At 40.7% G+C, this 57671-nt stretch carries 55 protein-coding genes (2 of these 55 running past the window's edge); 29 read left to right on the top strand and 26 right to left on the bottom strand.

Annotation, left to right across the window (positions count from 1 at the left end; genetic code table 11):
* Together HWV58_RS14135 and HWV58_RS14140 are read right to left on the bottom strand one after the other, a co-directional pair.
* On the bottom strand, window positions 1–1171 hold the 5' portion of the coding sequence (locus tag HWV58_RS14135) for a zinc-dependent metalloprotease (protein WP_175634725.1). The gene continues 1346 nt to the left of window position 1, outside the view; the window shows 1171 of its 2517 coding nt (coding positions 1–1171); its start codon is at window positions 1169–1171; its stop codon lies off the left edge, out of view.
* A gap of 94 nt (window positions 1172–1265) precedes the next feature.
* The gene (locus tag HWV58_RS14140) at window positions 1266–2513 is read right to left on the bottom strand and encodes an aspartyl protease family protein (RefSeq protein WP_175634726.1); all 1248 of its coding nucleotides are present in this window, start codon (window positions 2511–2513) and stop codon (window positions 1266–1268) included.
* A gap of 52 nt (window positions 2514–2565) precedes the next feature.
* Between HWV58_RS14140 and HWV58_RS14145 the strand changes: the two genes are divergently transcribed.
* The 3 genes from HWV58_RS14145 to HWV58_RS14155 are packed head-to-tail and all read left to right on the top strand — an operon-like array spanning window position 2566 to window position 5478.
* Complete coding sequence (locus tag HWV58_RS14145) at window positions 2566–3894, top strand: D-alanyl-D-alanine carboxypeptidase/D-alanyl-D-alanine-endopeptidase (protein ID WP_175634727.1); 1329 nt, start codon at window positions 2566–2568, stop codon at window positions 3892–3894.
* Between the two features lie 9 nt (window positions 3895–3903).
* Window positions 3904–4947: an aminotransferase class I/II-fold pyridoxal phosphate-dependent enzyme gene (locus HWV58_RS14150; protein WP_175634728.1), complete on the top strand. Its 1044-nt coding sequence runs from the start codon at window positions 3904–3906 to the stop codon at window positions 4945–4947.
* 30 nt (window positions 4948–4977) lie between these two features.
* A complete protein-coding gene (locus HWV58_RS14155) occupies window positions 4978–5478 on the top strand; it encodes a SixA phosphatase family protein (protein WP_175634729.1) in 501 nt (166 codons plus the stop codon).
* Window positions 5479–5581: 103 nt separating this feature from the next.
* On the opposite strand, the gene HWV58_RS14160 is transcribed toward HWV58_RS14155, so the two are convergent.
* The 4 genes from HWV58_RS14160 to porX all read right to left on the bottom strand — a co-directional run bounded on the left by HWV58_RS14160 (window position 5582) and on the right by porX (window position 9997).
* The gene (locus tag HWV58_RS14160; protein WP_175634730.1) at window positions 5582–6268 is read right to left on the bottom strand and encodes a M15 family metallopeptidase; all 687 of its coding nucleotides are present in this window, start codon (window positions 6266–6268) and stop codon (window positions 5582–5584) included.
* A gap of 169 nt (window positions 6269–6437) precedes the next feature.
* The gene (locus tag HWV58_RS14165) at window positions 6438–7664 is read right to left on the bottom strand and encodes an alanine dehydrogenase (RefSeq protein ID WP_175634731.1); all 1227 of its coding nucleotides are present in this window, start codon (window positions 7662–7664) and stop codon (window positions 6438–6440) included.
* 73 nt (window positions 7665–7737) lie between these two features.
* A complete protein-coding gene (gene tsaE / locus HWV58_RS14170; protein WP_175634732.1) occupies window positions 7738–8154 on the bottom strand; it encodes a tRNA (adenosine(37)-N6)-threonylcarbamoyltransferase complex ATPase subunit type 1 TsaE in 417 nt (138 codons plus the stop codon).
* Between the two features lie 289 nt (window positions 8155–8443).
* Window positions 8444–9997 (bottom strand): T9SS response regulator signal transducer PorX, encoded by a 1554-nt coding sequence (porX, locus tag HWV58_RS14175; RefSeq protein WP_175634733.1) that lies wholly within the window; start codon window positions 9995–9997, stop codon window positions 8444–8446.
* Between the two features lie 111 nt (window positions 9998–10108).
* Between porX and HWV58_RS14180 the strand changes: the two genes are divergently transcribed.
* From HWV58_RS14180 to HWV58_RS14225, 10 genes are all read left to right on the top strand, one after another.
* Complete coding sequence (locus HWV58_RS14180) at window positions 10109–11332, top strand: HD domain-containing protein (RefSeq protein ID WP_175634734.1); 1224 nt, start codon at window positions 10109–10111, stop codon at window positions 11330–11332.
* Between the two features lie 122 nt (window positions 11333–11454).
* Window positions 11455–12531, top strand: coding sequence for a UDP-3-O-(3-hydroxymyristoyl)glucosamine N-acyltransferase (gene lpxD, locus HWV58_RS14185; protein WP_124558895.1), 1077 nt, complete (start codon window positions 11455–11457; stop codon window positions 12529–12531).
* Window positions 12521–13933, top strand: coding sequence for a bifunctional UDP-3-O-[3-hydroxymyristoyl] N-acetylglucosamine deacetylase/3-hydroxyacyl-ACP dehydratase (locus tag HWV58_RS14190; RefSeq protein ID WP_175634735.1), 1413 nt, complete (start codon window positions 12521–12523; stop codon window positions 13931–13933). The genes lpxD and HWV58_RS14190 overlap by 11 nt, the downstream gene beginning before the upstream one ends.
* Window positions 13933–14718, top strand: a complete 786-nt coding sequence (gene lpxA / locus HWV58_RS14195; RefSeq protein WP_124558897.1) for an acyl-ACP--UDP-N-acetylglucosamine O-acyltransferase — start codon at window positions 13933–13935, stop codon at window positions 14716–14718. The genes HWV58_RS14190 and lpxA overlap by 1 nt, the downstream gene beginning before the upstream one ends.
* 68 nt (window positions 14719–14786) lie before the next feature.
* Window positions 14787–15266: a GNAT family N-acetyltransferase gene (locus HWV58_RS14200; RefSeq protein WP_175634736.1), complete on the top strand. Its 480-nt coding sequence runs from the start codon at window positions 14787–14789 to the stop codon at window positions 15264–15266.
* A gap of 31 nt (window positions 15267–15297) precedes the next feature.
* On the top strand, window positions 15298–15912 hold the full coding sequence (locus HWV58_RS14205; protein WP_175634737.1) for an ABC transporter ATP-binding protein: 615 nt from the start codon (window positions 15298–15300) through the stop codon (window positions 15910–15912).
* Between the two features lie 456 nt (window positions 15913–16368).
* A complete protein-coding gene (efp, locus tag HWV58_RS14210) occupies window positions 16369–16929 on the top strand; it encodes an elongation factor P (protein WP_175634738.1) in 561 nt (186 codons plus the stop codon).
* A gap of 132 nt (window positions 16930–17061) precedes the next feature.
* Entirely contained in the window at window positions 17062–17622 is a 561-nt protein-coding gene (gene efp / locus HWV58_RS14215) for an elongation factor P (protein WP_124558901.1), read from the top strand.
* Window positions 17623–17743: 121 nt separating this feature from the next.
* On the top strand, window positions 17744–18304 hold the full coding sequence (locus HWV58_RS14220) for a 5-formyltetrahydrofolate cyclo-ligase (RefSeq protein WP_175634739.1): 561 nt from the start codon (window positions 17744–17746) through the stop codon (window positions 18302–18304).
* Window positions 18305–18310: 6 nt separating this feature from the next.
* Window positions 18311–18469: a hypothetical protein gene (locus HWV58_RS14225; protein ID WP_175634740.1), complete on the top strand. Its 159-nt coding sequence runs from the start codon at window positions 18311–18313 to the stop codon at window positions 18467–18469.
* Window positions 18470–18547: 78 nt separating this feature from the next.
* On the opposite strand, the gene HWV58_RS14230 is transcribed toward HWV58_RS14225, so the two are convergent.
* The 4 genes from HWV58_RS14230 to HWV58_RS14245 all read right to left on the bottom strand — a co-directional run bounded on the left by HWV58_RS14230 (window position 18548) and on the right by HWV58_RS14245 (window position 22586).
* Window positions 18548–19525, bottom strand: a complete 978-nt coding sequence (locus HWV58_RS14230) for a formimidoylglutamase (RefSeq protein ID WP_175634741.1) — start codon at window positions 19523–19525, stop codon at window positions 18548–18550.
* Complete coding sequence (gene hutI, locus HWV58_RS14235; RefSeq protein ID WP_175634742.1) at window positions 19518–20756, bottom strand: imidazolonepropionase; 1239 nt, start codon at window positions 20754–20756, stop codon at window positions 19518–19520. The genes HWV58_RS14230 and hutI overlap by 8 nt, the downstream gene beginning before the upstream one ends.
* A gap of 95 nt (window positions 20757–20851) precedes the next feature.
* Window positions 20852–21619, bottom strand: coding sequence for an exodeoxyribonuclease III (locus HWV58_RS14240; protein WP_175634743.1), 768 nt, complete (start codon window positions 21617–21619; stop codon window positions 20852–20854).
* Window positions 21620–21863: 244 nt separating this feature from the next.
* Window positions 21864–22586: a peptidylprolyl isomerase gene (locus HWV58_RS14245; protein WP_175634744.1), complete on the bottom strand. Its 723-nt coding sequence runs from the start codon at window positions 22584–22586 to the stop codon at window positions 21864–21866.
* A 94-nt stretch (window positions 22587–22680) separates the two neighbouring features.
* On the opposite strand from HWV58_RS14245, the gene HWV58_RS14250 reads away from it, so the two are divergent.
* From HWV58_RS14250 to HWV58_RS14285, 8 genes are all read left to right on the top strand, one after another.
* Entirely contained in the window at window positions 22681–23082 is a 402-nt protein-coding gene (locus HWV58_RS14250) for an HYC_CC_PP family protein (protein WP_175634745.1), read from the top strand.
* Window positions 23083–23203: 121 nt separating this feature from the next.
* Entirely contained in the window at window positions 23204–23740 is a 537-nt protein-coding gene (locus tag HWV58_RS14255; RefSeq protein WP_175634746.1) for a heavy-metal-associated domain-containing protein, read from the top strand.
* Between the two features lie 3 nt (window positions 23741–23743).
* A complete protein-coding gene (locus HWV58_RS14260) occupies window positions 23744–24556 on the top strand; it encodes a transporter family protein (RefSeq protein WP_175634747.1) in 813 nt (270 codons plus the stop codon).
* A 7-nt stretch (window positions 24557–24563) separates the two neighbouring features.
* Window positions 24564–25067, top strand: coding sequence for a DUF3347 domain-containing protein (locus tag HWV58_RS14265; protein WP_175634748.1), 504 nt, complete (start codon window positions 24564–24566; stop codon window positions 25065–25067).
* A complete protein-coding gene (locus HWV58_RS14270; protein WP_175634749.1) occupies window positions 25067–25627 on the top strand; it encodes a helix-turn-helix domain-containing protein in 561 nt (186 codons plus the stop codon). Before HWV58_RS14265 ends, HWV58_RS14270 begins: the two co-directional genes overlap by 1 nt.
* Before the next feature lie 74 nt (window positions 25628–25701).
* Window positions 25702–26274 (top strand): YceI family protein, encoded by a 573-nt coding sequence (locus tag HWV58_RS14275; protein ID WP_175634750.1) that lies wholly within the window; start codon window positions 25702–25704, stop codon window positions 26272–26274.
* 105 nt (window positions 26275–26379) lie between these two features.
* Window positions 26380–27204: a 4,5-DOPA-extradiol-dioxygenase gene (gene ygiD, locus HWV58_RS14280; RefSeq protein WP_175634751.1), complete on the top strand. Its 825-nt coding sequence runs from the start codon at window positions 26380–26382 to the stop codon at window positions 27202–27204.
* Between the two features lie 176 nt (window positions 27205–27380).
* A complete protein-coding gene (locus HWV58_RS14285) occupies window positions 27381–28100 on the top strand; it encodes a heavy-metal-associated domain-containing protein (protein ID WP_175634752.1) in 720 nt (239 codons plus the stop codon).
* Here HWV58_RS14285 and HWV58_RS14290 read toward each other — a convergent pair whose 3' ends face one another.
* Genes HWV58_RS14290 through HWV58_RS14305 form a run of 4 tightly spaced genes read right to left on the bottom strand, consistent with a single transcriptional unit; the run spans window position 28101 to window position 31729 of the window.
* Window positions 28101–28577, bottom strand: coding sequence for a DUF6265 family protein (locus tag HWV58_RS14290; protein ID WP_175634753.1), 477 nt, complete (start codon window positions 28575–28577; stop codon window positions 28101–28103).
* Window positions 28574–29098 carry a YfiT family bacillithiol transferase gene (locus tag HWV58_RS14295; protein ID WP_175634754.1) on the bottom strand — a complete coding sequence of 175 codons (525 nt, stop codon included), beginning with the start codon at window positions 29096–29098 and terminating at the stop codon, window positions 28574–28576. Before HWV58_RS14295 ends, HWV58_RS14290 begins: the two co-directional genes overlap by 4 nt.
* 3 nt (window positions 29099–29101) lie before the next feature.
* Entirely contained in the window at window positions 29102–30283 is a 1182-nt protein-coding gene (locus tag HWV58_RS14300; protein WP_175634755.1) for a fibrobacter succinogenes major paralogous domain-containing protein, read from the bottom strand.
* Window positions 30284–30331: 48 nt separating this feature from the next.
* On the bottom strand, window positions 30332–31729 hold the full coding sequence (locus HWV58_RS14305; protein WP_175634756.1) for an aldehyde dehydrogenase family protein: 1398 nt from the start codon (window positions 31727–31729) through the stop codon (window positions 30332–30334).
* 115 nt (window positions 31730–31844) lie between these two features.
* Here HWV58_RS14305 and HWV58_RS14310 point away from each other — a divergent pair, with 115 nt between their 5' ends.
* The 5 genes from HWV58_RS14310 (at window position 31845) to HWV58_RS14330 (ending at window position 37022) form a co-directional block, all read left to right on the top strand.
* Window positions 31845–33020 (top strand): hypothetical protein, encoded by a 1176-nt coding sequence (locus tag HWV58_RS14310; RefSeq protein WP_175634757.1) that lies wholly within the window; start codon window positions 31845–31847, stop codon window positions 33018–33020.
* A gap of 160 nt (window positions 33021–33180) precedes the next feature.
* Complete coding sequence (locus HWV58_RS14315; protein ID WP_175634758.1) at window positions 33181–35565, top strand: S9 family peptidase; 2385 nt, start codon at window positions 33181–33183, stop codon at window positions 35563–35565.
* Window positions 35566–35818: 253 nt separating this feature from the next.
* The gene (locus tag HWV58_RS14320; protein ID WP_025141704.1) at window positions 35819–36451 is read left to right on the top strand and encodes a peroxiredoxin; all 633 of its coding nucleotides are present in this window, start codon (window positions 35819–35821) and stop codon (window positions 36449–36451) included.
* A 14-nt stretch (window positions 36452–36465) separates the two neighbouring features.
* Entirely contained in the window at window positions 36466–36774 is a 309-nt protein-coding gene (locus HWV58_RS14325) for a thioredoxin family protein (protein ID WP_109925589.1), read from the top strand.
* Window positions 36774–37022 (top strand): DUF6952 family protein, encoded by a 249-nt coding sequence (locus tag HWV58_RS14330; protein ID WP_010599336.1) that lies wholly within the window; start codon window positions 36774–36776, stop codon window positions 37020–37022. The genes HWV58_RS14325 and HWV58_RS14330 overlap by 1 nt, the downstream gene beginning before the upstream one ends.
* 575 nt (window positions 37023–37597) lie before the next feature.
* On the opposite strand, the gene HWV58_RS14335 is transcribed toward HWV58_RS14330, so the two are convergent.
* The 5 genes from HWV58_RS14335 to HWV58_RS14355 form a co-directional block, all read right to left on the bottom strand.
* Window positions 37598–40183 (bottom strand): phosphoenolpyruvate carboxylase, encoded by a 2586-nt coding sequence (locus tag HWV58_RS14335; RefSeq protein ID WP_175634759.1) that lies wholly within the window; start codon window positions 40181–40183, stop codon window positions 37598–37600.
* 262 nt (window positions 40184–40445) lie between these two features.
* Window positions 40446–41993: a DHA2 family efflux MFS transporter permease subunit gene (locus tag HWV58_RS14340; RefSeq protein WP_175634760.1), complete on the bottom strand. Its 1548-nt coding sequence runs from the start codon at window positions 41991–41993 to the stop codon at window positions 40446–40448.
* Between the two features lie 8 nt (window positions 41994–42001).
* Window positions 42002–43081 (bottom strand): HlyD family secretion protein, encoded by a 1080-nt coding sequence (locus HWV58_RS14345; protein ID WP_175634761.1) that lies wholly within the window; start codon window positions 43079–43081, stop codon window positions 42002–42004.
* An 8-nt stretch (window positions 43082–43089) separates the two neighbouring features.
* Window positions 43090–44409, bottom strand: coding sequence for a TolC family protein (locus HWV58_RS14350; RefSeq protein ID WP_175634762.1), 1320 nt, complete (start codon window positions 44407–44409; stop codon window positions 43090–43092).
* Complete coding sequence (locus HWV58_RS14355) at window positions 44406–45035, bottom strand: TetR/AcrR family transcriptional regulator (RefSeq protein WP_175634763.1); 630 nt, start codon at window positions 45033–45035, stop codon at window positions 44406–44408. The genes HWV58_RS14350 and HWV58_RS14355 overlap by 4 nt, the downstream gene beginning before the upstream one ends.
* Before the next feature lie 118 nt (window positions 45036–45153).
* Between HWV58_RS14355 and HWV58_RS14360 the strand changes: the two genes are divergently transcribed.
* The 3 genes from HWV58_RS14360 (at window position 45154) to HWV58_RS14370 (ending at window position 48541) form a co-directional block, all read left to right on the top strand.
* Entirely contained in the window at window positions 45154–47649 is a 2496-nt protein-coding gene (locus tag HWV58_RS14360; protein WP_175634764.1) for a glycoside hydrolase family 9 protein, read from the top strand.
* A 72-nt stretch (window positions 47650–47721) separates the two neighbouring features.
* On the top strand, window positions 47722–47907 hold the full coding sequence (locus HWV58_RS14365; protein WP_025141696.1) for a hypothetical protein: 186 nt from the start codon (window positions 47722–47724) through the stop codon (window positions 47905–47907).
* 70 nt (window positions 47908–47977) lie between these two features.
* Window positions 47978–48541 carry a DUF2911 domain-containing protein gene (locus HWV58_RS14370; protein ID WP_175634765.1) on the top strand — a complete coding sequence of 188 codons (564 nt, stop codon included), beginning with the start codon at window positions 47978–47980 and terminating at the stop codon, window positions 48539–48541.
* A 75-nt stretch (window positions 48542–48616) separates the two neighbouring features.
* On the opposite strand, the gene HWV58_RS14375 is transcribed toward HWV58_RS14370, so the two are convergent.
* The 7 genes from HWV58_RS14375 to HWV58_RS14405 all read right to left on the bottom strand — a co-directional run.
* On the bottom strand, window positions 48617–49075 hold the full coding sequence (locus tag HWV58_RS14375; protein WP_175634766.1) for a Cif family virulence factor: 459 nt from the start codon (window positions 49073–49075) through the stop codon (window positions 48617–48619).
* Window positions 49076–49239: 164 nt separating this feature from the next.
* Entirely contained in the window at window positions 49240–50697 is a 1458-nt protein-coding gene (locus HWV58_RS14380; protein ID WP_175634767.1) for a RagB/SusD family nutrient uptake outer membrane protein, read from the bottom strand.
* An 11-nt stretch (window positions 50698–50708) separates the two neighbouring features.
* Window positions 50709–53822 carry a SusC/RagA family TonB-linked outer membrane protein gene (locus HWV58_RS14385; RefSeq protein WP_175634768.1) on the bottom strand — a complete coding sequence of 1038 codons (3114 nt, stop codon included), beginning with the start codon at window positions 53820–53822 and terminating at the stop codon, window positions 50709–50711.
* Window positions 53823–54115: 293 nt separating this feature from the next.
* On the bottom strand, window positions 54116–54982 hold the full coding sequence (locus HWV58_RS14390) for a helix-turn-helix transcriptional regulator (RefSeq protein ID WP_175634769.1): 867 nt from the start codon (window positions 54980–54982) through the stop codon (window positions 54116–54118).
* A 3-nt stretch (window positions 54983–54985) separates the two neighbouring features.
* The gene (locus HWV58_RS14395; RefSeq protein WP_175634770.1) at window positions 54986–55351 is read right to left on the bottom strand and encodes a VOC family protein; all 366 of its coding nucleotides are present in this window, start codon (window positions 55349–55351) and stop codon (window positions 54986–54988) included.
* A gap of 105 nt (window positions 55352–55456) precedes the next feature.
* Window positions 55457–56083 (bottom strand): response regulator transcription factor, encoded by a 627-nt coding sequence (locus HWV58_RS14400; protein ID WP_175634771.1) that lies wholly within the window; start codon window positions 56081–56083, stop codon window positions 55457–55459.
* A gap of 34 nt (window positions 56084–56117) precedes the next feature.
* On the bottom strand, window positions 56118–57671 hold the 3' portion of the coding sequence (locus HWV58_RS14405; RefSeq protein WP_175634772.1) for a ligand-binding sensor domain-containing protein. The gene runs 1362 nt beyond the window's last position; only the last 1554 of its 2916 coding nucleotides appear in the window; its start codon lies beyond the right edge, outside the window; it ends in the stop codon at window positions 56118–56120.

The following is a 57671-nucleotide window of genomic DNA, read 5'->3' on the forward strand; positions in this document are numbered from 1 at the left end:
AAGCGTTTGCAATATCAGAAGCGAAATAACGTACTACCGAATATCTCGAATCTTCTACGCTAAACTGAGGATCTTGCTGTGCAGTTGGAGCTTCTTTACCAATGATGGCATTTTTAAAACCAGCAGCTTCGAAAGCTACTTGCCAATCGTTAATACCCTGAATTAAGAATGGCACCCATTTTTTAGGTGTTGCCGGATCGATATAAATTACAATCGGTTTAACAGGTTCTACCAGCTCGCCACGTTTGTAAGCGTTGGTATCTTTCGGTACCAGGTTCCAGCGGTGGATATAAGCGGTACGCTCTGCCTTTTGTGCATTGCTGCCGTAATCGATCTGCGACTGGCCAAAGAAACCTACCCTACTATCCATGATTCTCGCTTTAACCGGGATTTTTGGCAATAACAACATCGAGGTATTAAACTCGAAAGTAACCGCTCCGTTGCTGCTATCAGTTGGCGATTCGGCTGCACGGTAAGTTTTAGCTGTTTTTACCTCAACATTGATCGGGAAAGTTTTAACAGTATCGATATACGAGCGGCCTGCATCGTACATGGTAACTTTATAGGCTTTACGAATCTGATCGGTTGCACCAATGGCCATTACATCGCCGTTATAAAAATCGGTAACATCGATTACAACACCGGTAGTATCTTTATTGTAAGCTTTAATTTCAAAGCTGGCTAAAATCTGCGCCAGGTTAGAGTTCTGAACCGATTCGTACATGTCGCTATTCGGATCTGCTTTGGTTGAGTAGCTTGGTACGCGGATAAAAATCTGTTTCCCTCTGCGCTCCCATTTCCAAACCTGCTCGTTAAGCTGCTCGCCACCATATTGCTGGTTGCCAACTTTAACACCTGCAGGTACTTTAGCCAAACGTGTAACTACCAGCATTTCGCGGTTAATAATCGAATCAGGAATTTCGAAATACCATTTATCATCAACTTTATGGGTCTTAAACAAGCCATTAGTGGTTCTTGCTTTTGCAGTAATGATTTCTGAAAATGGTTTTATGCCCTCTTTTTTAGGGGCTGCAGCAGCGGCGGCTGGTGGTGTGGCAGGCGTTGTGCCTTTGCCTTTTTTAGGGGTTTTCTGGGCATATACGGAGTCCGTTCCGGCTATACCAAGTGCTACAATACCTGCTAAAGCAAGTATTTTAAAGTTTTTCTTCATGTGCAATTAAAAGTTAGTTTGCTTGGCAATTAAGAGGTTAAAGTTAAAGCCTTGTTACAAGGCAAGCACTATGTAACCAGAAAATTACGTTTCATTAAATCCGTTTCTCCAGTTTTACCACTTTAAAGAACACTTGTTTATCTCTGTATATTTCAAAAATGATGCTCCGATCGGCCTTCGATTTAAACATATCGGTAAGGTCGTTCAGCGAATAAGCTTCAACACTTTTAAAGTTTACGCCTATAATTTCGTCGTCCTGGCAGAGGCCGGCGCGTTCTGCCGGACTATTCGGATCTATTTCGCCAATCAGCAGCCTCTTGTATTCTTTCTGGTCTAAGTAAATCACCATGCCAACCATATCATGCTCGAAGGGTACTTTACTTAAGCTGTTTGGTTTAATGTAAATAAAACCCTGTTCATAATTAATCTGCAGATTAAACTTACGCAGCAGGTCGGCACCTAAATTTCCGTTGCGTTTAGAAAGGTCTATTTTATCAGAAATGGTTTTAAAATCAGGAAAACCCGCCACAACATCTTTAAAGGTATAGTCACCTAGTTTAAATTTCTTTACCCTGCCCACATAGCCCTTAATCTGCCCGCTTAGGCTCATGCCTAAATTGGCACTAATGGTTTTGGCCGGTAGCGGGAATGCAGTTCCGCCAAGGGTTTCGAGCGACAAAGCATGACTGGCCCCGGTATCAATCAGGAACCGGGCATTAATTGTTCCGCTATCCGGAATTTCGATAGTAGCCATCAGGTAAGGCTTTTGGTTTTCGACCACAATGGGTATTTTCTCTCCCCGATATTTGATTTTGCTTCCCTGGTTGTGTACAATAATCCTGTTTTCGTTATACCTGATATCGACAATAAAACTGTTGAAGAAATTATAGCCGATCAGGCCGTAAATCTTAATCCCCAAATGCCCCGATAAATTAAAAAGATCTTCTTTTAAAATAGCTGTGGGCACGTGGTCCATCACCGCATTTCCGAGCCGCGCGCTAATATTCTGCGAAACAAAAGCTTCGACGGTTTCGATACCCAACCCCGAGACTTTAATTTTGCGGAGCATGTTAAAGTTTAGCGAATCGATAATTGAAGGATCGGTTACAATCATAGGCCCCACACCAGTATCTAAAACGAAATCGTAGGGTCCTTTTCCATTCACATAAAGCGGAACAACAATCAGATTTTTGATGCATTTAAAGGTAATAGATTGTTTTTGCTGATTGCGTCTGAAAGCAAACTCCTGCGCCGTTGCCGGAAAAATAGCCAAAACCAGTCCCACGCAAATTATCAACTTGCGTAAACAGATTATTACAACAGCGCTATACTTGGTTAACATTTAACTAAATTTAATAAATTAGTTGATAATTATACTTCCCTAAATTTAGAACATGTTTCCATTAAAAAGCCTAAATACTCGTTTTCTTACCACTGCACTATCCATAAGCCTTTTAAGCGGCTGCTCTACCGATAAAATGATGTCGAAAAAAGTAGCCAGAACCTTTAAAAAATCGGAAGTAATTAAACAGTACCAGGTTGGCTTTGCACTTTATAATCCGGCCAATAAAAAGATGGTTTTTCAAAAGGATGCCGATAAGTACTTCACACCGGCTTCGAATACAAAACTCTACACCTTTTTTGCGGGTTTAAAAATGTTGCCTGATGTAATGCCTGCCCTAAAATACATTGAAAGGAACGATTCGCTGATTTTCTGGGGAACCGGCGATCCTTCATTTTTGCAGTTTGCAGTAAAGGATAAATCGGCTTATAATTTCCTGCTGGCAGCTAACAAAAAGCTATTCTTCGCCCCGGGCCGTTATTCAGGCAATTTTTTTGGCGACGGCTGGTCGTGGGATGATTATGACTTTTACTACCAACCCGAGATTACCGAGCTGCCCATAATGGACAATATGGTTACTTCTACTTACGCTGGTCCGAATAAAATCAACATCGAACCCAGGGTTTTTACTTCCTGCTTCGCAATCGACTCTACCAAAACCAGCGGCAATTTTCAGGTAAGCCGCGATTTTCTGACCAACACCTTTCACTACCCAGCGGTAGCGGTAAAGCCGGGTTATAACCAGCAAAATCCATATAAAACCAGCCCGCAGCTTACAGTAGAAATATTGGCCGATACTTTACACAAATCTGTCGGCCTGATTAACCTTAAAATGCCGGCCAATGCAAAAACGCTGCCCGGGGCAAAACGCGATTCGGTTTTAAAACACATGATGTTACCGAGCGATAATTTTATAGCCGAACATTTATTGCTGGTGTGCGCCAACCAGATCGGCGATACGCTAAGCACGGCTAAGGCCATTCAGCACATTACCAAAAACTACCTCTCTTTCTTGCCCGATAAGGTAAAATGGGTTGATGGATCGGGCTTGTCGCGCCAAAATTTATTTACCCCACGGGATAATGTGTACCTCCTTGATTCGATTTACAGACTCGTAAATAACCCCGAAAAGCTTTTTGATATGTTACCCGCAGGCGGAAAGAGCGGCACTTTGAAAAGTGCTTATCCTAAAACCGACAAACCTTTTGTATTTGGCAAAACGGGTTCGCTGGGTGGCGTGCATAACCAAAGCGGCTATGTTTTAACCAAAAAAGGCAAAACCTACATTTATGCTTTTATGAATAACGGCTTTGTAAAACCAACGGCCGAAGTACGGGCAGAAATGGTGAGGATCATTACAGCTATTCACGATAATTTTTAGGTTTAGCACATGAGTACAGCATTTAAAGCAGTAAATCAGCCTTTCGGTAACAAAATAGCTGTTGATGGAAAAAGCTACCTGTATTTTGGGGGAACGGCCTATCTGGGTATGCCAACCAACCCCGATTTTATTAAATTGTATGTGGAGGGGATTGGCAAATTTGGCTTAAATAATGGCACCAGCCGCACCAACAACATTCAGCTGGGTATTTACGATGAAGCCGAAAAAGCTTCCGCAGCCCGTTACGGTGCAGCAGCAGCGCTCATTACCTCGAGCGGATATCTGGCAGCTCAGCTTACCGTTAAGGCCTTAGCCAACGCCGGACAGGTAGCTTATGCCCCTGCTGCCCATCCTTCACTATGGCTAAACACGCAGCCCCTCTCTTCTGATTCTTTTACAACCTGGAAAACAGACACTGTTGAACGGATTAATGCTTCGGCTGAACAAAACTGGGTGCTCATCAGCAACTCGATGAATAACCTTGTACCCGAGATTTACGATTTCACTTTCCTGAAGGATATCAATACGAGTAAAAAAATAGTGGTAATTGTCGATGATTCGCATGGGATCGGTGTAAATAACGGCGGGTTAAGTGCGTACTCTGGTCTGCCCGAGCGCCCCAATACGGAATACGTTGTGGTGGCCTCGATGGCTAAAGCACTGGGTGTGGATGCCGGTATTGTTTTAGGCTCGCAGCAAATCATTGACCAGCTTAAGAAAAGTCCTGTTTTTGTAGGGGCTTCCCCTCCTGCCGCCGCTGGTCTTTATGCCTTCATTAAAGCCGGCGAAATTTATCAGTCGGCCTGGCACAAACTTCAGGAGAATATTGATTTACTTGCCGGTAGCCTAAGTTCCACGTGGAAATACGAGCCCGGATTCCCTGCTTTTTTAATCGACGACCAACACATTGAGCGGCACTTTTTCAAAAATCAGATCCTGATTTCATCCTTTCCTTACCCCAGCCCAGGCAGTGCCCCCATTAACCGGATTGTATTAAGCAGCTGGCATGAAAAGGCAGACATCGAAAAATTAATTAACAGCATTAATGCATAGGGTGTCGCAATATTTTTTAATCTTTATAAAATGAAACGAGTATTCCTTTTCCTGCCCCTGCTCTTTATGCTCTCCACTTCTGTTTTGGCGCAAACTACCGATGTTTGGATTGTAAGGCACGCCGAAAAAGATAAATCGAACCCACAAGATACCAACCCGAGCCTGTCGGATGAAGGCAGAATCAGGGCCGGCGACCTCGCCACCTACTTAAAAAAAGTAAAGTTCGATGTGGCTTTCAGCACCCCTTTTAAAAGAACCCACCAAACCTTAGATTCTTTAGTGGTTCAAAAAGTGATCGATTATAAAGATGCTAAATCACTGGTGGATTCGGTTAAGCAAAATTACAGCGGAAAAACGGTGATTGTTGCAGGCCATTCTAATACGGTATTAGAAATTATTGAGGCTTTTGGTGGTAAAAGACCAATGGAAATGCTTACCGACGATGATTACGATTACATTTTTCACTTAACGGTAAAGGATGATAAGGCTCGTGTAAAGAAAGACCAGTACGGCAGACCACATCATCTTTAGTTGGGAGCTTGGAGTTTTTAGTGTGGAGTCGGATGTAGCAGCTGACCAGACCTACATTTGGCATCCAGCCCAATGAACAAATGACCAATGAACTACTGAACCCTCAAAGCTTTTCAAAAGGAATATCCATCAGGTTGTAGTTTTTCCAGCCCACAAAATCATAATGCCACCATTCGTTTTCTAAAACTTTAAGTCCGTGTTTGGCCATTGTACCGATCAGTAAATCGCGGTTCTTTTTTTGTGCAGGCAATACCTTTTCATAATTAGCTGCCGCAGCTGCCGAAAAACTATCATAAGGTGTAGGCATGGGTATTTCTTTGCCCGTCTTTAAGTTAACGAGGGTTAAATCTACCGCGCAGCCCCGGTTATGTTTGGAACCTTTGGCCGGGTTAGCCACAAAGTTCTTATCGCTCGCTTTTTTATAAAACTCAACCGTAATGGCATAAGGACGGTAACCATCAAATATTTTTAAACCATAACCTTTTTTGTTCAGCTCTTTCTGGATCATTTTTAATGCCTCTACCACCGGCCTCCTGGCAAAAGCCCTTGCCTGTTTATACATTACCTGCTGCATAAAGTTATTTTTAGTAGCGTAACGGATATCGAGCGTAATATTTGGAATGGCTTTTTTGATCTCTACCAATTCGTTATTTGGATTCGACTTTACTGAGGCCTGATATTGCGCATACGAGCTAACCACAACCAATTTTTTTTTAGGTGCGATATGTTTATTTTGGGAGGAGACCGAAATAGAGATAAGGAGAAAAAACATCAATAGATTGAACTTCATAAACGGTTATATTTAGATTGCTTCATCATTTTTCTAATATCGAACAACCTCCAATAAAAGGATCGTCATCTCGATCCGATAGTTATCAGATGAAGCGAAGCGAATGGAGAGATCTATGAGGCAGATTTCTCGGCTGCGTTACACTCCGCTCGAAATGACGGATTATGATCTACTGATTCGAAACCACCAGTAATTCCAGATCTTTAAAAGGCAGGTTAAACATATCCGACAGGTCTTTATTGGTACAGTTGCCCTGATAAATGTAGAGTGCTTCGCGGATACCCGGATTATTCCAAACCATGTTCACTAATCCACCAAATTCGCCTATATCCAACAGTATTGGGGCAAAAATATTAGTTAGCGCATAAGATGCTGTTCTCGGGACCCTCGAAGCAATGTTCGGCACACAATAATGAATTACATCATATTTCCGGAACACAGGATTGGTATGGTTGGTTACCTCAGAAGTTTCGAAACAACCTCCCTGATCGATACTTACATCAATAACCACCGAATGGGGTTTCATCCGTGCAACAGTTTCTTCCATCACAATACAGGGACTGCGGCCATGGGTTGCCCTAATGGCTCCAATTACTACATCGCAGGTTACAATGGCTTTATTCAGCACTATGGGCTGCATTACCGAGGTAAAAACCCTGCTGCCCAGATTATTTTGCAAACGGCGCAAACGGTAAATAGAGCTATCAAAGACCTTTACTTCTGCCCCCAGGGCTAAAGCGGTTCTTGCGGCATACTCGCCCACGGTACCTGCTCCTAAAATTACAATTTCGGTTGGAGGAACTCCTGTAAAACCACCCAGCATTAAACCTTTGCCTCCGGTAACATTACTCAGGTATTCTGCAGCAATTAAAATCGATGTCGAACCTACAATTTCGCTCATGGCCCTCACCACACTCAGTACATTACCTTCATCGCGCAGGTTTTCGAAACACAGTGCATTGATTTTTTTATGCATAAGTGCCTTTAGATAATCTTGCTTTAAGGTACCTGTCTGCAAAGAAGAAAGCAGTGTTTGCCCCTTATGCATCATGTCAATCTCTTCCAGGGTTGGCGGGGCAATTTTTACCAGAATATCAGCTTCGAAAACCTCTTTTTTGTTGTAAGTTATTTTAGCACCCTGTTCTGCATATTCAGAGTCGGTAAAGTTGGCTCCAATACCCGCACCACTTTCGAGCACAACACGGTGGCCATTATTTATCAGCAAGGCAACAGAAAGCGGTGTTAAAGCAATTCTGTTTTCCTGGAAAGAAATTTCTTTGGGTATTCCAATGTATAGGCTGTTTTTTTTATTTCTGGTTTCGAGTTTTGCCTCTTGTGTTTGCAATAAACCCTGACGAGCTATATCGGCCATTCCTTCGCGTAATCCTGTAGCCATGTTGAATTAATATTTTGGTAGTTTTAGGTTGTTCAAGGTAAGGAAAATCTGTTAATTAATTGATAACTAATTGTTATACCTTACAAAGACTAAACAATCGTTCGTTTTCGTCTACCACACTAATTTCGACTTTGATATAATTTTCGGGCAATAACTCGACTACCCGCTCCGGCCATTCAATCAGGCAAATGCCTCCCCCGTAAAAATATTCTTCATAGCCCAGATCGTAAGCTTCGCGAATATCTTTAATGCGGTAGAAATCGAAATGGTAAACCGATCCGTCAGGACTTTCATATTCATTTACGATAGAATAGGTTGGACTGGAAACTACGTCTTCAATACCCAGGCGGGCACAAAAGTGTTTAATAAAGGTAGTTTTTCCTGCTCCCATCTCGCCTTCAAAAATGAAAACCTTTTCCTTACCTGCGAAGGTTAAAAGCTGTTCGGCTACCTGAGGTAAATCTGATAAACCATTTACTGTTATTTCCATGCTCAAAAAAATAAAGGCAAAAGTAATACTTAAATAAATTGCTTTTACTGAATTCTTTATCTCAACGTTAAAAGCCTGCAAAAAGTTAATGGTTACCCTGGCGTTACCTCCTGGTTACCTAAAAAGCGAATTTAAGCCAACATTTAGGTAGCGCACAAGCCATGTTAAGGCCTTGCTGGTACCCATCTAGTGGCAACATCAATCCAGTCCATGTACTGTAGAAATAATTACAGGGCAAGGCAAAAAAAAGCCCAATTTGTAGATTGGGCTTCTTCTTGTACCGGGTGTTTTATCTCGGCGAATAGGTAACTACCGGAATAATCATCTCTTCGAGCGAAATCCCGCCGTGCTGAAAGGTTTCGTTATAGTAATTTACAAACTGGTTGTAATTGTTCGGATATACGAAATAACTGTCTTCGCGGGCAAAAATATAACTGCTGCTGATGTTGATTTTTGGCAACATGGCATCATGCGGGTTTTTAATCAGGAAAACATCTTTAGCGTTAAAGTTCAGGTTTCTGCCCTGTTTATACCTCAAATTGGTATTCGTGCTTCTATCGCCAATAACCTTAACGGGCTTTTTAACGCGGATGGTACCATGATCGGTGGTGATGATTACCTTAACTTTTTTCTGCGATATTTTCTTCAACAAATCCCAAAGCGGCGAATGCTCAAACCAAGATAAGGTTAACGAGCGGTAGGCGGCATCATCGTTGGCCAGCTCGCGAATCATCTGCATATCTGTACGTGCATGGCTCAGCATATCAACAAAGTTGAAAACAATGGCATTAAAATCGTTTTGCAACAGGTTGTTGGTTTGATCTACCAAATCCTTACCCTGCTCAAAAGTTAAAATTTTATTGTAGCTGAATTTGCAGTCCCTGCGCAGGGTACGTTTAATGTTATCGGCCAGAAATGCTTCTTCATGCATATTTTTTCCGCCCTCATCGTCGTCATTTTGCCAAAGCTGAGGGAAACGTTTTTCCATATCCAAAGGCATTAAGCCCGAAAAGATGGAGTTTCTGGCATACTGGGTTGCCGTTGGCAGAATACTGCTGTACATATCCTCCTCATCAATACGGAAGTACTCCGAAATTAAAGGGTTAATGATTTTCCACTGGTCGTAACGCAAATTATCGATCAGGATAAAAAACACAGGGGTAGTTTCGTTAATGTGCGGGAAAGCCTTCTTCTTTAACAGCTCGTTCGAAAACAAGGGCGCTTTATCCTTTTCCTTAATCCAGCCTAAATAGTGCTCCTCAACAAATTTCGAAAATTGTGTATTGGCTTCCTGTTTCTGCATGGTTAAAATTTCGTGCATTTGCGGGTCATCCAGTTTCTCCAGCTCCAGCTCCCAGAAAACAATCTTTTTGTAAACATCCACCCACTCTTCGTAGTTCAGTTTATCGCCAAGAGTCATGCCCAAACGGCGGAAATCCTGCTGGTAGGCCATCGATGTTTTTTCGCTCACCAAACGCTTGTTATCAATTAGCTTTTTAATGGTTAGCAGTACTTGTTTCGGATTAACCGGCTTAATCAGATAATCATCGATTTTGCTCCCAATGGCATCTTCCATCAGGTTTTCTTCTTCACTTTTGGTAATGAGTACCACCGGCACATCCGGATTCAGGTTTTTAATGGCTCCAAGCGTTTCAATTCCACTCATTCCCGGCATATTTTCATCTAAAAATACCAGGTCGAAATGTGATTTTCCGAATGCTTCGAGCGCATCGTTCCCGTTGGTAAATGTGGTTACATTATAACCTTTATCATTTAACAATAATATATGTGGTTTTAACAGGTCGATTTCATCATCGGCCCATAATATCTTAGTTTCTTGCATGTTTATGTAAAAATAGGTATGTATTGCCTTTTAATTTTGGCAGGTAAATCAAACTCTAAATAAAAATAGCAATTTTTGTACCGTATCTGTCTATTTAACTATTTTTAACGATTGAACAAGAAGAAAATCATAAATGATCCGGTTTACGGTTTCATCAGCATACCATCGGCCTTAGTTTACGATGTAATATCGCATCCCTATTTCCAGCGGCTGCGCTACATTAAACAACTGGGCATGACCCATTTGGTTTATCCTGGAGCATTGCACACCCGTTTTCACCATGCCCTGGGCGCCATGCATTTGATGTGTTTGGCCATTAGCCTGCTAAGAAGCAAAGGACATGACATTACCGAAGGTGAAGAAGAAGCCGCCATTTTGGCCATTTTACTGCATGACATTGGTCATGGGCCTTTTTCGCACGCACTCGAACATTCGCTGGTTACAGGTATTAAGCACGAAGACATTTCGGCTAAGCTGATGAACGACCTGAATATCCATTTCGACGGACGCTTAACACATGCCATCGAGATTTTTAACGGTACCTATCCTAAAAAGTTTTTACACCAGTTAATTTCGGGTCAGCTCGATTTAGACCGGATGGATTATTTGAACCGCGACAGCTTCTTTACCGGTGTAAGCGAAGGGGTAATCAGCTTCGACCGCATTATTAAAATGTTTAACGTTTACGATGATGACCTGGTAATTGAAGAAAAAGGTATTTACTCTATCGAAAAATTCCTGATTGCCCGCCGGCTGATGTACTGGCAGGTTTACCTGCATAAAACCGTTATTGCAGGCGAGATGATTTTGGTCAAATTGCTTGAACGGGCCAAAGAGCTATCGGCCAGAGGCGAAGAACTGTTTGCTTCACCCTCATTAAATCATTTTTTGAAGCACAACATTAACGAAGGCAACTTTTTCGAACAACACATAAACCTCGAACATTTTACCAATCTTGATGATCAGGATATCTACGCAGCTGTTAAAGTTTGGGTAAAGCATCCCGATAAAATTTTATCAACCCTTTGCAATATGCTTACCTCGCGTAACCTGTATAAAGTGGAGATGGGTAACGAAATGGAAAAGGCCGACCGGCTTGCATTTTTACAGGATGCAGCGGTTAATTTACTGCAGATTAAACCCGAAGAAGCCCGCTATTTTGTTTTTACCGATACGATCCAAAACCGCGCATACAATGCAGGCGTTGGCAATATTAAGATTTTAATGAAAAATAACAACATTGTTGATATTGCAAAAGCTTCGGATTTATCAAACCTCGAATCGCTGCAGAAAACAGTAGAAAAATATATCCTCTGTTACCCCAGGGGCATTTAAGCTTATTTAACAAAATATTTAACTTTTACTGCCGTTTTAAGTCTTATTATTGTGTAAAATATACACAGCTTAACCTTTGCAGGTTTTTTTGTTCATATCAATTTAACATTTACCTTTGTACGATGCAATTTACTGCCAAGCAGATAAGTCAGTTTCTGAACGGTTCCATAGATGGTAACCCCGACGTAGCCGTTACCGAACTCTCTAAAATAGAAGACGGAAAGGAAGGCTCTTTGTCATTTCTTTCCAATCCTAAGTACGAAAACTTTTTGTATTCTACTCAGGCATCAGTTGTAATCGTATCTAAAGATTTTGCCCCAACACAACCCTACACCAGCACTTTGGTGCGTGTAGAAAATCCATATAGTGCTTTTACTATTCTGCTGGATAAATACAACGAAGCGGTAAATGCACAAAACACACAAACGGGTATTGATAAAATGGCTTTCGTGCACCCCACTGCAAAAATTGGGGAGAATGTTTTTATTGATGCTTTCGCTTATGTAGCAGAGCATGCTGTAATTGCCGATGGCTGTAAAATAAATACACAGGTTTTTATTGGCGCACATTCTAAAATTGGCGAAAACACTACTTTTTATCCGGGCGTTAAAGTTTACCACAACTCGGTAATCGGCAGCCGCGTAATTATTCATGCCAATACAGTTATCGGAAGCGATGGTTTTGGTTTTGCCCCTCAAAAAGACGGCACTTACAATAAAATCCCTCAAATAGGAAATGTTGTAATTGAAGATGATGTAGAAATTGGTGCCAATACCACTGTAGACCGTGCAACCATGGGCTCGACCATTGTTAAAAAAGGCGCAAAAATTGATAACCTGATTCAGATTGCCCATAATGTGGAAATTGGCGAAAACACTGTTTTAGCTGCACAATCAGGCATTTCAGGAAGTACAAAAATTGGTCCTAACAGTGTTGTGGGTGGCCAGGTTGGTATTGCAGGCCATTTAACCTTAGCCAAAGGCACTCAAATTGGAGCCCAGGCAGGCATTAACTTTAACATTACAGAAGAAAATAAACAATGGCATGGCAGTCCTGCCCAACCATTGCGCAACTGGATGCGCGCATCGGTAATTTTCAAACACCTCCCCGATGTAGAAAAAAGAATTAACGCACTCGAAGAGGAATTGAAAAAGCTTACAGCTGAACTGGAAAAGAATACATTACACAATGAACGTTAGACAAAAAACGATTAAGCAAGAAATATCAGCATCTGGTGTTGGTTTACACACAGGCGCTAATGTTACTTTAACCTTTTGCCCCGCCCCCGAAAATCATGGTTTTAAATTTCAACGCATCGATTTAGACGGGCACCCAATTATCGAAGCAGATGCTGACAATGTAACCGATACTTCGCGCGGAACTACCATTACCCAAAACGGCGCCAGCGTAAGCACCGTAGAGCACGTAATGGCTTCATTAATCGGTATGGATCTCGATAATGTGCTAATCAAATTAGACGGGCCTGAAACCCCGATTATGGATGGCAGTTCAATCCAGTTTGTCGATTTATTGGAAGAAGTAGGCTCCGTAGAGCAAAACGCTGATCGCGAGTACTTCACCATCCCTCACAACATTACCTATACAGAAGAAGACAGGAAAGTAGAGATTGTGGCCATGCCGCTTGACGACTATCGCTTTACCTGTATGATTGATTATAACTCGCCTGTTTTAGGCAGTCAGCATGCCGGCATTAACACCATTGCCGAGTTTAAAAAAGAAATTGCTTCGTGCCGTACTTTCTGTTTCCTGCACGAATTAGAATACCAGTTATCGCACAACCTGATTAAAGGCGGCGATTTAAACAACGCCATTGTAATTGTAGATAAAGAAGTTACCAAAGATGAATTGAGTCATCTGGCTAAGCTTTTCAACCGCAAAGACATAGATGTTGCCCCACAGGGGATATTAAACAATATGGAGCTACGCTACCAAAACGAGCCTGCCCGTCATAAACTACTGGATATGATTGGCGATTTAGCTTTGGTTGGCATGCACTTAAAAGGCCATATTATGGCAGCCCGTCCGGGTCACGCCGCTAACGTTGCCTTCGCTAAAAAAATTAAGGCAGCCATTAAAAAAGAGAAAAACAAAAAAGTACAGAAAGTTTACGATCCGAGTGCGAAGCCCGTATTTGATGTGGTTCAGATCATGGAGATTTTGCCTCACCGTCAACCTTTCTTATTTGTAGATAAAATTTTAGAACTTTCGAAAAACCACGTGGTGGGTGTTAAAAACGTAACCATGAACGAAGAGTTTTTCAAAGGGCACTTCCCTGGTGCACCGGTTTTTCCGGGGGTAATTCAGATTGAGGCCATGGCACAGGTGGGTGGAATCCTGGTATTGTGCACCGTTCCCGATCCGCAAAACTACCTCACTTATTTCTTAAAAATAGATAACGTACGTTTCAGGGCACAGGTGCTTCCGGGCGATACCATTGTTTTCCGCTGCGATTTACTTGAGCCAATCAGAAGGGGTATTGCCCAGATGAAAGGTGTGGGTATGGTTGGCGAAAAAATCGTTGTCGAAGCCGAAATGATGGCCCAAATTTCAAAAGTTAAACAAGCAGAACCCGCTCAATAATGATACAACCTTTAGCATATATACATCCTCAGGCAAAAATTGCCGAAAACGTGGTAATCGAACCTTTTGTAGTGATACATAAAGACGTTGTAATTGGAGAGGGAACCTGGATCGGATCGAACGTAACCATTATGGATGGTGCACGCATTGGTAAAAACTGCCGCATTTTCCCTGGTGCCGTTATTTCAGGCGAGCCACAGGACTTAAAATTTGCCGGAGAAATTACCACAGCAGAAATTGGCGACAACACCACCATCAGGGAGTGTGTTACCATAAACCGTGGTACCAAAGATAAATGGAAAACGGTGATTGGCAGCAACTGCTTAATCCAGGCTTACTCGCACATTGCGCACGATTGCGAAGTAGGAAACAACTGTATTTTCTCTAACAGCACTACGTTAGCAGGTCACATTACCATTGGCAATAACGTGGTACTTGCAGGCCTGGTGGCTATCCACCAGTTTGTTAAAGTAGGTTCTTATGCTTTCGTAACCGGTGGTTCTTTGGTGCGTAAAGATGTTCCGCCTTATGTTAAAGCTGCACGTGAGCCGCTTTCTTATGCAGGCATCAACTCTGTTGGTTTGCGCAGAAGAGGTTTCACCAATGAGCAAATTGACGAAATACAGGAAATTTACCGCGTACTTTTCGTTAAACACAATAACGTAACCAAAGCTTTGGATATGATCGAAGCTGAATTCAAGCCTACCGAAATCCGCGATGAGATTGTAGATTTTATCCGCAACTCAAACCGTGGGGTGATGAAGGGCTTTGGAATGGGAAGCTAATAAAGATAAAAGGCTGAATAGTTTAAGGCAGAGGGCAAAACTTTGCCTTAAACTCAAAATAAACATTCATGAGTGACTTAACGCTAATCAGAGTAGATTCAGATCAAGCCGACTTTAGAAAGCTGGTGGCCTTACTGGATCAGGATTTAGCGGTTAGAGATGGCCATGAACATGCTTTTTATGCGCAGTTCAACAAAGTTGACACCATAAAGGAAGTGGTTGTAGCTTACCAGAACAATAATGCCGTAGGCTGTGGCGCAATCAAACCATTTTCCGCCACCCAGGCCGAAGTAAAACGGATGTTTGTTCACCCCGACTACAGAAAACAAGGCATTGCGGCTCAAATATTAAACGAACTCGAAAAGTGGGCTACCGAAATTGGTTTTAGCGATTGCGTGTTAGAAACCGGCAAAAAACAACCCGAAGCCATTGCCCTGTATCAAAGGGCAGGCTACAAGATCACCCCAAACTACGGACAATATATCGGTGTTGACAATAGCGTTTGCATGTTAAAGCAACTCAATACCTCTACAGCGCTTGATACATGATATTCTATACCTGATACTTGACCCCAAATAAATGAAAATAAGCTTAAACAACGTTGGCCGGAGGTTTAACAAAGAATGGATTTTCAGAAACCTGAGTACAGAATTTAGTGCTGGCAACAGCTATGCTATTCTTGGGCCAAACGGATCTGGTAAATCTACTTTGCTGAGCATATTAACCGGGAGCTTATCTCCTTCGGAGGGAGAAATTTCATTTTCTCAAGGCACCGATATACCAGTAGAAAACATTTACAGATACATTAGTCTGGCTGCGCCCTACCTCGAACTGGTAGAAACTTTCAGTTTAAAAGAGATCATTGATTTTCATTTCAAGTTTAAAAACTTTGCGCCCGGCGTTGATGCCAAAAGCCTGATTAGTATCCTCGGACTTGAAAAAGCGGCAAACAAAGAAATTAAGTACTTTTCTTCTGGAATGAAACAAAGAACCAAACTAGCTTTGGCCTGTTGTACCGATACACCAATTTTATTTTTAGACGAACCAACCAGCAATTTAGACCTTCAGGGAATGAATTGGTACCGCGAACTGATTGAAAATTTTGGGAAAGATCGCTTAACCATAATTGGATCGAACCAAATCCAGGAATACGAATTCTGCAATCACCAAATTCAAATTGCTGATTACAAGTAAATTAAACACCCAAAACCCGGCATACAAAACGCCTTTTTTGTCATACATTTGTATTATAAATAATTTTTTCAAAAAATATTTTGTAATTGAAAAATAGTTCTTACCTTTGCACCACCAAAAAGAGAAACAAATATTAAATTTATCTCTTCAAGGAAAAGATTAAACTTCTGCTTTGGCAGAATCAAAAATATACGCCTGCAAAGGCAAAGAGTTTTTCATAGTTTAGTTTGAGGTTTAGGTTGATTATGCCTTTGGAGTGGTTCCCAAAGGCATTTCTTTTATACGCTGTTTTTTCGGGCGAAAAAACCTCACAGGTTTTAAATTCCCAAACAGCTGATCAAACCTGCCAGGTCTAAGTTATGTGCCCATCGCAATGAACCAATAACTATTGAACCAATGAACCATTTTTTTTAACTTTGGCGTTCAAAAATTGACAAAACAATATTTTATTATCAAATGGCAAAGGCATCAGAAGTAAAAAGCGGAAACGTGCTTCGTTTTAACGGAGAGTTGGTAAGTGTTGAAGAATATATCCACCGTACACCCGGAAATTTAAGGGCTTTCTATCAGGCACGTATGCGGAACGTAAAAACAGGCAAAATTGTAGAGTACCGTTTTCGTACCGATGAAGAGGTTACCATTTGCCGCGTAGAAACCAACGATTACCAATACCTTTACGAAGATGGCGATTACCTGGTGGTGATGGACAATAACACTTTCGACCAGCACAATATCCCAAAGCTTCTTTTCGGCAACGCAATCAAATTCTTAAAGGAAGGCATGAATGTAACCATCGCATTCGAAAGCGACGAACCTATTGTAGCCCAGCTGCCCAACAGCGTTGAGCTTGAAATTACCTATACCGAACCTGCCGTTAAAGGCGATACCTCTACCAGTGCCCAAAAATATGCAACTGTTGAAACCGGTGCAGAAATAAGGGTGCCTTTATTTATCAATCAGGGTGATAAGGTTAAGGTTGATACCAAAACCGGCGATTATATGGAAAGAGTAAAATAGTAAAAGCAAAGGCTTACAACGGGCTAGACCCTAAGCCTTATGCCTTAAACCTTTATAGGTTTTTATTAAAATAATTTTACCTTTGCCAACGCAAAAAACAGAAATATAAAATCCAATTCAGGATAACAACATATGGCTAAAGCATCAGAAATTAAAACAGGTAACATTCTTCGCGTAAACAACGAACTGGTTACTGTTGACGAATGGAATCACCGCACACCAGGTAAAGGTGGTGCATTTTACACCGGTAAATTCCGTAACATTAAAACAGGTAGGATTGTAGAAGCCCGTATGAATACCGACGAGGCTGTAGAAATCTGCCGTGTAGAAACTAACGACTACCAATACCTTTACGAAGATGGTAACTACCTGGTAGTAATGGACAACAACTCTTACGAGCAGTTTAACGTTGAAAAAACTTTATTCGGTTCGGCAATTAAATTCTTAAAAGAAGGTATGAACATCATTGTTTCGATGGAAAGCGACGAAGCAATTATGGCACAATTACCAAACTTTGCTGAATTTGAAATTACTTATTCGGAGCCTGCAGTTAAAGGCGATACTTCTACAAACGCATTAAAAGCAGCTACGCTTGAAAATGGCGTGGAAGTTAAAGTTCCGATGTTCGTTAACCAGGGCGATAAAATTAAAATTGATACCCGCACCGGCGACTACGTTGAGCGTGTAAAATAATTTAAACAAAATACCTGAAAGCCTCTGAAGTTAAACCTTTAGAGGCTTTTTTATTTCGGTTCTTTAGACCTGCAAGGTTTTAAAAACCTTACAGGTCTGTAAAATATTTACCTTTACGATTATGCTAAAAGCCGAGATCAGAAAACAAGCATTAAAAGATAGGTTACGACTAGACGACGCTACCTATCAGGAGCTCAACCAAGCGCTCTTAAATCAGTTTAAAACGCTCGATTTTAGCAAAATTAAAAGCATTCATATCTTCCTACCAATTACCGAAAAGAAAGAGCCTGATACTTTTCTGCTGATCAATTGGTTGACTACAAACCATCCTGAAATTAAAATTATTGTACCCAAGGCCGATTTCGAAACGGCACTGATGACCCATCACGAATACATTGGCTTAGCGGATTTAAAGAAAAACACCAATCAGATTCTCGAACCGCAGAACGGGAAACTGCATCAAGGAGAGATTGACCTGGTTATTGTTCCACTTCTGGCATTCGATTTACAAGGCTACCGCGCGGGTTATGGCAAGGGTTTTTACGATCGCTTTCTGCAAAATATAAATGCTCAGAAAATAGGCTTATCTTTGTACCCTGCAATTGAAAAAATAGATGATGTGAACGAACACGACATCCGTTTGGATTTTTGCATAACACCAACAGCAATAATAAAATTTTAAGTTAAAATGGCACAGGAGATCATTATTAAAACCGAAAAGCAGTACGAAGACAATATGATTGCCGTGTTCGAATTGCAAGAGAAGGAAGAGCTGACTGCCGATGATTTAAAGCAGATTGAACTCATGTTAAAAGCTGGCGAGAAATACGAGGCCGAACATCTGTAACGATATTCGTCATGCTGATGCAATAGCTATCGGATTCGTTTCAGCATCTCCTCACCAGAAAGTGAAGCAACATTAAACTTACTTTTGCGCTTTCACAAAGTCGCTCACTAAATAAGCAATCAATTTTGCGGTTAACCTGCTTACGCGCCCATCCAGCATACGCGTTGCGCCCTCACAGATGTGGAGATAAGCAAACTGCCTGTTACTGCTCAAAATCAGTTTCCTAATTTCGTTTGCGGCAAAACCAGATGGTGTTTCGGCGCTTGACAGCACATGCTGAATACAATCTACATCTATCTCCAACCCTAATGCACCTTCAGTCTTGCTTAAAAAAACATTAAAATCTACCTCTCCGGTTAAAATATCTTCAAAAAATACCGCATCAAGCTTCGGATTGGTTTCAATCTGGTTTAAAATAGCCTCATTATTGTAATTTTGATGCAAACCATACATTAAATAGTGATTGAGGTAATTTTCTTTTAGAGCATAAGAAAATCCGTTTCCGCTATGCCTGCCCTCCAACGCTCTCAAATCGGCATGGGCATCAATATTCACCACATTAATTGGTGCATTTTTGGCCGATGCAGTGCCTTTAATCAAAGGAAAAGCATTGTTGTGCCCTCCACCAATAACAACCGGGATTTTCCCTGCAGCAACAATTTTTTCAATAAGCGGATAAACCAGGTTATCGATTTCTTCGACCTTTTTCCTCAGTCCAGCAACCGACGAATCTGTTGGTTCCTCAATTTCAAAATGACCAAGGACTAAAATTTCATCCCCCTTTAAAAACCGGTTGCTTTGAATATTCAAAAAGGTAACCAAACTTGTACGCCAGGCAGATGCCGCACCTGCAATGCCAAAATTAGCCCGTACACCAATATCCTCAGGAATGCCTAAAAGCACAAACTTAGCTTCGCTACCGGCTAAAACAGCCGTCGAAACAAAATCATCACCGGAAGGATATGACACCACCTTTTCACCGAGTTTGGTTTCACCATCACGGTTAATAACCAGTTGGTCGATATCCTGCTGCCTATATATTTTAAAGCTATCCATTATAAATTTCTCCGTTTAAAATAACCCGGTCTACTAATGTTTCGCCAAAACTATAAGGCAAATAGGCGATTGATGGCATTGGCTTGGTGATAAACAAATTGGCCTTTTTACCAATGGCGATGCTCCCATAATTTTCGCTTATTTCCATTGCGGCCGCACCATTTAAAGTAGCTGCATTAATGGCCTGCTCGGGAAACATCTTGAGCTTAATACAAGCTAAGGCAACTACAAAATTCATATTTCCGGATGGTGTAGAACCCGGATTGTAATCAGTTGCCAATGTTACCGGTAAATTGGCCTTGATAAAGCTTTTGGCATCAGCAAACGGAATACCTAAATAAAACGAGCAGGAAGGCAATAATGTTGCCATGGTATTGGCATTTTGTAAAGCCGCAATGGTCGCTTCGTCGCTTTCTTCTAAATGGTCGACAGAAACAGCATGGTTTAATACCGCCACTTCAACCGCCCCCGAAACAGATAGCTGATTGGCGTGAACTTTTGGCTTTAAGCCGTACACAGCCCCCGCTTTTAAAATCCAGTCGGTTTCGGCTACGGAGAAAAATCCTTTTTCGCAAAAAACATCAATATAATCAGCCAGCTTTTCTTCTGCTATAACGGGCAACATTTCGTTGATGATGAGATTAATATAACCTTCATGATCATCCTTATATAAAGCCGGGAAAGCGTGTGCAGCCAGAAATGTAGCCTTTATCGGAACCGGAAAACTCGCTTTCAGGCGCTTGATAACACGGAGCATTTTAATTTCACTTTCAACCGTTAAGCCATAGCCACTTTTAATCTCTACTGCTCCTGTTCCCTGAAGGATCATTTGCTTAAGCCTTACCGAAGCGCTTTCAAACAGCTCATCTTCAGTAGCCTTTTGCAGCTTATTGGCCGAATTTAAAATTCCGCCACCGGCCGCAGCAATTTCTTCGTAGGTTTTGCCTTGTATTTTCATGGCAAATTCTTCCTCGCGCGTAGCTGCAAAAACAATATGGGTGTGACTATCGCACCAGGAAGGAAAAACATACCTGCCGCTGGCGTTGTAAGCCGGAAGATGGGAAATGGAGGATGGAATAGCGGCCATTTCACCAAAATCTTTAATCAAACCGTTTTCAATTAAGAGCCAGGCATTCTCCAGCACATGTAAATCGTTCAGTTCGCTGCCGCGAAGCATCAGTTTGCTTTTTGGATGTAAGCCAACAAGGCCTTTTATATTGGTGATTAGCATTTGCCAGATGGTTAATTGTTGAAACTGTATAAATTGGTTAATTAAGTGTTGTTTACAGTTAACCGGCTCAAACAATTGACCAGTTAACCAAATACTTAATCTAGCTCTAAAAGCACAGGGCAATGATCGGAATGTACGGCATCCGGTAAAATCCTCACGTTCTTTAACCTGTTTTCCATTGGCCGGGTAGCTAAATGGTAATCGATACGCCAGCCCAGGTTCTTACCCCTCGAGCCTGCCCTGTAACTCCACCAGGTATAATGATGCGGATCTTTGTTAAAGTGACGGAAAGTATCGATAAAGCCATTGTCTAAAAATAACTGCATCCACTCGCGTTCCTCAGGCAAAAATCCTGATGAATTGGCATTTGATTTTGGATTATGGATATCAATCGCGGTATGGCAGATGTTATAATCGCCACTTACAATTAAATTCGGGATCTGATTGCGAAGTTTTCCGATATAGACATCAAAAAAGCGCATAAATTCATACTTTTTAACCTGCCTTTCATCACCGCTTGATCCGGAAGGCATATAAAGGCTCATTAAAGAGAAACCGTCAAAATCGGCCCTTAAAATGCGGCCTTCCCGATCTATCCATTCTTCTCCACAGCCATACTCCACATGGTTAGGCTTAATTTTCGACAAAATCGCCACGCCACTGTATCCCTTTTTTTCGGCGGGGAACCAGTAATGATGGTAGCCCAGCTGCTCAACAAGCGCAATAATTTCGGGTATCTGTGATGGTAAAGCTTTTACTTCCTGCAAGCAGACCATATCGGCATTGGTAGCCTGTAACCAGCCAAAAAAGTTTTTGGTACTGGCAGCCCTAATCCCATTTACGTTATAGGAGATGATTTTCATCTTTAAGTTTCAATTGTTGTGGGCGGTAAATTTAGAAATTAATTGAATAAATGCCGGGTAATTGGATTCAATTAATGACAGGTAAGTAGAAATTTCGTTCGTGCAGCCGCCTATTCTGACCATACCGCAGCGAGACATATAATCAGATTCAAGCCCCCTGTTCTGCCCTATCCAAATAATGACCACTTAGGGCTAATAACAAGCGGCAAAACCACCTTGCAGACAAATACTTGCTTTAATCGCCTTACATGATGAGCTTATCTTTCAAAGAAGCCTGCAACAACTGTTTCTCAATTTTTTTCGCTTCTCTTTTCTTCAAAACGGTAATTTCCATTTTCACATCCTGTTTTGGGCGGTTATTTTTATCTGTGGGCAGTACTGCGATTTTATCAACCATTTCCAATCCGGAAATAATTTCACCATAAACGGTATAGTTGCGATCAAGATGGGGTGTACCGCCAATGGTTTTATACACCTGTCTTTGCCACTCAGGTAGTTTAAACTTCAGGCGTTTTTGCTCTACATTATTCAATTGCTCATCGGTAAAAACTTTTCCCTGTACCAGATAAAACTGACTTCCACTCGATGCTTTTCGCGGATTAACGTCATCTCCTTCCCTGGCCGCAGCCAAAACTCCCTTTTTATGGAACAAACTATCGTTAAACTCGGCCGGGATAGTATATTTTGGTCCGCCCTCTCCCAATAAAGAATCTGGTTTGGCATTTCTAGAATCGGGGTCGCCGCCCTGAATCATAAAATCTTTAATCACCCTGTGGAAGAGCACACCATCATAGTAGCCTTCTTTTACCAATTTAAGAAAATTATCGCGATGCAAAGGTGTTTGATTGTATAGCTTCACAATGCATTCGCCATATTCGGTTTTAATGCGCACATATTGATTTTTAGGTTTCGCAGCAAAAGCGGTAAGCATCGAAAAAGTGCAGAGGAATAGTAAAATTTTCTTCATTAAAAAGGTGTTTGAGGCTAAATTAAGCTAAAAAATGAAATTCAATAAATAAATGCCCTTATAAATCGATATTTTTTGCTTTACCTTTGTAATTATGAAGCTCAAACAAAAAATAGCACTTTCTTTGGCTGTATTCTATGCAGTTAGTGTGATGGGTTTGGCTTTAAGTTTACACTTTTGCGGTGGTAAGCTGGCAAACGTAAAAATCTTCAGCAATGAAGTTTCCTGCAAATTCTGCAAAGAAATTCCTGCAGAGAAGAAAGATGACGGCTGCTGCAAAAACACCCAGGTAACCGTAAAAGTTAAGGATAGTCACCAAGCAGAGGCACAAATACAAATGCCAAAGCTTTTTTCTATCCAGCTGTTTATTCACCCGCCGGTACTGGAGTTTATTTCGAACATCAGTCCCGATTTTTTCAGTAAAATCTCAAACAAGGCTCCTCCGCTTTCTGCGCGGGTTGCCCTGCATGTTTTCAATTGTATTTTCAGGAATTAGGATTTTATCCCTTCCGTCATTTCAATCTGATAGCTATCGGATGAACTGACGGGAATTAGAAATCTGATTAAAAAAAACTCCGTCGGATAGACGGATTGTTTAATTCCAATTCAAAAAAATCATGAAAACGATAAAATTATTCAGCATTATTATGCTTTTCTTCGCCGTTAATGCTTCGGCGCAACAAATATCAACTGCCGATTTACAGGTTACCGGATTAACCTGCTCGATGTGCTCTAACGCTACACAGAAATCTTTGGAAACATTAGGTTTCATCAACTCGGTAAAACCAGATTTAAACAAAAATATCTTCGTGCTTACCTTTAAAAAAGGTGCCGACATTAACCTCGACCTGGTACGTAAAAAAGTTCAGGATGCCGGTTTCTCAGTTGGTGGTTTAACTGCTGATTTCACTTTCGACCAGGTTAAGGTTGACGATAAAGGTCAGGCCATTGTGAATGGAAACGTTTACCGTTTTGTAAACGCCAAAAACAAAACCCTTAACGGTACCGTAAAAGCATCGGTTATTGATAAAAATTTCATTTCGGGTGCAGCATTCAAAAAGCAGGCTACTTCGGTTAATTCTGATGCCTATGCAAGCGGTACGGGCGTAGTTAACGGCAAAAAAACCAGGGTTTACCATTTAGTGCTTTCTTAAGCCATGAAAAGGATATTAATTTTAGCACTGGTAGTGGCCGGTGCTTTTAATCATGCTTTTGGTCAGGAACTATACGTTTTTACCGAGCCGGCAAGTAATATGCCTACAAAATCGATTGGGGTACGCATTACCAACGAGGGCATATTCAACAATCCCGGTTTTGTGAGCCGTACCATCCCAGAGGTGATGATCGGATTCAATAAAAACCTGATGGCCCATGCACAGGCTTTTCTTTCGGATATGGACGGCAAATACCGTTTGGAAGGCGGAAGCTTATATGCAAAATACCGCTTTCTATCGATAGACGAAACGCATAGTCACCTCAGGGCAGCAGCTTTTGGCCGGATAAGCACCAGCAGGCGGCCAACCTTTACCCGTGATATCAATTTAGAAGGCGACAACAGTGGTGTTCAGGGTGGTTTAATTTTTACGCAGCTTTTGCATAAACTGGCCTTATCGGCAACATTGGGTTATGCGCATGCCTTCGAAAATAATGACAGGCAAATTGCGGGCATGCCACGACCAAATAACATGTTTTCTTACAGTTTATCATCGGGTTACCTGGTTTTACCATTTGTATATAAAAACTATAAAGAGCCGAACTTTAATGTTTATTTTGAAATGCTGGGTAAAACCGACCCCGGTACAGGCCAATCTTACCTGGATTTAGCGCCCGCGCTCCAGGTTATTTTGAACAGCACCACACGGATTGATTTGGGTTATCGTTTTCAGGCAGCTGGAAATATGACTAACCGTTACACCAAAAACATGTACCTGCTAAGGGCAGAATTTAATTTTTTTAACGTATTAAAATAAAGATCTCATGAAAAAAATAATGATCATGGTGGCAATAATTGCCATCGCAACTACAAAACTAACTTTCGCACAAAGTAAAACAGATGCAGCTTTTAATCAGCTTTTAACTGCTTATTACGACGTTAAAAATGCTTTGGCCACCGACAAAAAAGACCTTGCCGCTGAAAAGGCCAAGGCTTTATCGGCTAAAGTTGATGCTATTCCGCACAAGGACTTGCCTGCAACGCAGCACATGCCCTGGATGGAGCAGGCGAAGATAATCAAAGCCAAAGCTGCTGAGCTTGCTGCCGGAAAAGATATTAAAGCGCAACGTAAATCGTTCGAAGGCATTTCTTACGCGATGATTAAAACAGTTAAAAGCATTAAATTCAATAATGCTACGGTTTATGTACAGCATTGCCCAATGGCTAAGGCCAGCTGGTTAAACGAAAAAGAAAACATCGAAAACCCTTACTATGGCAGCATGATGTTTGATTGTGGTGATGTTTCAGAAACCATTAAATCGAAATAATGCACCTGCATATCAAAAATATGGTGTGCAACCGTTGTAAAATGGTGGTTAAGGCCGAGCTGGAGAAGCTTGGCTTTAACCCTGTTTCGGTCGAACTGGGCGACGTTGTTCTTTCCAAAAGCATCAGTGCGGCTGATAAGCTGAGCATCGGCGAAGCCTTACACCCTTTTGGCTTTGAGCTTTTAGCAGACAGGAAAACTCAAATTGCCGAGCAGATTAAAACCTCCATCATCGACCTGGTACACTATTCAAAAACGCCTTTAAAAATTAATCTTTCTGCCTATTTAAGCGAGCAACTTAAGCTCGAGTACCCACAGCTTAGCCTTATTTTCTCGGAGGTTGAAAAGCAAACCATCGAAAAGTATTTCATTGCGCAGAAAATAGAGAAGGCAAAAGAAATGTTAACCTACGGCGAGCTCACGCTTAGCGAAATTGCTTATCAACTCAACTACAGCAGTGTGGCCCATCTTTCGGCGCAGTTTAAGAAAGTAACAGATCTTACCCCATCAGCCTATAAAGCCAAAACGGCCAATAAACGCAAAACGCTCGATGAAATTTAACCTTGTGTTTTCTTAACATACATCAAGACTATCCTTCTGAATGTCAGCGTACTTTTGTTGAAAAAGAACAAGACATGAAAAAATTATTTTTATTCCTGATAGCTACCTCAATCAGCGTGGCTTCTTTCGCTCAAACAACCTGGAAAATTGATCCAATGCACTCATTTGTTAACTTTTCGGTTAAGCACATGGGCATTTCTTTTGTTGATGGTTCGTTTAAAAAATTTGACGGAACAGTTACTGCAGCTAAACCCGATTTAACGGACGCAAAAATCAACTTCACGGTTGATGTAGCCAGCATTACCACGGGTGTCGACATGAGAGACAATCACTTGAAAACGGACGATTTTTTCAATGCACAGAAATTTCCAGCCATGAAATTCGAAAGCACTGGTTTAAAAAAATTGAGCGGTAACAATTACGAGTTAAGTGGTAAATTGACAATCCGCGATGTAACCAAAGATGTAAAATTTGCGGTAGTTTACGGCGGAACCGCTAAAGACCAGCAAGGCAATACAAAAGCAGGTTTTGGCGCCACCACAACCATTAACCGTTTAGATTATAACATTAAATACGATCCCACTGGTGCTGGCGTAGCTAAAGATGTTGCCATTAAATTAAACCTGGAGTTTGTTCAGGGAAAATAATATACCCTATCGTCATTCCGGGCTTGTCCCGGAATCTCTTTCGTCAGATCCTGAAACAAGTTCAGGAAGACGGCCTTTAAATTTTGATTAAACAAACACGATATTATGTCTGCACTATCTCAATTCAAAAACTTTACTCAGCGTTTGCCTCAAACGGATTTAATGCCAACATTATTTATTGGTCATGGCTCGCCCATGAACGGTATTGAGCACAACGAGTTTAGCCAGAGTTGGGCCGATTTGGCAAAACATATTCCGGTTCCGAAAGCTGTACTCGTGGTTTCGGCCCATTGGTACACGCGTGGCACCTTTGTTACTGCCATGGATTTTCCATCTACCATCCACGACTTTGGTGGCTTTCCGCAGGCCTTATTCGATGTGCAGTATCCTGCCCATGGCGATGCTAAACTTGCTGCAGAAATCCCATCGCTAGTCCATAGCACAGCAGTTGGCTTAGACCACGATTGGGGTTTAGACCATGGCACCTGGACCATTGTAAGGCACATGTATCCCGAAGCCAATATCCCCGTGCTGCAATTGAGTATCGATTACACTAAAGCACCCGAGGAGCATTACGAAATTGCCAAAGAAATTTATGCCTTGCGTAAAAAAGGTATTCTGGTAATTGGCAGTGGCAATATGGTGCATAACCTGCGCATGTTAAGCTGGGAAATGATTAATGGTGGTGGCTACGATTGGGCTAACGAAATGAATGATAAATTCAAAAACCTGATTGCAAACGGCGACCATAAACCTTTAATGAATTATCGGAATTTAGGTCCGGATGCCATGCTTGCCATCCCAACTCCGGAGCATTATTTACCCTTGATTTATACCCTTGGCCTGAAAAACGAACAGGAAGAGATTACTTTCTTTAACGATAAAGCTGTTGGCGGTTCGCTAACCATGACATCGGTTTTAGTGGGATAATACGGTTGTTACGCTGAGGCACGAAGCATCTGCAAATGAAGAATACCTGCTCTCTAAACAGTAAAAGATTCTTTACTACGTTCAGCATGGCAGAATCCAAAATTCTATAAAACTTTATGGTTATTCTGTAACGGATCCGGGTGCCGGATGAGGTAAATTTGTTTAAAATTTATAACATGACACATACCTATCAACTTACCGGCATGACTTGTGGCGGTTGCGAAAATAAAATAAAAAAGAATCTTTTTGTTTTTCCTGATATCACTTCTGTCGAGGGTTTGAAAGACAGCAACTCGGCCACCATTAGCATGGATAAGCACATTGGCTTAGCCACTCTGCAAGATGCTTTAGGGGGCAAAGACAGCAAATATCAGATCTCGCCAGTTGCACACAACGAAATGGTAGAAGAAACCAAATCGTGGGCAGCAACCTATAAACCCATTTTGCTTATTTTTGGCTATGTTACTGCGGTTTCATTAATTGTTTCTTTGCAAAACGGAGTGGTGGATTTTATGGTTTTCATGCGTATTTTCATGGCGGGGTTTTTCCTTACTTTCTCTTTCTTCAAAATGCTCAATTTAAAAGCATTTGCCGAAAGCTATGCCATGTACGATATCGTTGCCAAAAAGTTTAGTGCCTGGGGTTATGTCTATGCATTCATCGAATTGGGATTAGGCCTATCGTTCGCCTTAAACCTATCTCCCGTAGCGGTTAACTGGGTTACTCTAATTGTAATGACGGTTAGTGTTTTGGGCGTTTTAGAAAGCGTGCTGAACAAGAAAAAAATTCAGTGTGCCTGTTTGGGTGCTGTTTTCAACCTGCCCATGAGCACCGTTACCATTGTTGAAGATGCCATTATGATTGCGATGAGTGCCGCGATGCTGGTGCTGATGTAGTTATTTCCTTATGTACTTAAACTCCGATTTTCGGCTTTTACCATTAAGCTCGCCTTCAATCCAGGCGAGCATTTCTCTTTTGCCCTTATCCTGGTAAACAATTCTTTGCGGGAAATCGTGCATTTTATTCTCGAAAACGTAAGTCTGATCTGTGGTAGAAATCAGTTTAAAACACACTTCTTTACCTTCATTTTGTCCGTTTACGGTTGAGCAATAAAAAGTATCTTTTCCAACGTTTCTAACTTTAAGGGTTTCGGTAAGTGTACTATCTCCTTTCGCATTAATGCGGTAGCTTTTGCCGCTCAGCGTTTTATCCGGATTTCGCACCCATTGCTCTACAATTTTCCCCTTGGACGTTTGCATTTCCCAGGAGCCTAAAACAAAAGCTAAGGTTTTGGAAGGTGCTTTTTGGGCATTCGCCAAAGTCGAAAAACCAATAAGCAACAAGGTCAGTAAAGTTAAACGGGTATTTTTCATTTTGTTATGGTATTGGTAATGTGTGCTAAATGGTGTTTGCCGTGCCAGGCATACATGCCCAGCATATTGGCCAAAGTAAGTTCTTTACCATGCTCGGGGTGGATGTATTTGCGCTGGAAATCGGCTTGTTGAAGTGTTTTTAAAAAGGTAACCCAGCGCTGATGCAATGCTGCGATTAAAGCAAGAGAAAGTTCGATATCACCGTTTTTCGCCTCTCCTATTTCGGCCCATCGCTCTTCGTAATACGGCCTGATTACGGGCACATCTTCGGTAATGGCCTGCTTAAAACGGATATAGGCATTAATGTGGCTATCGGGAATGTGATGAACAACCTGCCTTAAAGTCCAGCCACCTGGCCGGTAGGTTTGGTTTAAATCTTCATCCGTTAAGCCTTCGGTAGCTTTTCTAAGCTGCCCGGGTAAGGCCTCAATTTCAGCAATCCATTCATCAATTTGTTTTTGATCGAAAATGGCCGGCATAGAAAACTGACCGATGGGGTATTTAAGTTGCTCGATATCCATTATTTAATCCTTTATACACCTTATGGAGTAACCCATATTTTTAAGTCCTTCTCCAGCCTCTATGTAGCCTTTCACATATAAATTATAATACCATGCTGTTCCTCCAGATTTAGCTGTTGCAGTCCACCAGTTAGCATCTAAAGAAAGACTCTCGTATTTACCGTCGCCACTCCGCTTTCCTCCAGGCAAACCCGTAAATTTTGTAATATTTGAAGCACCTGTATCACTTGACCAGTGACTAGTTCCGCTTTCCTGAATTTTATCGCCACTGTAACGGTCTCCACCAATGTAGTTATACAAAATAACCCATTCGGCGCTGGTTGGAATATGCCAACCTCTTGGCGCAAGCTGACGGGTATTGTTTACTGCATGCCAATTGTATAAATGTCCATATAATTTACCCTTATCTAAATTGTTATCATAACTGCAATAAGCACCATTTGATTGTATCCCCCACTCAGCATTTCCCGTTACATTTGGTATTATGGTTCCATCTCTGTAATGTGTTGTCCGCAGGTTTTCCATCATCCAGGTTTGGGTTCCTATTTTTACAGCCATGTACACATTCCCATCTACATCTGTCAATGCTTCGGCCACAACAGCATCAGTAACAACAAGATTGGCGAAAACACTTTGTGCAGCATAAATACCAGACTGGGCCTGGCTAGCGGTAATAATTGCCTTACCTGCTCCTTTAATAGTTACCAGATCTCCCGTAACAACTGCAACAGCAGTATTATCACTCTGAAATATCATTTCTCCATCGTTAATACTTTTAGGCCTGGTTAGCAGAAAAGGAGGATCAGTTACTTTTTTATCAGGTATTACAAGGGTACCAATTATAGGCAAAAGTCGTGGAGCGATTACCAAGGTCGCGGTAATAGAATCTCTACGGAAATTTTCGGTTTGCTGTTGTATTGCTGTTATAGTACAGGTACCACTTTTCTTAATCGTAACGATATTGTCCTGAATAGTAACCAGCGATGGATCATTTGTTCTAAAGTAGAAAGCTCCACTGCTTTTACTTTTTGGATCTATAAGTTTAAAAGATGACTGTCCCTCTGTTACAGCACTTAGTTTGAAATCAGAAAGTTCTGGTGATTGAAGTGGAGTTTTTTCCTTTTGACATCCGATTAGGCTTATCAAAATAAAGAATATTGATAGATAGGGGCGTTTTTTCATCATTTCAATTTAACTGCAAAGATCTATAATTAAGCAAGATAATCAAAATGATCACATCAACTTCTTCAGCCACTTTAGCAATCCCCCTTTCGGTGCATAGGGTGGGTAAATCATTTTGGTTACCCCAAGTTTCGATTGGAAAACCACTGCCCTTTCGTGCGAGAAGTTTTTGAACCCAAAAATACCGTGGCAGCTCCCCATGCCGCTATTGTTAACGCCTCCAAAAGGTAAATTAGGATTACTGATATGCACCAGTACATCGTTTATACAGGTTCCGCCGGCACTGGTTTCGGTAATGATTTTATTTTGGTTAGCCGTGCTATCCGAAAAAATATAAAGAGCTAAAGGTTTTGGCTTCCGGTTTATTAAATCAATTGCTTCCTGCAAATGTTTATATCCAACAACCGGCAACACCGGACCAAAAATTTCATCCTGCATAATCGCACTATTTTCGGTTACAGCAGTTAAAAGTGTTGGTGTTATGGTTAAATCCTTTTCGTCAAACTTACTGCCAAAGGCTACAATTGCACCTTCTGCCACAGCAGCATCAACAAGTTTATGCAAACGGCTAAACTGCTTTGGGTTTACAATTTTAGCATAATCGTTCTTATTAATTTCTGAATGCGCAAAAAACATTTTCTCTACCGCTGCCTGGTAATGCTTTACAAAACCGGCCTCCAGGCTTTGGTCAATCAGTACATAATCAGGCGCAATACAAGTTTGCCCGGCATTTACCAATTTACCCCAGGCAATTTTTTCTGCTGCTTTCTTTAAATCGCAGGTGCCATCTACAACAGCTGGCGATTTTCCGCCAAGCTCCAGCGTAACAGAAGTCAGGTTCTTCGCCGCAGCCCCCATCACCACTTTGCCAATAGCAGTACTGCCGGTAAAGAAAATATGATCAAAGGGCAATTCCAGCAATGTTGTAGAAACAGCTGCGTCACCTTCAAAACAGGCAATTTCTCTGGGTTCAAATGTGCTTGCAATAAGTTTACTGATAAGCCCGGCCGTTGCTGCGCTTATTTCAGAAGGCTTAAGAATCGCACAATTACCAGCAGCTATTGCCGATACCAGCGGACTCATCATCAATTGCAAAGGGTAGTTCCAGGGAGCAATAATGAGGCAAACACCTCTAGGTTCGTAATAAATTTTATTGCGGGCAAAAAAATTGCTTAAAGTTTTGCCCGCCGCTTTAGGCCTCATCCAGCCCCTCAGTTTTTTTATGGCGTGGTCTATTTCGGCATAGGTAAAATACAGTTCGGTAACAGCACTTTCGAAAGGATTTTTGCGTAAATCTTCTTTGAGTGCTGCAAAAATCTCCGCTTCCGAATCCGTTAGCGCCTGTTTAAGACGTTTCAGCTTGGCAATCCGCGTTTTTGCATCGGTTTTGCGCAATTCAAATTTGTGTTGCTGCTGCAAGTCGAAAACTGATTTTATCTCTTCTTTCATAATTAAAATTCGATGGCAATTTGGCCGATATGCTGGTTAAATTTAGTTAAAATCAACTCATTTCATTAAAAATTCATTCATTTAAAGCATATTGCAGCAAATTTTAATTTTAAAGATGAAAAGATTGTTTTTTGTTTTCGCATGCTTAATTCCCCTGGTTATGCAAGCCCAAACCCTAAAAACAGATGTACTGGTTATTGGAAACGGCGATGCCGCCTATTCTGCTGCATTCCAATCCTTTAAATCGGGTGTTAAAACTACGCTCCTTACTCAAAAGGAGCAGTTAATCGTGGCAAACAAGCCACAAACTCTGCTTTCTTTTTATCAGCTTTTTTTAAAAAGAGAGACTGAAAATGCACAAAGCCCGAACCTACCGAAGCCTAAAAAAGATAAAAAAAATCCAGCGAAGATAACCGTTGATAGCACCTTACTTCTAAACGTAATTAACAACAGCCCTTACAGTGAAATTAAAAGATCAGGGAGTGGCTGGGAGTTGAAACTTAACAAAGATCTCAGCATCAGGGCAAAAGTGCTGATCATGGCCGATATGCCTGATAAACTAATTGCCGCCTTAAAGGTTAGCACATTAAATCCAGCCTCATTACGCCCGTTAAATTATACTGAAAATCTATACAGAACCAGCATAGCAAGTATTGTAGCAAAGGGAGCAAACTTTTTATCCCTATACAGCCTGCTCATTCCTGACCAGGAAAACCTGATCTATATTCCGGCCGATTCATACGAAACAGGGACGGCAGCGGGAGCAACTGCAGCTTATGCTACATTTTTCGATACCAAAACCAGTTTAGCTAATTTAAAAAGGATTCAGGGTGAGTTATTAAGCTACAAACATGCACTTATGCCTTTTGAAGATGTAAAAGCGGCTGATTCGAATTGGCTTGCTATCCAAAAAGTGGGGATAACCGGAATCATAAAAGCAGAGCTAAAACAAGGAAAAGCCTTCTTTAATCCTGAAAAAGAAGTTAGCTACGATGAAATCAAACAACCCATTAAAGATTATTATTACAAAGCCCAAATCTGGTTCGACGATCATCAAAATGTGCCCATCAATCTGGAAAATACAATCTCTATGGTTTGTTATGTAGGGAATAAATCAGTTGATGCCACAAAAGCCGAATTACAGAAAAAATGGAACAAGAATTATAGGCTCAGCTCCAAATACGACCTGAAAAAAGTTTTAACCAGACGCGAATTTGCCACCATCATCAACGAGTATCTGGAACCCTTTGATAAAGTGAATGTAGATAAAACCGGAAGGGTAATTCGATAATTTCCTGGCCAGGGAGACACTGATTTGCACGTAATACAATTAAAATTTTTCTGTGACTTCCGTGCCTCCGTGGCAGCTTATACGCTTGCATGGTGTAACATTTCCATTTCCTTCGCGATTTAATCTTGTCATTATCTAAATTGCACCAAACCTAAAATTCATGAAGAAATATTTACTCTTTCTTTTGCTCTGCACCGGAGAATACACTTTTGCGCAACAAATTGCCCCATTAACCGTAGAAAAAATAATGCGCGACCCTAAATGGATGGGGGTTGCACCAGGCAATTTCCGTTGGACGGCCGATAGCAAAACACTCTACTTTAACTGGAACCCTGAAAATAAACCAAAAGAAGAGCTCTTTAAAATTTCGGCCACAGGAAGCAAACCTGTTAAAGCGGCTGAAAAGGAAGATGAAAAATTACTAAGCTTAAATTATACTTACAATGCCGACCGTTCGCTAGGCCTTGTTGAAAAGAGCGGCGATATTTATCTCCAGAACTTTAAAACAGGTAAAGAAACGCGCCTTACAAATACGCTTGAAAGAGAAAATAGCCCTGTTTTTTTAAACAATAGCAACATCATTTACCAGGCGGGCGATAATTTGTTTGAAGTTAATCTGAAATCGGCCGAAACCAGCCAGATCACCAATTTTATTAAAGGTAAAAAACCAGGAAGATCGGAAGCGAAACAGGCAACTGAGCAAGACAAATGGCTAAAAGCACAGCAAACGGAGTTATTCGATATTATTAAGAAACGTAACGCCGAATCGCGCAATGCCAACCGCGGCGGAAGAGGTCGATCTGCGGCTACCGGTACCGATAACAAACCATTAAAAGAACTTTATACCGACGACCGTTTTTTAAATAGCCTAGGAATTAGTCCCGACGGGCGTTTTGTTACCTACAAACTAACTACTCCGGCACAGAATAACCACAATACTGTGGTTCCAAATTATGTAACCGCTTCTGGTTATACCGAAGATATTCCAGGCAGGGCAAAAGTGGGCGAAAATGAAAATGTATCGCAGGCTTTCATTTACGATACACAGCGCGATACGATTTACAGCATACTCACTTCAACCATACCCGGGATAAAAGACCTTCCCGATTACCTGAAAGATTATCCTAAAGAACTGGATACACTAAAAAAGAAAAACGCCGACCGGCCTGTTAATCTTTTTGGCCCGCTTTGGAATGATAACGGAAGTATGGGCATCGTGGTTGCAACTTCTACCGACAACAAAGACCGCTGGATTTTAAAACTGGACGCCACAACCGGCAAACTTTCTTTGCTCGATCGCCAGCGCGATGAAGCCTGGATAGGTGGCCCGGGGATTAGCAGCTATTACCAGGGTAACACCGGATGGATTGATAATAACCACTTCTACTACCAAAGTGAGGCGACAGGTTATTCGCATTTGTATGTGGTAAATGTAGCCACTGGGGATAAAAAACAATTAACCTCGGGTAAATGGGAAGTACAAACATTGCAATTATCAAAAGATAGAAGCACCTTTTACATCAAGGCCAATAAAGAACACCCAGGAATTACCAATTTCTTTAAAATCGCGGTAAATGGTGGCGAGCTAGTGCAGCTTACCAGCATGAAAGGCTTGAACGATATTACACTATCGCCCGATGAAAAATACCTGGCTATAAATTACTCTTACCTCAATAAACCTAGCGAATTATACCTGCAAGCCAATAAAGCTGGTGCCAAAGCAGTAAAAATTACCCAGTCTACTTCGGCCGAGTTCGATTCATACAAATGGCGCGAGCCGGATATGGTTAGCTTTAAAAATCGCTATGGTGCCGATGTTTATGCGAGAGTTTACAAATCAGACAACCCGCATCCGAATCATCCGGCAGTAGTTTTTGTGCATGGAGCAGGTTATTTGCAAAATATCCATTTCGGCTGGAGTACCTATTTCCGCGAGTTTATGTTCAATAATTTACTGGCTGATAATGGTTATACGGTTATCGACATCGATTACACTGCAAGTTCGGGTTATGGGCGCGATCACCGCACGGGTATTTACCGCCACATGGGTGGAAAAGACCTGACTGATCAGGTAGACGGCGTTAAATTTTTAGTGGAGAAATATGGCGTAAACCCAAAACATGTTGGTTTATATGGAGGCTCTTATGGAGGCTTCATTACGTTAATGGCTATGTTTAACGAATCGGATGTTTTCACGAGTGGTGCCGCTCTACGCTCAGTTACCGATTGGGCACATTACAACCATGGTTATACCTCAAATATCCTGAACGAGCCTTTTAACGATCCGATTGCCTACAAAAGAAGTTCGCCGATTTACTTTGCCGATAAACTAAAGGGAAACTTGTTAATGGCCCACGGAATGGTTGATGTAAATGTTCATTTTCAGGATATTGTACGCATTACGCAACGCTTTATCGAACTAGGCAAAAACAACTGGGAGCTTGCCGTTTACCCGGTAGAAGACCATGGCTTTGTTGAACCCAGCAGCTGGACGGATGAATATAAAAGAATTTTTAAACTGTATGAGCATACGTTAAAGAAATAGTTTTTAAATCCCGTCATCTCGACCGGACCGCAGTGGAGCGGAGAGATCTGTCTCGAGGTAGATTTCTCGTCTGCGTTGCTCTCCGCTCGAAATGACGATAAAGCGCGAATAGAACCCCGCTATACTTCACACAAACAATATAGTTTTCATCTATACCTGCATCAATAAATACAATTAACAATTAGTAGATCGGGGTTGATTGACTACGCTTTTAGCCGTACCTTTGTGGCACAAAAATAAAAGATAAAAAATTATGGCAATAGTAGGTAAAAAATTCCCGAGTGTTAGTATTGATGCAATGTCAGACATGGGTGATGACTTGAAAATCAATGTATTTGAAGAGGCTGTAAACAAAAATAGCAAAGTGTTATTATTCTGGTATCCAAAAGATTTTACTTTTGTTTGTCCTACAGAATTACACGCTTTCCAGGCTGCTTTACCTGAGTTTGAAAAAAGAAATACAATCGTAATTGGTGCTTCATGCGATACCAACGAAGTTCACTTCGCGTGGTTAAACACACCAAAAGATAACGGCGGTATTGAAGGCGTTACTTACCCAATCTTAGCTGATACACACAGACAATTATCAGGTATCTTAGATATTTTAGATCAGGAAGTTAATTACGACGAAGAAGGAAACGAATCTTTCTCAGGTTCAAATGTTTCTTTCAGAGCGACTTATTTAATCGATGAAACTGGTAAAGTTTTCCACGAAAGTGTAAACGATATGCCACTAGGCAGAAACGTTAAAGAATATTTACGTTTAATCGATGCTTACGCACACGTTCAGAAACACGGCGAAGTTTGTCCTGCAAACTGGGAAGAAGGTAAAGAAGCAATGAACGCAAACAGAACTGGCGTTGCTGAATACTTAGCCGCTAACTAATTAAACAAAACGTTATGTTTTTAGAATTAACAGAAGATAATCTTCAACAATATCTGGCCGATAACTCAAAGGTGATGGTTCAGTATGCTGCATCCTGGTGCGGTAACTGCCGGATCATGAAACCTAAGTTTAAAAAACTGGCTTCAGAAAATGAAGATGTAGCTTTCTTGATTGTTGATGCCGAAAAACTTCCAAACTCACGCAAATTTGCAAACGTTGATAATTTACCAACTTTCGCAGCTTTTGAAGGTGGCAATTTGGTAGATCAGGTACAAACCAACAAAGCAGAAGGCTTGATTGAACTATTTAACAAGATAAAGTAATGAAGATTCCAGTTATAAGACAATTATTTCAAAACACCACTCCGGCACAACTGGAGACTACTTTAGAGGTTTTAGAGGCTTTTTGCGAATTTAGAGGCGTTAGTGAGCACGAAGTTGATGTGGCAGGTGAAATGATTACCAATATTTGCGGCGCACTTGAAGTGCACCAGATGGTAAGCGAAGGTGCTGCTGAAAAAGATGCATTAAATGCTTTCGGCCAAAAAGTAATGGGTTCGATTGACAGATAATCGTCTTAAACTTTAATCGGGCTTTTTCGAAATATAAAATTCCCTGTAGATGAAAATCTGCAGGGAATTTTTGTTTATAAACCATCTCTTTCGACTATTCCGTCATGCTGAATTTATTTCAGCATCTTTCATGCAATTAAGATATAGTACCTATAAATACCTCTGAATCATTTTTTTTTTGGAAAGCAAGGTTCGGTTTTCTATCGACACCTGCAGCCCTGCTTTCCCAGCTGCCGATAGAAAAAATCGGCATTCGTTCAATCAGGTTTAGTTAGCAGGGCTTTGTCATTCTGAACGCAGTGAAGACCTGTGACGCAAGCATCAATACTATTAAAACATCAAATACTTTATGAATAATCTGCAACCCAAGAACTACAGGATCAACACAAAAGATTCTTCACTGCGTTCAGAATGACAATGCATAACAAAAAAGGCCTGTGATGCCACAGGCCTTTAGTTATACTTTTTTTAAACCTCACAGGTTTTTAAACGGCGCAGCCATCAATGAGGCCATTAAAAGCAATATAAATTACGAATTAAACCTGTGAGGTTTGGATCTGAGGTTTGGAATTGCTTTAAGCCAGATTCCTTCCAGCATTTACGATACCAAATACGGTTCTAACTGCCAGTTTTTCTAAGGCCTGCTGATCTTTCTCTTTTTGATCATGCTGTAATTTCTCTAAAGCAAAATGCTGAATCAACACCAAAGGCAAGATAATTTTCTCGCGCGTAGCGATTGATTTTTTATCGATAGGGTAATTAGCCATCAAAGTTGCCTGTCCAGATAGTTTTAAAAGCATCTCCTTCGCTAATTCGAATTCGTTGTGTAGTTGAGTCCAAAAAGCACCAAACTCTTTATCTGCAGCCATATGCGCTGTAATGGTGAAGTCTGATTTGCTCATACTCATCATACAGTTATCTACAATCGTTTTCAGATAATCAGACTCGTCGTAAACCTTAACCACTTTATCCCAGTTACCCGCTTTTTCCTGGTTTTTAAGTGCAGTTCCCATTCCGTAGAAACCCGGAACGTTTTGCTTTAACATACTCCAGGCGGTTACAAAACTAATTGCCCTTAAGTCTTCCAGTTTCATTTCACCACCACCATTTCTTTTTACCGGACGGCTACTGATATTGGCCTGCGATAATAGTTTTAACGGTGAAAGTTTCTCCAGGTAGCTTACAAACAGCTTGTGTTCGCGCAAATCGACAAATGTGGTATAAGCATCTTCAGCCATTTCATCAAGTAAGGCTTTGTTTTCCGGATCCAGAAGAACATTATGTTTCTCTTTTAAGCCCGAAGTTAAACCTGCATTAATCAATTGCTCGATATTAAACTCAGCGCTTTCTACCGATCCGTATTGCGAACTGATGGTTTGGCCCTGCACGGTTAACTGCATGTTTTTGTTGGCAATTTCTTTACCCATTGAAGCATAGAAACGGTGTGTTTTACCTCCCCCACGTGCCGGCGGACCGCCACGACCATCAAAAAAGGCCAGTTGAATATTGTGCTTAGCCGAAACAGCCGTTAAAGATGTTTTGCCGTTGAAAATAGACCAGTTAGCCATTAAATAGCCTCCATCTTTGGTACTATCAGAATAACCCAGCATAATGTGCTGCTTGTTACCGCGCTTAGCCAGATGTGCTTTATAGAATGGGTTACTGTACAAAGTATCCATAATTGCCGCAGCACCTTTTAAATCATTTACGGTTTCGAAAAGTGGCACAAAATCGATGGTTAACGAATCTTTGCTCCAGCCATTCCAAAGGAAAAGCTCAATCAACTGCAGAATATCGCTTGCCTGCTGGCAGTTGCTGATAATGAATCGGTGGCAGGCCTTTTCGCCGTTGCGTTGCTGAATGCCTTTAATTTCTTTAATTACCTCGATGGTATCTTTGGTTAAAGCATCGGGCTCGCTTGCATAAGCAATAGTTGCTTCTTTAAACGAAATCAGATCCAGTTTCTCTGTTTCCGAAAGCTTATCGTAATCGGCAGGATATAAAGATGAAATCGGCTTATTTGCACGGCAGTAGGCATGTACGTTACGCAACACGCGGCTATCCTGACGAATATCTAACGAAGCAAAATAATTACCATACAAATCGACTTTGCGGATCAGATCATTAACCAGATCAACAAACAGTCCATCATGCTCTTCTAAAAGCGTGTCTTTAATTTTATTCAGGTTCTCTTTCAGCTCACTTGAAATATCCTGAAGCTCGCAGGTTTGATCGAAAGCATTTTTATACAACACATCGTGCAGTTTAACAATGTTCTCTTCAACGCCTCTGAAAGTAATACGGCGTTTAATTACCCTGAAATCGCGGTAATAGCAGCGGAACAAAATCTGACGAAGCATTTTAGAAACCTCTAAAGTGGTATCGGCATGGATATTTGGGTTTCCATCCCTATCGCCTCCCGGCCAGAAACCAAGTTCTAAAATCTTTTTGGTTTCAAGGTTGTATTCGTCCAGGTTCTGGTCTATTTCTTCCTGAATGTTCGCCGCAGCGAAATAAAAAGTATTTTCTAAAAACCAGGCCAGGTTTAATGCCTCATCAACAGGTGTAGGCGATTTTTTATTGAAAAACGGCGTTTTACCCAATTGCTGCAATAGCGAGTTCATTGAGGTAAGGTCGTTATCACGGATGGCTTGCGTTAAATCGGTAATAATAGCCAGTACAGTGCCCGGATAAAATTGTGTTGGGTGTGCGGTTAAAACCAGGCGTAGCGAAAGCTCGTCTATCAGTTTCTCTATTTTCGCCAATACCGGCTTGTTATCGGCATTCTTCTTTAAAATAAAAGCCAGGGTACTCTGCTCATCAGTTGTATTTAACTTGGTAAAAGAAGCATCTTCTACGGCATCAAAAAGTACTACCTGACGCTCGATGTATTGAATGAACCTGAAAAGCAAATCTACGATATCCTTTCGGTCGGTATAGCTGGTGTATTTGGCAAAAAACTCTTCAATAATCTGTGCAGGTTTTTCTCCGTTTGCAATGCCTTCTTCACAGCTCTTAAAAAACAGCGGAAGCAAGGTACCGGTGTCTTTAATTTTGTAAAAAGGCAAGGTGAGAAATAAACTGTTAAAGAGTTCGAATTTTGAGATTACCTCATTATTAAAAATAGATTCTCGTTGCGTAGTTAAACGAAGTTTAGGCATAGCTTATGCAATAGTTTTGTATCCCGTAATACTACAAAAAATGCGTAAGGTATTAAAATTCTAAGGCTTACAATTTGGAAAATTGTAGAATAAATTTTAATTTTAGAATCTTATTTGGCCACCATGTGGTTGAGTAAGAACATTTGCAATGTTTAAGGGCATTGCATTGATTGTTAATTTTTTGGGTTAAAACAGCCGATGTAATAAAATACACCGGCTGTTTTTGTTTTTTGCAAATATTTAGGCTGTTTCTTTGCGAATTTTAATGCACATCTGTCGGAATGTTTGCATTTTTCTTAAACTTTTGAAGATAAAGCAAAGGAATTGAGAACAACATAATCAATCCGGCAACCCAATATGCATCGTCATAAGTAAGTAACATTGTTTGTCTCGTAACGATTCCTTCCATCGCTTTTGCAGCCATAATTTTAGCATCGAACAAACTTTGTCCTTTTGCCATAAACCCTCTGATTAAACCATTAAAACGCTCTACAAATGCAGGGTTATAATCGTTCAGATTGGTTAACAAATTACTTCTGTGAAAACCCGAACGAATGTGGATCAATGTGGTTAAAGCGGCAATACCAAACGAACCACCCAACTGGCGCATCATATTATTTAAACCCGATCCCTGACCAATTTCAGGGCCTTTTAAATCCTGGATAGCCAAAGTAGTTAAGGGTACGAATAAAAGTGCCATACCTACACCTCGGATGACCAATGGTAGGAAGAAATCGCCAGTTCCCGATTGCAAGGTTGATTTACTCAACATCCAACAGAAAATAAAGAAAGCGAGCATACCAAAGGTGGCCATAAATTGTGCCGGCACTCCTTTTTTAAGCATAATACCAATAAACGGCATCATTACGATGGTACATAAACCACCCGGGAACAGCAATTCGCCTGTTTGCAAAGCCGAGAAACCCAACAGGTTCTGACAGAACACCGGGAAAATAAACACCGATCCGTATAAACCAAAGCCCAGGATGAAAGAGGTAAACATACCCACCGCAAAACTACGGTGACGCATAATTTTAAAGTTCACAATGGGGTGGTCGGTACTCATTTCGCGCCAGATGAAAAGCAATAAACCAAATACTGCTGCTGCTGCCAAAGCTGTAATGTATGGTGTGGCAAACCAGTCTTCGCTCTCTCCTTTTTCTAAAACGGTTTGTAAACTACCTACTGCAATAGCCAATAAGGCTATCCCCCACCAATCGACAGGTTGACCCTGCCCTTCTTTAGGGGTGGCGCGCACAAAGGTGTAGGTACAGTAGGCCGCCAGTATCCCGACGGGAATGTTTACATAAAAAATCCATGGCCACGAACTGATATCCAGAATATAACCACCAATGGTTGGCCCAACAGTTGGTCCAACTACTGCTCCCAAACCGAAAAGGGCGGTTGCAATCCCCACATCTTCACGTGGCCAGGTTTCGATTAAGATGGCTTGTGCAGTTGATATTAACCCCCCTCCGGCCAAACCTTGTATAATCCTGAATAAAATAAGTTCATTTAATGAGGTTGCGTTTCCGCACAGAAACGAAACCAGTGTGAAAACAATAATGGAGGTAAGAAAATAATTTTTCCTGCCAAACCGGTTACCCAACCAGCCCGACATTGGCAATACGATAACGTTTGCTACCGCATAGCCGGTGGAAAGCCAGGCCACATCCTCCAGCGTGGCGCCCAGGTTTCCCTGTATTTGTGGAATAGCTACGTTTACGATGGTCGTATCAATCAGCTCCAATAACGAAGCCGTGATCACCGTAAAGGTAATAATCCACTTTTTTAAACCTACTTCGGCCATTTTAAATATTAATTAACAGAAACTGAAGCTTTAACGCTCATACCCGGGCGTAATTTAGCCAGCAATTCTTTTGATGGATGGATTTTGATTTTTACCGGAACACGTTGTACAACTTTAACGAAGTTACCAGTAGCATTGTCAGGAGGCAATAAAGAGCCTTTAGCGCCTGTAATCGGTGCAAAATTATATACTTCACCTTCAATTTTTTCGTCAGGATAAGCATCTACTTCAATCTCTACTTTTGAGCCTGATTTGATTTTCTCCAACTGGGTTTCTTTAAAATTGGCTGTAACGTAAATGCTGCCGTCGTTTACTACCGAGAATAACGACTGACCAGCTTGTACCAACTGACCTTTTTGTACATTCTTTTTAGAAACAATACCAGAAGCCGGTGCTTTAATATCGGTATATGAAAGTTGTAAGGTAGCAAAATCGATATCGCTTTGGCGCTGACTGATGACATTGCTGCTAACTGCCAGTTGTGATTGGGTGGTACCTACTTGTTTAACCGCAGCATTATATTGATCCTGAGCTGCCTGATAGGCTGCTTGTGCTGCTTGCTTTGCTGCTTCTGCCGCTTCTTTTGAAGCCTTTGACTGATCGAAAGCCTGTTGAGTGATCGAACCATCTTTTACCAGGTTTGCATAGCGTGCAAAATCTTTCTGCGCTAAAATTAATTTAACATTTGCCGATTGAACATTAGCCCTTGCAGTTTCTACATTGGCTTTAGCTGTACTCGTATTAGCTTGTGTAGCAATAATCTGCGATTGCGCTACACCAACACCGGCACTTGCGCCTTTCTGGCCCGATTGCGCCTGTTCTAATTTCACTTTGTAATCGTTATCATCAAGTTTAACCAAAACCTGACCTTCGGTTACGTGGGTATTTTCTTCGAAATTAATGTCCTTAACATAACCGCCAACACGGGCAACAACCGGACTGATGTCACCATCAATCTGTGCATCGTCTGTATCTACGTGTTTGCTATAATAATTCCACTCTGTGATACCGAAAACGGCACCTATTACTAGTAAAACGCCTAAAATTATGGGTACTACTAGGCTCTTTTTTTTCTTTTCAGTTGTCATTGCTGTATTTATTGCGTTATTTTTCCTGTTGATTTTAATAAGGTATAGTAAGCCAAACCAGCGTCGGCTTTTGCTATTTCTAAGTTTATTTTTGCCTGGTACAATAAGGTTTCTGCATCGATACGATCGGTAACAGAAGCCACATTGTTTTTGTATTTCGAAGCCAGTAATTTATCGTTCTCTGTAGCCTGCGAAATAGAAGTTTCTAAAACCTGAATTTTATTTACGGCTACCTGATAGCTCTGAAAGTTCTTATTGATATCGGTTTTTACCTGATCTGATAAAATATCTTTCTGAATGCTAATGGCGTTCTGCTGGATTTTAGCCTCGCTTACTTTGTTTTTATTGGTCCAGAGGTTACCAATGTTCCACGAAATGGTAGCACCCAAAGTTACCGGCATTAAGTACTGATTTGTTGGCGGAATAAAATTGCCACTTGGGTTAATATAGTAAAGATTTGCTCCTACACCTACTGTAGGCAAAGTGTTAGCCTTAATAGTTTTGATGTTAAAACCGGCAACCTTATCTTGTACATCAAGTTGTTTTAGTTCCTGGCGGTTGGCCATAGCTAAACCAATATACTCGTTAAGCGAACCTGCCGCTTTTAAACCAGCGCTCGGATCGGTAATTTTAATTTCAGTATCTTCTGGTAAACCCAAAAGGATATCTAAATTGTAATTAATTACCTTGCGGTTGCTTTCGATATCCATTTGCGTAAGCGTAACATTGGCCTGCTGCAACTGAAAACGCAATACATCGTTTTTGGTTACAATACCTTGCTCAAAGAAACGCTGTGCCTGCTTAATCTGGGCTGCAATGGCCTCTAAATTCTGATCAACCACTTTTCTGCTCTGCAAAACTTTATACAAAGCATAATAAGTATTAATTACAGCGTAGGTAATTTCCTCTTTGCTTTTATCGGCATCTAAACGGGCCACGTCGGCCAGGAGTTTAGTTGATTCTTTGGCATACTTTAATTTACCACCACCGTAAACCAACTCTTGTACCGCAGCTGTTCCTACAAAAGCATCGGCTCTTTTAGGGAGGTGAAACGAAGATTCGCTTCCCGGTAAGGTAAAAGTGGTGGTCGGGATTTCGGCATGATTGTACATAAAGCTGGCGTTAGCAGTAGGTAAAGCATTATCTTTTACCACGGCCAGTTGTGCAACCGCCTCATCAATTTTGTTCTGCGAGAGTTTTAAGTTTTTACTATTGGCTATGCCAAGTTCTATTGCCTGATTAATATTTAATTCCTTGCTGCCTTGTGCAAATAAAGCCGCCGGAACTAATGATGCCACAAGCATTAATCTTATTGATTTGGGTATCATCTTTTCGTTGTTAAATAAACTTTTGTTAGGTGTTGCAAGTGGGTTATGGCCCGCTCCTTAATCATTTTTTTGTCTTTCGGATTGTTCAGATCGAAGTTAGAGCAGGATAGGATTTTATTCGGCGCGATTACAACATTGGAAATCGTTCCCATAATGGTTGCAATGATCATGCGCACATCAACATCCTTGTTAAAAGAACCATCCTCAATCCCATCGGTAATGATGCGATCAATCAGCTGCATATTCTGCCCCATAGCATCTTTAATTTTATCGTACATCTCTGGCCGCTGGGTTAAAGACAACTCCCGGTGCATCATTTTATGAAAGGCAGTATTGTTCAGGATCCGGTTTACATAACCTTCAATAACTTTATGAAGTTTTTCAATTGCTGATATCTTATCCTCGTTAATGATTTTTAGCTGAGATGCGAAACTGGCAATACGCTCGTTCATTATCTCTACAAAAACCCCTTCTTTCGAACCGAAATAATAATTTATCATGGCCATGTTCGCTCCCGATTCCTTTGAAATCTGGCGGGTAGAAGTTCCCTCGTACCCCGTTTCGCAAAACAGCTTTTCTGCTGCTTCCAAAATGGCCTGTCTTTTATCTACTTTTTCTGTTTTCATTTTCTTTTTGACGACACAAAATTAATCAAACGATTGATTAACTTGCAAGTGTTTATGTACTTCTTTTACATTATCTTGATAAAACCCTAATTTTAAATGCAATTATCCTCCTTAAAGCATGAAAAATAAATTCTTCGCCACCATAACAGCATTAGGTATCTGTTTGATTCTATATGCCTTCAACGTTAGAAGACACCGGAATGAAGCGGCCTGGATCAGGATAAATTTGCTTGGTTACCCAACAGAAAGCATTAAAGTAGCCGTATGGGCAAGTAAAACAGATCAGATACCTAATCGCTTCGAAATCCTGGAACAGGAAACAAATGCTGTTGTATATTCCTCAACCAATATTAAAAGCTTTGGTAGCTACGGGCCTTTTAAACAAACCGCCCGGTTAACTTTTAGCGATTTTGAAAGGAAGGGTAGATTTTATATCCGTGCCGCCGGAGCCACTTCGCCCCTGCTGTTAATTAATAATGATGTTTACAAAGGAGCTGCCGACTTTTGTTTACGCTATATGCGACAGCAACGCAGCGGATTTAATCCTTATTTAAAAGACAGCTGCCATACACACGATGGTTTTGTGCTTTACGGCACCAAAGCAGGGATTAAAGATAGTACCCATTTCGATGCCTCGGGTGGCTGGCATGATGCCAGTGACTACCTGCAATACGCAACCACATCGGCAAATGCCACTTACCACCTGTTAATGGCTTATCGCGATTTTCCTCAGGTTTTTGGCGATACCCAACAAGCCAATGGCCTGGATGGAAAAAATGGGAAGGCCGATGTTTTAGATGAAGCCAAATGGGGACTTGACTGGTTGCTGAAAATGCATCCGAAGCAGAACGTCATGTTTAATCAGCTGGCCGATGATCGCGATCACATCAGCATGCGCATTCCAAAAGAAGATAATCAATATGGCAAAGGTTTCGAGCGCCCCTTGTATTTTATAACCGGCGAACCTCAACAGCGTGGTAAACTGATGAACAACACCACCGGCACAAGCTCTACAGCAGCTAAATTTACAAGCGCTTTTAACCTGGGTGCCGTATTGTTTAAAGGTATAGATCAACAATATGCCCAAACACTAACTCATAAAGCCCTGAGTGCCTATCGCTATGCTTTACTGAAACCGGGTGTAACCCAAACTGTTTCGGTAAAATCGCCTTACATTTATGCTGAAGACAATTGGATCGACGATATGGAGCTCGCCGAAGCGTCGTTTAACTTTGGCAAAGAAAAACCCGACCGGAATAAGGCCAGGCTTGCCTTAAAGTATGCCAAACATGAAACCGTTACGCCCTGGTTCCAGAAAGATACTGCAGCACACTATCAGTACTACCCTTTTATCAATTTGGGTCATTACGAAGTGGCTAAACAGGGCGAAGGTACAACCACAGGATACTATAAAACAGGTATAGAACAGGTATGGAACCGGGCCAAAAACAATGCTTTTTACCGCGGCATCCCCTTTATCTGGTGCAGCAACAATTTAATGGTTGCTTTTGCTATGCAATGTAACTGGTATGCAGCATTAAGTGGCGATAATACTTTTGCTGAACTGGCGCAAGCCAATTTCGACTGGATTTTTGGCTGCAATCCCTGGGGCACCAGTATGGTTTACGGCCTCCCACAATGGGGCGATACGCCAATCGATCCACATTCGGCCTTTACCCATTTGAAAAATTATCCGATTGACGGCGGATTAGTTGACGGCCCTGTTTACACCAACATTTACAAGGGGCTGATTGGCATTAAATTAAACGAAGCAGATGAATACGCTGATTTTCAAAGTGATTTAGCGGTTTACCATGATGACTATGGCGATTACAGCACCAACGAACCTACTATGGACGGCACAGCATCGCTAATCTATTTGCTGGCAGCCAAGGCAGCCCAGGCTAAATCTACTGACCATAAAACTAAAAGTCTGGGCGCAATCATCCGCCGCGATTCTACACAAAAGAAAATACATTTGGTTTTTACTGGTGATGAATTTGCCAATGGCGGAGAAAAAATCAGGACAGTATTAGCACAGGAAGGGGTAAAAGCATCATTCTTTTTAACCGGAAATTTTTACCGGAACAAAAACTTCAGCGCCCTGATTAAAGGTCTCAAAAAAGATGGGCATTATTTGGGCCCGCATTCAGATAAACACCTGTTATACTGCGATTGGGAGAAACGTGATAGTTTACTGCTAACCCAAGCCACATTTGTAAACGATCTAAAAGCCAATTATAATGCCATGGAGGCTTTTGGTATAAGCAAACAAGCAGCACGGTATTTTTTACCTCCATATGAGTGGTATAACCAAACCATTGCCAACTGGACAAATGAGCAAGGTTTGCAACTGGTTAACTTTACGCCCGGAACGCGGTCGAACGCCGATTACACCTACCCGCAAATGGGAAAAAGTTATCGCACCAGCGAAGAAATATATCGATCAATCACCACTTTTAACGAGACAAAGCCAAATGGTTTAAATGGATTTATTTTGTTGTTGCACATCGGCACTGATGCCCGAAGAACTGATAAATTTTATAACCGTTTACCCGAACTCATTGGCTATTTAAAAAACAAGGGTTATAAATTAGACCGAATTGATAATTAATTGGAATATTGGTGCTAATCACAAATTAAAATTTAAAATAAATATTAACTTTGCCTCCAAATAATAAAAAACATGAGTGTACAAGAGAACAGCAGCAATAATTTTAACTGGTTATATTATGCTTTAGGTTTATTCTTCGGAGTTTTAACTGGAGCAATCATTACACAAAACTACATTTTCGCTTTATTAGGTGGTGTTTTAGGTTTGTTAACAGCAGGCTTATTTTTAAACGCTATCGTTAAAGGTAGAAAATACTAATTCATTTTTATTTACGTATAAGCCCTAAAGTGCTGATGCGCTTTATAGGTTACGTCTTAATTCACAGCAGATGAAACATATATTCATTGTTGTTTTCGCTCTTATATGCTTTAGTGCAAAGGCTCAACAGGCCACAGAAGTAAAATTCCCGGCTGCAGACTCTAGTCCTGCAGATATTGTATATTTTCCCTTAAATGCACCAAAAGCAAAAGCCGGCGATTTAACAAAACCGGTAATTAAGGTTGTTTATTCCCGTCCACAGAAAAAAGGGCGCGATATTTTTGGTGTTTTAGAGCAGTACGGAACGGTTTGGCGTTTTGGTGCCAACGAAAGCACCGAGATCCGTTTCTTTAAAAAGGTAAACATAGGCGGAAAGAAAATCAAAGCAGGCACTTATAGCTTATTTGCCATCCCTAATAAAGATACCTGGACCATTATTATTAATAGTGAAACAGATAAATGGGGAGCATTTAGCTATAACCAGGCTAAAGATATCGTAAGGGTAAATGTTCCGGTTAAAACTTTGGCTAAACCAATAGAATATTTCTCTTTAACTTTTACCCCCGCAACCGAAGGCGCCACCCTGATTGCCGGCTGGGATAAAACACAAATAGAATTGCCGATAAACTTTTAAGATCAGCATAACTTTAAATACGAAAGGCCCGGTTTTTACACCAGGCCTTTTTTGCATTTAACATAAAACTAAAATTTAAACCAGTTTTTTAGCCTGGCTTTCGCTGGTAACGAAAACTTTGTATACCTGAGTAATTTTCCACTCTCCTTCTTTATTTTTCTCCATAATTACAAAGTTCTGTTGTGCACCATCAAACAGCTCGTAATTTACATCTACACGGGCAATAACCAACGCATCTGTTTCAGAAACGATGGTAGAGCTGATGTTACAGTCTTTTTGTATTACGCCTTCATCTTTTTTCATTTGAGCCAGAACCTCACTTGCTTTGTGCTTTATCACCCTCACATCCCTGTTCGATGTAAATACGGCATCATCACTTAAAACAGCTTTTAACTTCTTGTAGTCAGAATTCATATAGCTATCCATAAAGTAATTAATAACCGATTTATGGCTTGCAGTGGGTTTTTCCGCTGCTAAAACATTATTTGTGATTGTAATACCTAGTAATAGAATCACCAAAGCTTTTAGTTTCATAACTATCTGTGTTTTTTTATTAAAGATCGGCTACAACGCAGAATAATAATATGCCGATAACACCATAATTATCAGGTAACTAAAATGTGATACTCCAACAAAAAAGCCCTTTCCAATTGGTTTTGGAAAGGGCTGTAAACTGAATTTAATTCAGCAGAAATGGATTAATAACCTGGGTTTTGCTGAGGTTTTAAAACCGGATTAGCATCCAGCTCTAACTGAGGAATCGGAGAAACCAATCTGTTATCACCAGACGGAAAGTTTACAATTTTCCAGTGCACGGTAGAGCCGGTTCTGTCGACACCTTTTTTCGTACGCAACAAATCAAAGAACTTATGTCCTTCGCCATATAATTCTTTATTACGCTCCAACAGTATTTCTTCAATTAAGGCATTGCCTGTGTTTGTCGAAACAACAGTAGCTACACCAGCACGTTGTTGAATAGCCAATAAAGCTTGTTTAGCGGCAGGTTCGTTATTTAATCTGGCTTCTGCTTCTGCCTCTATTAAATACATCTCTGAAGACCGGATTAGCACCTGATTATTAGCAGGAGTAGTTGTAAAGTCGAATTTATTGATCAGATATCCCTCTCCTCTTCTTTTGTAAGCGCCTGTGCTAGCTGCTGCTCCCGGGCTGCTTTTAACCAGAAACTGTTTTTTACGCTCATCGTTTGCGGCAAAAGAATTAAAGAAATCATCAGTAACCCTAAAACTCGAATAACCAGAATCGTAAGGATCGTAAAATGATGATACTGCAAGGAAACCCTGGTTATCATCTGTTCTTACATTGATAGCATAAATCCACTCGCTAGTTGGATTGTTAAAGCCGGTTAACAATGCAGCGGCGGTACTTAATGGCTTTGCTGCACGGGCTAACTTAGCGTAGCGGCTGGCTTCGGCCCAATTACCCATGTTTAAATAAACACGAGCTAACATGCCTTGTATTGCAGGAACACTCATCCTGTAAATACTGGTTCGGCCTGCTGTTGGCAAGTTCGTTTCGGCATATTTCAAATCATCAATAATGAAAGCATACACATCTTTTACTTTGTCTCTGGCAGGTGATGTTTCATCCGGACCTAAAGGTTTCCTTAAAATCGGTACACCAAGGGCGTCAGGATTCACGGCATAAGGTTGTGCAAACCAACGTACCAACCAAAAATAAGTGTAAGCTCTTAACGCTCGCGCTTCGGCCAGATATTCTGTTTTTAAGGCATCGGTTATAGGTGCATCCGGGATGTTCACTACAAACTGGTTCGCATTTGAAATTACTTTATAACTGTACTGCCACCAGGCATAGACATCGCCATTGTTTACTGTTTCTACAAACTGATATTGTGCTACAAACCGGTTATAATTTCCAGCACCGCTCACAATCATCACATCGTTACCCTTAACATCGGCACTTAATATCATATTATTAGTGTAACCCGAAAAGGTAGTCAGATCATAAATACCAGTCATGGCTGCCTGTATTTTTGCTCCTGATGAAAAAGCATCTTTAGCATTTATTTGCTGTGTAGGGGTTACCTGCAAAAATTCTTTCTTGCAGGATGTTGCTCCAACAAGAAGAAGCATTACTCCGGTATATATGGCGGTTTTATATGTTTTTATCTTTCTCATTACTTTATCAATTAAAATCCAACATTAAGACCTAACGTAAATGTTTTAACATTTGGAATATCATTATCAGTTAAACCGGTAAGGGCTGATTCAGGGTCCATACCTTTATGTTTAGCCCAAGTAAATGGATTTTCAGCCATTAAATAAACCCTAACATTTGACAAATGGATAGTTTCTAACCAGTTTTTCTTTAATGAATAGCCCAATGTGATATTTTTAACACGCATAAATGATCCATCGTATAAGAAACGTGACGACTGGCTGTTTCCTAAATCAGTATTATTGATCACAAAACGAGGCACATCGGTTATGTCACCTGGTTTTTGCCAGCTGTTATAATTATCTATTGATAATTGCTTACCAACAGAGCCACCACTATGCATTAAGTTACCGTATAGGGTATCATAAATTTTAGCTCCGGTAGAAAAATAAGTGAATACGCTTAAATCAAATTCCCTGTATCTAAAAGTGTTGTTAAAACCTCCTGTGAATTTTGGTAGCGAAGAACCTAAACCATCATAACGTGTTGCCGTTGACCAGTTTTTTGTTGTAATTCTGTTGCCTGTCGCCTGACCATTTACAATTTCGTCGGTATACCACATTGGTCGGCCATCTGCCGGATCAACTCCTGCATAATCACGTAAATACCATTGATATCTGTCAGCTCCCACTTTCCATCTTTTAGTACCATCAATTACCTCATTTTGGGTCATTGCATTGATTTTGTTTCTATTTGAAGTAATGTTAAAGGAGATGTTCCAATCGAAATCTTTGGTTTTAACCGGGTTTCCGTTTAATAAAATTTCTACACCGTAATTATCCATTGAAGCAAGGTTTGTAGTCAAATTATCAAAACCAGTCAACCTTGTAAGGGGCTGATCAAACAATAAGCCTTTAGACCCTCTTTTGTAATACGAGGCTTCACCACTAATTTTTCCTTTCAGGAAAGCGAACTCCACACCAATATCTAAAGTTGAATTCTGCTCCCATTTCAGATTTACATTTTCGAGCTGAACGTAGTTAATACCAGATTGTCCTTCGTAGTTTTTGCCAAGGCCATATAAACCCTGTGCTGCATAACGATCAATTCTGTCGTTACCTGAAGTACCATAACTGGCTCTTAACTTTAATTCATCAATCCAGTTTACATCTTTTAAGAAATTCTCTCTGCCGATGCGCCATCCACCACCAACAGAATAAAACGTTCCATATTTATTGTCGTTTCCAAAAACAGATGAACCGTCTCTTCTTAAACTTCCAGATAGATAATACTTACCTGCGTAGTTATATTGCAAACGCGAAAAATACGAAGCAAACCTTTGTTGGGTATAGTAAGACTCTACTCTCGAAGGCGTTGATGCTGCAATTTGCTCATTAGTGCCGGGGAAAGGGAATCCTGTAACCTGCGAATAGTTATAATCACGTTTTGAACGGTACGCTTCCTGGCCTAATAAAACATCGAAATTATGCTGATTGAAAGTTTTGTTATAGGTTAAAGTATTTTGAAACGTTACGGTAACATCCTCTTTTGAATAACGGTATGCACGTCCTTTTACACTCACACCATCGCCATGCTCCATGTTGTAGAACTGACGCTCGCGGTTATTGATGTAATCAACTCCCACCATACTTTTAGCAACAAAATCTTTTAAAAACCGAACCTCAGCATAAGGACTGGTGATAACCCTATTGGTTATGGTATTGTATTCATTCAGTTTAGATAAACCTATGGGGTTAAAATCTGGTGTAACCGGGTTAACATAGTTGTAAACAGGATTTCCGGTAGCATCATATACTACGTTCCCGTTTGCATCGCGTACATATAATGGGTAAATATTGGCTGTTTGATCGGCAAAGTTTACCGGGTTATCAGAACCAGTACTTCCGGCTGGAGTGTTTTGCTCGGTGCGGGTCAAACTGTTGTTAATACCAACTTTTAAGAAATCAGTAACATCGGTATTGAAGTTAAATTTGCCAGAATAGCGTTTAAAATCTGAACGGATTACAATACCATTTTGTTCAAAGTAACCACCTGAAACAAAGAATTTGCTCCTATCATTACCGCCGCTAGCTGATAAATCGATATTTTTAGTTACGCCTCTGCGTAATACTTCATCACGCCAATCAGTATCGTAAAGCAATGATGCTCCATTAGCCAATACGCCATTTGCTGCGTAAGGATTAGCGGTGTTGTATGGATTTACCACCAATTTACCAATGGTTAATCCATTTGCCGCAGTAGCTGCAGCATCAGGAGCTAAACCCGCTGCCAAACGCTGTGCATAATAAACATCCCAAAATGTTTTGTAATACTGCGTGGCATCCATTACCTCGTGCTTATCTACTGCCTGGTAAGAATAGCCAGTGCTAGAGCTTAAATTCAATTTAGTTTGGCCCGCTTTTCCTTGCTTTGTTGTGATCAATACCACACCATTTGCTGCCCTCGAACCGTAAATAGCTGCTGCAGTTGCATCTTTTAATACAGTAACCGAAGCAATATCGTTAGGGTTAATAGAAGAAAGCACATCAGAAGTTTGTGCAACAGAACTTAAATCGCCATTGGTAATGGCAATACCATCTACTACATAAAGTGGGGTACTCGAAGCCGTGAAGGAACCTACTCCACGAATCCTAACAGTAGAAGTAGCACCCGGTTGACCAGATACGCTGGTAACCTGCACACCTGCTGCTGCTCCTTGTAAAACCTTTTCAAAAGAAGTAACCGGACGATCTTTAAAAACATCCTCTTTAACTACCGCTGCAGATCCCGTAAAGTTTTCTTTCTTTACCGTTCCGTAACCGATAACCATTACATCCTGCAAGTTTTTGGCCGATGATACCAGGTGAATAGTTAACGTTTGGCCGGTTATTTTTACCTCTTGCTCAGTATAACCAACGTAGCTTAGAATTAATGCTTCTGCATTTTGGGGTACAGAAATAGAGAAAGTACCCTGTCCTGTGGTTTGGGTTACCTGCGTGGTTCCCTTTAATTTTATGGATACTCCAGGCAATGGCAAGCCATCGTCTGCGTCAACCACCTTTCCGGTTATGGTCTTATTTTGCGCAATGGCATTAAAATAAGACAAAACCGTAACCATAAAAATCAATAGTAATTTTTGTTTCATGTTTGGAAATAAATAGTTAGTAATTAATTAGTTCTTCAGTTTTCAGCGGGGATGTGCACAAAACCAAATCAATGAGCAATGTAGGTAGTTGAGAAATCCAAAAATATGCGAAAGTCACCATTTTGGCTTAAACGGCAGTATTAAACGCAAAAAAGCAAACTCCAATCCTGGCAGTTTGCTTTTTTAATCATTATTAACCTAAACAGGAAAAAACTTCTACAAATTGTCCTGCAAGAGCTTCAAAAATAGTTTCATCTGTATATACAAAATATGCAGATATCACTATTTGTATTTTAATTCAACCTACTCTTCTTATACTTTAAAGGAGTGATATTGAATGTATGTTTAAATAACCTGATGAATGAACTTGGGCATTCGAACCCAACCAAACCCACTATTTCATTCAAAGAATAAGAAGTGGTTTGCAATAGTTTTTTAGCGCGGTTTAACCTCAGCTGCATTAAAAACTGATAAGGGCTAATTTCGTACGCTTCTTTAAATGTTCGCAGCAAATGGTTAACCGATAAACAAGCCTGTTCTGCAATTTGCTCCAGTGTAATGTTCTGGTCGTAATTGCTGCTGATGTACTCTTTGGCCAGTGTTAACCTTTTTAAAACCTCCTGACGGGTTTTTGTCTTGATAAAGCTTAATTTATCCAGTTTCTGTACTACTTCTTTATCGTAAATTTTATAATAGTTGAGCAGGCAGTGGTATAAATACTCGTTGATGAGCATTTCATCTTTTAAACCTTTATCGAGCTGGTTTTTAAGGTGCAGCACGTTAAAGCGCATATCGCCAGCGAAAGGGTATAAAGATTCCATAAAATCAGGCATTTCGTTAGCCTCTTTTCCATCCAGCAAATTTTCATTGCTGTACGAAAAACTACGGTGAAAATCTGCGATAAAACGCTCGCCAAAAGAAACGGCAAATGTATTTACCGGACTAATAGAATCTATTTTGCTGCTAAAATTGCTCCCTGCATTTACCACCGCAAAAGTATCGGGGTAAATATTGAATTTACGTTTATTGATTTCGCAGGTTTCGGCACCATTAAAAACGAATTTAATGGTATACGCATCATTCTGCTGTTCGTACAAGGCTTCGCAAGTGCTTTCACTTACAATCTTGTTCCTGTTGCTTAATTCTTTTACGTATCTCATGGCTTAGTCCTCATTGTAGTTACGTTGCTCCAAAATGGTAAAATCGTTACCATAGGGATCAGAAAATTCGACACTTAAACCTTCGCTCAGGTAAGCTGGTGCTTTTTTAAAAACCACACCTCGCGATTTTAACCTGCAATAATCTTCTAAGCAATCATCGCTGGTTAATATTATTTTACGGGTTTGGTTCTGGTGTTTTTCTTCCGAAAGAAAAAGATGGGTATCCTGATCGACTTTTACCAGCAGCCCTTTTTCCTTTCCAGAAATCATGGTGGCCTCGGTAGGCATACCTAAACAATTGGCATAGTAGCTTTCTGCATCATTTAGTTGCTTAACTTGCACATAAAAAGATTTTGCAGATTGGCTCATTTGCGTGTTTAATTGTATGATGTAAAATTAAACCGAAAATGAACCGAAAGGATCACCCAAAAAGGGTGATTTTAGCATTATTTTTTACCAAAAATGTGTTATTGATTAAATAAACCGCTTTTCTTTAGCTGTTTTAATCGCGTCTGATTTTGAATTTACATCCAGTTTGATGTAGATATTTTTGACGTGGCTCCGTACAGTTTCCTGGTCTATAAACAAATCGTTGGCGATCTGTGATTTGGTTAATCCGTTTGCGATGCGTTCTAATATTTCAGTTTCGCGCTTGGTTAATGGAGAATCAAGGTTCTTTTGGAAAGAATGCATCACTATCCTGGCCACATTGGTACTCATGGCCCCACCACCGGTACTTACTTCCCTAACTGCATCTATAATTTTTGCTGCGCTTGAGTTTTTAGTCAGATAGCCCCCCGCTCCCATTGTTAAAGCTTCGAAAACAAGCTCGGGTGAATCAAAAACGGTTAAAATGATAATATGGGTATGTGGAAGTGCTTTTTTTATAAATGGTAATGCCTGTAATCCGTTCGTACCTGGCATCTGGATATCAAGTAAGATTACATCGGGCTGATCGGCAACCAGCTGTTTTTTGGCTAAATCGTAGGATGTGTAAGAATTTACAACAGAAAACTCAGTTACATCGGTTAATAACGATTCGTAACCCATTCTTATAATGTCATCGTCTTCAATTAAAACGATTCGTAAATTTTGGCTCATTTGGGATGGTGTTTTTATTTAGATGCTTTTTACCTCATTTTGTAACAGGAATTCTTGTAGAAATTGTTGTTGTGGTCCCTTTTCCTTTAATTGACGAGATTTCGAAGGTAGATTTAATGCGTTTGCAGCGCGTTTGGATATTATTTAAACCCCTTCCGCGCTCTACCGATCCCAGGTCAAAACCGTCACCATCATCCGTTGTTAAGATATTTATGGTATTGTGATCTGTTTCGATTACCATAATTAGCACTTGGCTTGCATTGGCATGTTTTAGCACATTATTGAGCATCTCTTTAAAGATAAGCGTGAGGTTGCGGTTAAACTCCATCGATAAATGTAGTTTCTGATATTCACTTAATACCCCTTCCATTTTAAATTCTACGCCAGTATTTTGGAAAAGATCTATCCCGAAATTTTTGATATGCACCAATATTTCGAACAGGTTATCACTATGCGGATCTAAGGCCCACAGAATATCCTTTGTTCCGGTGTAAAGCAACCCTGCGTTTTCCCTGATCATTTTAATCAGCTCTTTCTGCTCTTTTTGTGTGCCGTCTACTTTTTTATCCAAAATCTCCGACAAAACATTAATCCGCGTAAGCTTATTGCCGATATCATCGTGAAAATCTTCTGCAGTTTGCTTTCTGATTTTTTCCTGCTCCTTTAACTTCAGTTTCTCCATCTGGAATTTTTTCCGTTCACGGGTTTTAAAAATCAGGTAGAAAATCAGCCAGATTAAAAATATAAGCACCAAAAATGCGATTACCTTAAACCAGATGGTATCGTAAAATGGCGGCACAATAGTAAAACTGAATTGCTCGACATTGGATTGCTGTCCGTTCGCAATGGCATATACCTGAAAAGTATAACTTCCGGGCCTGATGGCCGAATATTCAATTTCGGTATTGGGTACCGGTTTGCTAAAATCGTTATCTGCTCCAACAAGTTTATACCGGTAAAGCACACTTTCGGGGCTGGTGAGGTAAACGCCTTTAAAACTAATTGAAATGTGGTTTTGGCTATAGTTGAGCTTGTAAAATTTATCTCCCCGCCCGTTCAGATCAACCGAAAGATCTTTTGAACGATCGTTTTTGTGATAAATACTTACCTGCTGAATATGGATGAATGGATTTTTTTTGGTCTCAGCAGAGGTAAGCACCTTGCACCGAACAAGACCAGTAATTGTACCAACCAATATGCTGTTTTTGTAATGGAGAATAGCATTTTGGTTGCACTCTACAATAAGCGGGTGATCTCTAAATACCGTATAACCATTTTCTGCCTTGTTAAAGGTGAGTTTATTAATCCCTCGTCCGGTTCCCACCCAAAGCTTATCGCGGTTGTCAATTGCCAAACTGTAAATATCGTTCGAATTTAAACCATTGGCCACAACATAGCGTTTAATGCCTTTTGTTTTAACGTTCCAGGTTACAATACCATCACCAAGCGTAGCAAAAATTATATTATCGCCATGCTTAATCATGCTTAAAACATATACATTGTCAAGCTGCTTAATTTTAAATGAACGATCTACCTTTTTGTTCCTGATTAAGGTAAGACCTTTCGATGTACCCAGCAATATGCTATC

Origin of the sequence: Pedobacter ghigonis (assembly GCF_903166585.1) — a bacterium.
Lineage (GTDB): Bacteria > Bacteroidota > Bacteroidia > Sphingobacteriales > Sphingobacteriaceae > Pedobacter > Pedobacter ghigonis.

Coding starts and splice junctions, on each gene's coding strand:
- HWV58_RS14365 (WP_025141696.1), top strand. CDS start 47,722: ATGAGTGTACAAGAGAACAGCAGCAATAATTTTAACTGGTTATATTAT.
- HWV58_RS14290 (WP_175634753.1), bottom strand. CDS start 28,577: ATGAAAAATACCCGTTTAACTTTACTGACCTTGTTGCTTATTGGTTTT.
- HWV58_RS14145 (WP_175634727.1), top strand. CDS start 2,566: ATGTTTCCATTAAAAAGCCTAAATACTCGTTTTCTTACCACTGCACTA.
- HWV58_RS14250 (WP_175634745.1), top strand. CDS start 22,681: ATGAAGCTCAAACAAAAAATAGCACTTTCTTTGGCTGTATTCTATGCA.
- HWV58_RS14305 (WP_175634756.1), bottom strand. CDS start 31,729: ATGAAAGAAGAGATAAAATCAGTTTTCGACTTGCAGCAGCAACACAAA.
- HWV58_RS14265 (WP_175634748.1), top strand. CDS start 24,564: ATGAAAAAAATAATGATCATGGTGGCAATAATTGCCATCGCAACTACA.
- HWV58_RS14165 (WP_175634731.1), bottom strand. CDS start 7,664: ATGGCTACAGGATTACGCGAAGGAATGGCCGATATAGCTCGTCAGGGT.
- tsaE (WP_175634732.1), bottom strand. CDS start 8,154: ATGGAAATAACAGTAAATGGTTTATCAGATTTACCTCAGGTAGCCGAA.
- HWV58_RS14220 (WP_175634739.1), top strand. CDS start 17,744: ATGCTAAAAGCCGAGATCAGAAAACAAGCATTAAAAGATAGGTTACGA.
- HWV58_RS14350 (WP_175634762.1), bottom strand. CDS start 44,409: ATGATACCCAAATCAATAAGATTAATGCTTGTGGCATCATTAGTTCCG.
- HWV58_RS14370 (WP_175634765.1), top strand. CDS start 47,978: ATGAAACATATATTCATTGTTGTTTTCGCTCTTATATGCTTTAGTGCA.
- HWV58_RS14300 (WP_175634755.1), bottom strand. CDS start 30,283: ATGATGAAAAAACGCCCCTATCTATCAATATTCTTTATTTTGATAAGC.
- HWV58_RS14380 (WP_175634767.1), bottom strand. CDS start 50,697: ATGAGAAAGATAAAAACATATAAAACCGCCATATATACCGGAGTAATG.
- HWV58_RS14245 (WP_175634744.1), bottom strand. CDS start 22,586: ATGAAGAAAATTTTACTATTCCTCTGCACTTTTTCGATGCTTACCGCT.
- HWV58_RS14190 (WP_175634735.1), top strand. CDS start 12,521: ATGAACGTTAGACAAAAAACGATTAAGCAAGAAATATCAGCATCTGGT.
- HWV58_RS14225 (WP_175634740.1), top strand. CDS start 18,311: ATGGCACAGGAGATCATTATTAAAACCGAAAAGCAGTACGAAGACAAT.
- HWV58_RS14230 (WP_175634741.1), bottom strand. CDS start 19,525: ATGGATAGCTTTAAAATATATAGGCAGCAGGATATCGACCAACTGGTT.
- HWV58_RS14395 (WP_175634770.1), bottom strand. CDS start 55,351: ATGAGCCAATCTGCAAAATCTTTTTATGTGCAAGTTAAGCAACTAAAT.
- efp (WP_124558901.1), top strand. CDS start 17,062: ATGGCTAAAGCATCAGAAATTAAAACAGGTAACATTCTTCGCGTAAAC.
- lpxA (WP_124558897.1), top strand. CDS start 13,933: ATGATACAACCTTTAGCATATATACATCCTCAGGCAAAAATTGCCGAA.
- HWV58_RS14295 (WP_175634754.1), bottom strand. CDS start 29,098: ATGGATATCGAGCAACTTAAATACCCCATCGGTCAGTTTTCTATGCCG.
- HWV58_RS14340 (WP_175634760.1), bottom strand. CDS start 41,993: ATGGCCGAAGTAGGTTTAAAAAAGTGGATTATTACCTTTACGGTGATC.
- HWV58_RS14400 (WP_175634771.1), bottom strand. CDS start 56,083: ATGAGCCAAAATTTACGAATCGTTTTAATTGAAGACGATGACATTATA.
- efp (WP_175634738.1), top strand. CDS start 16,369: ATGGCAAAGGCATCAGAAGTAAAAAGCGGAAACGTGCTTCGTTTTAAC.
- HWV58_RS14240 (WP_175634743.1), bottom strand. CDS start 21,619: ATGAAAATCATCTCCTATAACGTAAATGGGATTAGGGCTGCCAGTACC.
- HWV58_RS14335 (WP_175634759.1), bottom strand. CDS start 40,183: ATGCCTAAACTTCGTTTAACTACGCAACGAGAATCTATTTTTAATAAT.
- HWV58_RS14205 (WP_175634737.1), top strand. CDS start 15,298: ATGAAAATAAGCTTAAACAACGTTGGCCGGAGGTTTAACAAAGAATGG.
- HWV58_RS14315 (WP_175634758.1), top strand. CDS start 33,181: ATGAAGAAATATTTACTCTTTCTTTTGCTCTGCACCGGAGAATACACT.
- lpxD (WP_124558895.1), top strand. CDS start 11,455: ATGCAATTTACTGCCAAGCAGATAAGTCAGTTTCTGAACGGTTCCATA.
- HWV58_RS14160 (WP_175634730.1), bottom strand. CDS start 6,268: ATGAAGTTCAATCTATTGATGTTTTTTCTCCTTATCTCTATTTCGGTC.
- HWV58_RS14360 (WP_175634764.1), top strand. CDS start 45,154: ATGAAAAATAAATTCTTCGCCACCATAACAGCATTAGGTATCTGTTTG.
- HWV58_RS14320 (WP_025141704.1), top strand. CDS start 35,819: ATGGCAATAGTAGGTAAAAAATTCCCGAGTGTTAGTATTGATGCAATG.
- HWV58_RS14275 (WP_175634750.1), top strand. CDS start 25,702: ATGAAAAAATTATTTTTATTCCTGATAGCTACCTCAATCAGCGTGGCT.
- HWV58_RS14390 (WP_175634769.1), bottom strand. CDS start 54,982: ATGAGATACGTAAAAGAATTAAGCAACAGGAACAAGATTGTAAGTGAA.
- HWV58_RS14355 (WP_175634763.1), bottom strand. CDS start 45,035: ATGAAAACAGAAAAAGTAGATAAAAGACAGGCCATTTTGGAAGCAGCA.
- HWV58_RS14330 (WP_010599336.1), top strand. CDS start 36,774: ATGAAGATTCCAGTTATAAGACAATTATTTCAAAACACCACTCCGGCA.
- HWV58_RS14285 (WP_175634752.1), top strand. CDS start 27,381: ATGACACATACCTATCAACTTACCGGCATGACTTGTGGCGGTTGCGAA.
- porX (WP_175634733.1), bottom strand. CDS start 9,997: ATGCAAGAAACTAAGATATTATGGGCCGATGATGAAATCGACCTGTTA.
- HWV58_RS14150 (WP_175634728.1), top strand. CDS start 3,904: ATGAGTACAGCATTTAAAGCAGTAAATCAGCCTTTCGGTAACAAAATA.
- hutI (WP_175634742.1), bottom strand. CDS start 20,756: ATGCTAATCACCAATATAAAAGGCCTTGTTGGCTTACATCCAAAAAGC.
- HWV58_RS14310 (WP_175634757.1), top strand. CDS start 31,845: ATGAAAAGATTGTTTTTTGTTTTCGCATGCTTAATTCCCCTGGTTATG.
- ygiD (WP_175634751.1), top strand. CDS start 26,380: ATGTCTGCACTATCTCAATTCAAAAACTTTACTCAGCGTTTGCCTCAA.
- HWV58_RS14155 (WP_175634729.1), top strand. CDS start 4,978: ATGAAACGAGTATTCCTTTTCCTGCCCCTGCTCTTTATGCTCTCCACT.
- HWV58_RS14260 (WP_175634747.1), top strand. CDS start 23,744: ATGAAAAGGATATTAATTTTAGCACTGGTAGTGGCCGGTGCTTTTAAT.
- HWV58_RS14385 (WP_175634768.1), bottom strand. CDS start 53,822: ATGAAACAAAAATTACTATTGATTTTTATGGTTACGGTTTTGTCTTAT.
- HWV58_RS14255 (WP_175634746.1), top strand. CDS start 23,204: ATGAAAACGATAAAATTATTCAGCATTATTATGCTTTTCTTCGCCGTT.
- HWV58_RS14270 (WP_175634749.1), top strand. CDS start 25,067: ATGCACCTGCATATCAAAAATATGGTGTGCAACCGTTGTAAAATGGTG.
- HWV58_RS14345 (WP_175634761.1), bottom strand. CDS start 43,081: ATGACAACTGAAAAGAAAAAAAAGAGCCTAGTAGTACCCATAATTTTA.
- HWV58_RS14325 (WP_109925589.1), top strand. CDS start 36,466: ATGTTTTTAGAATTAACAGAAGATAATCTTCAACAATATCTGGCCGAT.
- HWV58_RS14375 (WP_175634766.1), bottom strand. CDS start 49,075: ATGAAACTAAAAGCTTTGGTGATTCTATTACTAGGTATTACAATCACA.
- HWV58_RS14200 (WP_175634736.1), top strand. CDS start 14,787: ATGAGTGACTTAACGCTAATCAGAGTAGATTCAGATCAAGCCGACTTT.
- HWV58_RS14140 (WP_175634726.1), bottom strand. CDS start 2,513: ATGTTAACCAAGTATAGCGCTGTTGTAATAATCTGTTTACGCAAGTTG.